The organism is uncultured Capnocytophaga sp., from assembly GCF_938029845.1.
Taxonomy (GTDB): domain Bacteria; phylum Bacteroidota; class Bacteroidia; order Flavobacteriales; family Flavobacteriaceae; genus Capnocytophaga.
In genome coordinates this window covers 1-56226 of record NZ_CALHGG010000155.1, presented here as the reverse complement: position 1 = coordinate 56226, position 56226 = coordinate 1, and the positions used below count along the sequence as shown (strand labels likewise).

Genomic DNA, 56226 nt, shown 5'->3' with positions numbered 1-56226 from the left:
ACGTGTATGGTTTTCGTTTGTTGCGCCCATATAGGGGCTGTAACCAAGCAAAAGAGTAATAGGAGGTGTTTCATTGTGTTTTCAGTCAAATATTTGTTTTTTATTGCTAAGAAAGAATCTTTTATTTAAGTTTCGCAAGCTCAGAAATAGCTTGCGAAACTTAAATTAATAACTCTAATATTTGTTGTATACTTCTCATTTGGTAGGGTAAATCACCCCTGTTTTTTCTTTGCCATAGCTGTCAAACTCTTTTGAAATATAAAAAGCCTTTATCTTAGATACTGTCAATTGGTCATTCTTAGCTACCAAATAAATATCATAGCGATGAAATCCCCCTGCTGATGTCCATAAAACATTCTCAAAGGTAAGCTTCATCAGAGTTTCTTTTTTCTTTTTCTGATATTTTACCTTGTAGGGAATCATCATCTCAGTGCCCAGCTCTACAAAGGTAGTATCGATAATGATAGATTTCCCATTGAACTGAATTTCAATATCTTCTAAGGACTTCAACTTGTTTTCTAAAGCCTTTGTAACACTACATTTGGGATCATCGTCAGAGATTATTATACAATGAGAATGACTGAAAATTTTCAGCTCATCATTCAAGAGCTTTTTCTCTGTCTTTATAAACGCTTTACCATGTGCCTTATAGTCCTCAATAGAATAATTTTTGTAGTTTTCATCAGGGATAAAAATAGCACAATAGTCTAATTTACTTTGTATAGTTTGAGATTTACCACACAAAGTTATAGCTGAAAAAATTAATGAAAGAACTGTTTTCATTATATCACCTTTAATCTAAAACTGGATTACTGCATATCTTTTTGAAGTGTATATACCAAAGACGTATGTCGCTCCCCTATAAGTGGAAACAAAAAATCTTCAAGGGTATGATGATAGCGAAAACCGCATTTTTCAATAACCCGCTGTGAGGCTATATTTTCCTTGTATACACCCGCCCACAACTGAGTAAGAGACAACTCCTCAAAGGCATAGTGTATAATTTGTAATGCAGCTTCTGTCATATACCCCTTGCCCCAATAGTCTTCTCCTAACCAGTAACCTATTTCGGCTTCATTTTCACCTACAGAAAGCCTACTTTCCCCTTGTAAAAGCAGACCGATACTCCCAATAAGGGTGTTATCAGATAGACAAATAGCGAAAGAGTGAGGTCTGCGAAGTACCTTTTCAATAATCTCTCGGCTCTCTTCTACACTTTTGTGAGCAGGCCAACCGCACCTTTTGCCTATGATAGGGTTATGTGCTTGTATATATAGCGCCTGGGCATCGGAGACTTCCCAAGGACGGAGCAAAAGACGTGTAGTGTGGAGTGTTTTCATTTGTTTTGGTTTATTTATTTTACTTTATTTATTTCCCTCCATTTTTCTTTCTTCTAAGGTTTGTTGGAGGAATGGCAGCTCGCTATCTGTATCATACATAAGAAACCAACTAAGATCTTTTAAACCAAGGTATTCCTCTGGTATTTTGTGCAAAAGCTCTCCATCCTTTCGTGAGGGATAAGGTCCTTCCTTTTGGGTTCGTATAAAATATTTTCCATTGGAGATATAATCAGGATAAATATATTCCTGTGCTACCCATTGGTCGCCTATCCACTTGTATTTGTACAAACCAGCTACCCCTGAGAAGCCTGTTTGTACCCCTCGCACTACCTGCTCTTTTGGGAAAAAATCAGCATTCTCAAATTCGTAACGCTCAGAAAAAGTCTCTGTCTTAGGATCAAACAAATAGATATAAGTAGGATTATAATTAAGTGCCCCTGTACCAGACCACGTTATTGAAAGATCATTGATTCCATCTCCATTGACATCAAAAATAGAATCTCTTGCAAACTCCATCCAAGAGCTTATATAAAAAAATTTCTTCCTAAAGGTGTGATTTTGCTCTATTTTATATACTTCTATCAACCTATCTTCCCAAGTGCTATTGACCACTACATAGGGCTGTTGGTCAAAGAATTTACCTACCTTAATTATCGTTTCAGAAATAGGTAATGTATCATTATAGATATAGGAATAGGTCAAATCCTCCCCTTTGTAAAGTGTATCCACTCGCTGCAAGGCTTCCGTGATTATCTTTACAAGCTGTGGATCGACCGTTATATCTTTCTCTTCTACATCTTCAGCAGAGGTAGTCTTTATACTATCTTGCAAGATAGTAATCCTCTGTTGTTCTTTCCCTGATTGCTCTCTACAAGCAAATAAACATAGACAGATCCCATATAAAAGAAATACTTTTTTCATTGTTATAATGATCTAGGTATTACTAATTAGTGACCAGTAGTCAAAAACTGACCACTGGTCACTAACCTCTAAAAATTACTTTATCTTACTCTTAAGCTCTTCCAACATTTGGATTTGTTCTTTGACAGTAGCGGTATCTGTAAGTTTTTTCTTTTGCGCAATACCTTCGTCTATAACTTTCCAAATAGCTTGTTTAGCCTTATCCCCGTTCTCTTCTTGGGTAAAGTCCTTGTAGGCCTTTTGCATTTGTTCTACAAGCTCCTTGTTGTCCAAGCTCATCGCCCATAAGTAGGCTTTTTTGAAATCGGCGGCTATTTGGGGATTGTCCTCCTCTAGGAATGGATAATTAACCAAATAAGGCATTAGGGTAGGGAGATACTGTGTCATCTTATTATCCGCAATCACTCCTGTAAGACCTACGATTTGGTCTATCTCAAGCTCCTTAGGATCGGCTTTTTCTAAGAAATCCTTAGCGCGCTTAGGGTTGGCAAGGGCTATGGCATTCAGTGCTGCATTCTTCACCGCTCCTGAAGGGGTAGTCAGTGCTTTTTCATAGAGAGCGGTATAGCGTTTGTTCTCTTTGGAACTTGATAAAAGCCATATAGCTGCGGATTTGACTATATTGCTCGGATCGGAAGTAGCCAGTTTTTCCACCTGGGCTAATTCTTTTTTGTTCAAAGAAAAGTTAGAGAGACTCTCTAAGGCTATACTACGCACTTTAAAATAAGGATCACGGAGAGCAGCCAAAAGCACTTCCTTGCCTTCGTTCTCCCCAAGTGAGGTGATTGCCTGCATACGGCTCTTTAGCTCAGGGGCATGTTGCACTTGGTAGAGGAGTTCCTTGACACTCTTGAGATATTCTTCTTCCATAACAATTACCCCTTCAGGGTTGATATTGACTAGTTCGGGCGCCTTGTCAAGAGGGAAGGTAAAGATATTTTCCCCTTTTGCACTAACCCATACCGTATGGCGGGTAGCTTTGCCATTTTGATAAATATCTATATCCAAAGGAAACTCGAAATATAGCTTTTCGTCCTGTGTTTGGCGTATCTTAACTATAAGTTGTTTTTGGGAGGCGTTATATTGTTTTTCTACCTCTACTTTAGGATTTCCATTTCCAAAATACCACTGATTGAAGAACCAACTAAGGTCTTTTCCGCTTATTTTCTCAAAGGATAGACGCAATTGGTGTGCTTCACCAGTGCCATATTCGTTACTTTTGAGATAGTCGGTGATTCCTTGGAAAAACGCCTCATCACCAAGGTAGCGACGGAGCATATGCAGGATAGCTCCTCCCTTATTATAGGAGACAAGGTCAAAGACATCATCACGGACATCATAGCCAAAACGCACTAAGTTTTTTAGAAAATCATCTTCGCGGTGTAGGTACTGTAAGGTATTGTTGCTCAAGTGATAATCCGCCTCATCTTTACCATACTTATGGAAAATCCAAAGGTATTCACTATAGTTGGCGAAGGACTCATTGACCGTGATATTAGCCCAGCTTTCGGTAGTTACCAAATCACCAAACCAGTGGTGTGCCAGCTCATGGGCAATGATTGGTTCCCAATAATTTTGGTCGTTTAGGGCATCAGCACTTTGGTAAGCACTCTCGGCATGGCTCACAGCAGTAGTATTCTCCATAGCACCGGACACAAAGTCGCGGACAACCATCTGTGCGTATTTTGCCCATGGATAGTCATAGCCAAAACGCTCAGAGAAAAAAGTCAACATTTCGGAGGTATTACCGAAAATTCGCTTAGCAAGAGGTTCGTATTTCTTCTCTACATAGTATTCCACAGGCACTTTGCCTCGCCAAGGAGTATCCTTCACAACGGCGAATTCGCCTGCCCCCATAAAGAAGAGATAAGGGGCATGAGGCTTATCCATTACCCAATAGTCAGTACGTAGGTCGCCCTTTTTCTCGGAGCGTTTAAGTTCTCCGTTGGAAAGGGTCACGAAGCTATCAGGCACGGTCATCTCAATCTCCTGAGTTGTTTTCTGATTGGGCTTGTCTATGGTAGGGAACCAGCAAGAGGAGCTTTCCGATTCTCCTTGTGTCCATATCTGTCGCATAGGCCCTTCAGGATTGTTTTCGGGATTGATAAAGTAAAGTCCCTTGGTATCGGTAATAGCGAGGCTTCCCTTTTCGGTAACCTTCTCAGGCTGAGCAGTATATTTTATATATACTGTATAGGTTTCTCCTTTTTTGTAGATCTTAGGAAGCTTAATACGAAGTACATCTTTGTCATAGCTGTAAGCAAGGGGTTGCTGCTTCCCATGGTCATCAAGGGCTACCTTGTGGATAAGCATTGCCTTAGCATCTAGGATAAGGCTGTCAGTAGGATAGAAGAAAGGAGCTGCTGTAAGCCATTCTTCTCCCCCAAGGGTTTGATTAGAAAAATTGAAATCCACCTTGAGCTTGGTATGTTTCAGGGCAGTTTTCTTTTCAGGAGTGGCACGATAGAGACTTCTACCAGAAGTATCAGTTTGCGCAAAAGTATAGCCGGAGGCTAATAAGCCCAAGGCTAATAGGACTATTTTCTTCATATAAGAAAAGGATATTAAATGCGCAAATATACGATTATTTTTTTAAGTATCGTAAGTCACAAAAAATAAAGGGAGGCTCATTTTGCCTCCCCGTCTAGAAACTATTTAATTGTGAAATTCAGTCCTTTGTGTTCGCCTATACTATAATAGTGCTTAAAGTTATAGATAAGTGGATCCCAGTTGAGTGGGTTGATCTTATCTCCGTCCATTACTAAGTTATCCTCGGCATGTACTTCTACAAATTCTAGTTCCACCAGCACATAGCCATTACGATCTATGATATTCACCACCTTAGCTTCTGCTTGGATAGGACACTGAGCAATACGTGGAGGACGCACCTTCTCGGAGGCAAGTGGAGTGAAGCCACCAAGAGCGAACTTGTCATCGGTATGAGTATACTTGGCTGCCTTTTGTGCAGGTACGGGATCTTTAGCTGTATAGGGGGCAATAGCCTCTACTTGCTCCCACATCTGGGAAGTAGGCAGGTTAAAGACTGCCTCTGGCACTACTTTTATATTCTCATAGGCTTGATTAAGCTTTACTAGGGCAATCACCGCATTAGTACCCAAGGTAAAAGTACAAGTAATAGGGGTGATATTCGCCCTTCCTTTGTCATCCATAGTACTGAGTAATACTACAGGAAATCCATAGTAAAACATATTTGGTAAAAATGATTGCATCATATTAAATCTTTGAAATTAGGACACAAAGGTATTAAATTAAAATGAAAAATAAAAATAAAAGGTAAAGAAATTTCTACCTTTTACTTTTCACCTAAATCATCTACCAAATTCTAACTCTCTCTTCTGGCTTTTTATAGAGTTTGTCGCCTTTTTTCACATCAAAAGCCTTGTACCAAGCATCTACGTTAACCAGTGGTGCATAAGCACGGATAAACTGAGGTGTATGTGGATCGGTTTTTACCTGATTGATAAGGTGTTTGTCCCTTGCCACGGCACGCCATACGGTTGCCCAAGAGAGGAAAAAGCGTTGGTTCTGGGTATAGCCACTGATTTTTCCTATTTTGCCATGCTCCTTGAGGTATAACTGCAAGGCATCGTAGGCAATATTGACCCCACCGAGGTCAGCGATATTCTCGCCACTGGTAAAAGTACCATTGACAAAGTGTCCTTTGACAACTTCGTATTTGTCAAACTGAGCAGCGAGGGCTTGAGTCCCCTTTTTGAAGTTGGCTTTATCTTCAGGAGTCCACCAGTTTTCTAGGTTTCCGTAAGCATCAAACTCAGCTCCACTATCATCAAATCCATGAGTCATTTCATGACCAATAACAGCTCCTATACCTCCGAAGTTTACGGCGGGATCCGCCTCAAAACTAAAGAAAGGTTTCTGTAAGATAGCTGCAGGGAAAACAATTTCATTCCCCTGTGGATTATAGTAAGCATTCACATTCTGAGGATTCATTTTCCAACGAGATTTATCCACAGGTTTGCCCACATCGGCTAATCTTTTTTTGTATTTCCAAGAGCGTATGTGAGCTATATTCTCAAAGTAAGAGACTTGGGAAGCAGGTTCTATCACGAGTTCGGAATAATCCGTCCAAGTATCGGGATAACCTACTTTCACCCCCATTTTCTCCAATTTCACTAAGGCTTTATCCTTCGTTTTCTGAGACATCCAAGAGGCTTGCTTGATGTGCTCTGCAAAACTTCTTTTAAGGTAGCCTATAAGCAAAATCATTTCTTCTTTCGCCTTTACTGGGAAATATTTCTCTACATACAACTTACCGAAGGCCTCGCCTAATAATCCATTGATGACTCCTAAGGCACGCTTGTTCATAGGACGTTGTTCTTTGATCCCCTTAAGGGTAGTACTATAGAAGTGGAAGGAAAGTTTATCCAATTCCTCATTAAGGGTATGCGTATTATCAGCTATAAGTTGTATTTTAAGGTAATCCTTAAGCAGCGGCAAGTTAGTGCTATTAACAAAATTATCATACGCTTTGTATAGGCGGATATCCCCTATAATCACTCTATCGGTGGAGACTCCTACATTTCTTAGATAGTCTGGAAGGTTTAGGTTCTTCACCAGAGTAGAAAGCTCTTGTAAGGAAACAGGATTATAGGTAATATTAGGATTTCTTCGCTCCTCATTGGTGAACATGAGTTGAGCAATCCCTCTTTCAAAGTCTATGATTTGTTTTGCCTTCTCCTTAGGGTGTTCTTCCTTGATAAGGGAGAAGAGAGCAGTAAGGTACTCCTGGTACTCAGCTAGGGCTTTGGTATTGCTTTCACTTTGTTTTTGGTAGTAATCACGAGCCATTCCTAAGGAGAAACTACCTAGGTAGACAACATTCTGTTGGGAGTTTTTCTTATCGGCACCTACTCCCCAAGCACAAATGGGATTTCCTCCTCGCCTAGTATCCTCTTCAAGGTATTGTTGTAGGTCAGTAAGCGATTGTATTTGGTCAATTTGGTCAAACTGTTTTTGCAAAGGGGCAAGCCCATCAGCATTACGGCGATTCCAGTCGAGATAAGACTCATATAGGTCTTTTATTTTCTGTCCTTCAGAGCCTTGTGGGTAAGTTTCTTTAAGTAGCTGTTCTAGTAGCACAAGGCAATCCTCATCGGTTTTTTCTCTTAGCATATTGAAAGAACCCCAAGAGGATTTGTCTGCTGGAATCTGGGCGGTCTTCACCCAACCTCCATTAACAAAGGTGTAGAAATCATCCTGTGGGCGCACAGAGGTATCCATAGCCGAGAGGTCTAGCCCTCGCTCTGTGGGGTCATTTTTCTTTTGTGTATGTGAACCACAAGCAGCCATAAGTGTGACTGAGGCTAATAAACAAATTTTCTTCATGCTCTAAAATATTTGATGACAATTGTTAATTCTTGATTGTTAATGACTAATCACCAAGCATCGATGACTGACTACTGATGATCCTCAGCGCCTTATCTATCGTTGTGATTTTATCAAAGGTAATAATGAGTCTCAGACCATTGCGGGTCTCTTTTTCTGTAAGGTGACACTTGTCCGAGTTACGCTGCACAAAATTCAGCACACGCTGGAAGGCACCACTCTGGTAGAACTTACTTTGCTGGTCGGCAATGAAGTAGCCAAGCATTTTGCCTTGCTTCATCACCAAGCGTTCTATTCCCATTTGAGTAGCCAACCATTTGATACGTACCGAGTTAAGAAGATCTTTGGCTTGTGGTGGCAAAGGTCCAAAGCGGTCAGTAAGGCGATATTCGTATTGGGCAAGTTCTTCCTCATTCTTAAGATTGCTCAATTCATTGTATAGGTTAAGTCGCTCGGTAATATTGTTGATATAATTATCCGGAAAGAGTAGTTCGAAATCACTATCTATCTGAGTATCCGTCAAGTATACAGGCTCTTGGGTGGTATCCGTATAGAGGTCGGCAAACTCATTTTCCTTGAGTTCAGTAACCGCTTCTTGGAGTATTTTCTGATAGGCATCAAAACCTATATCATTGATAAATCCACTCTGTTCCCCTCCGAGTAGGTCTCCTGCCCCACGTATTTCCAAGTCTTTCATAGCGATATGGATACCACTTCCCAATTCAGAGAACTGTGCAATGGCCTGCATACGCTTGCGAGAATCCTCCGGTAGCTCCGAGAGATTGGGAGTGATAAAGTAGCAAAAAGCTTTCTTGTTACTACGCCCCACCCTACCGCGCATCTGGTGTAGGTCAGAAAGTCCAAAGTGCTGCGCGTTGTGAATGAAGATAGTATTGGCATTGGGAACATCCAAGCCGCTCTCTATGATAGTGGTAGAGACCAAGATATCATAATCCCCATTGATAAAAGCAAGCATCACCTCCTCCAAGTCCTTACCGTCCATCTGTCCGTGACCGATACCAATACGTGCATCGGGTACCAATCGCTGAATCATACCCGCAACCTCCTTGATATTCTCCACTCGGTTATGAATGAAAAACACCTGCCCACCGCGCTGCAATTCGTAGGCAATACCATCGCGTATTACCTCCTCATTGAAGGTGATAATCTGGCTATCAATAGGATAACGGTTAGGAGGAGGTGTGGTAATCACCGAAAGGTCTCGAGCGGCCATAAGGCTGAACTGCAAAGTACGTGGGATAGGGGTTGCTGTAAGAGTGAGTACGTCTATATTCTCTCGTAGGGTCTTGAGCTTGTCCTTCACTGCCACGCCGAACTTCTGCTCCTCATCTATGACAAGCAGTCCTAAATCCTTATATTTCACCTTTTCATTAACGATTTGGTGAGTACCGATGAGAATATCCACCTTTCCCTGTGCCAAGTCGGCAAGTACTTGATTTTTCTCCTTAGTGGTACGGAAGCGGTTGAGGTACTCCACTCGCACTGGTAGCCCCTTAAGGCGCTGAGAGAAAGTTTGGTAATGCTGAAAAGCCAAGATAGTGGTAGGCACCAACACGGCAACCTGCTTGCTGTTATCCACCGCCTTGAAGGCAGCACGAATAGCCACTTCCGTCTTTCCAAAGCCCACATCACCACATACAAGCCTATCCATAGGGCGCGCACTCTCCATATCCTGCTTTACCTCAAGGGTGGCCTTGCTCTGGTCTGGAGTATCTTCATAGATAAATGAAGCCTCCAGTTCCTTTTGCAGATAGGAATCAGGGGCAAAAGCATAACCCACCGCCTCCTTACGCTTGGCATAAAGTTGGATAAGGTTGAAGGCAATTTGCTTAACTCGTGCTTTGGTCTTCTGCTTGAGAGCTTTCCAAGCGGCACTACCAAGCTTATAGAGCTTAGGAGGAGCACCATCCTTACCATTGTATTTACTGATTTTATGTAAGGAGTGAATGCTCACATACAATACATCTCTATCCCCATAAATAAGCTTAATAGCCTCCTGTTGCTTGCCATCTATATCTATCTTTTGTAAACCGGCAAACTTGCCTATACCATGATCGATGTGTGTCACATAATCTCCTATGGTAAGTTGTTGTAATTCCTTAAGGGTAATTGCCTGCTTCTTGGCATAACCATTACGGATATTGAACTTATGGTAACGCTCTAATATCTGGTGGTCGGTATAACAATTAATTTTGTTTGAGGGATCTGAAAATCCTTCAGAAAGTGAAAATTCGATCAGACTACAAGGCACCTCTTGGTGCAATTCTTCAAAGATATCTAAGAAACGTTGAGCCTGTTGGGCAGTCACGCAACAGATATAATTGGTATAGCCTTCACTATATTTTTCCTTGAAGTGCTCAATAAGCAACTCAAAACGCTTGTTAAAAGAAGGTTGTGGGCGCAATGCAAAATCCACCTCCTCCCCTGTCTCCTCTTGTGGAGCATAAGGATTTATCTTAATCAAATAATGACTTTCAAACTCCTTTGTCGCTTGGTGCGCATCACTGAAGAGAGCCTCAGGGGGCAGATGCGCTACTTCTCCTGTAAGTGTCTGAAAAGCCTCTTGTGCTTTCTGATACATACGCTCCCACTTAGGAGCAAAAAGTTCAAAATCCTGAGTGAAAATAAGTGTATCTTCCGGCAAGAGAGAAAGAAAAGAGGTACGTTGTTCCCCTGCCAATTTGTTCTCTATATTGGGAATAATCACCACCGAGGGCACCTGTTGTAAGGAAAGCTGGCTTTCTACATCAAAGGTACGAATACTCTCTATGGTATCGGAGAAGAACTCAATACGGTATGGCGTATCATTGGAGAAAGAGAAAACATCCACAATACCCCCACGTACGGAAAACTCCCCTGGCTCACTCACGAAATCTACCCTTTGGAATTGGTATTCAAAAAGTGTTTCATTGAGCACATCCAGAGAAAGGCGCTCACCCCGCTTAAGAGTTAGGGTATTCTTGTCCAACTGCTGGCGTGTAAGCACTTTCTCAAAGAGAGCTTCACTATAAGAGACTACCACTTTAGCTCCTTGCTCAAGGCGAGAGAGGACTTCCGCTCTCAATAGCACGTTAGCATTGTCTATTTCCTCCGTTTGGTAAGGACGGCGGTAACTACTAGGAAAAAAAAGCACCTGTTCCTGTCCCAAGAGCAATTCCATGTCATTGAGCAAATAAGCGGCCTGTTCCTTATCATCCCCCACAAAGAGAAGTGTTCGTCCCGTTTGCTTAAAAAGATCAGAAAGGACAAAGGATACAGCCGATCCTATAAGCCCTCGTACATGACAAGGAGTCTTTTCCTTAATATATTGTAGCAGTTGTTTGTAAGCTTTTCCCTCCAAAAAGGAAGAAAGCAGTAGTTCTTTACTCATTTTCTTATATCTTTACCCCATTTCTTAGAGCGATGCAAAAGTACGATTTTTTTATCAATGTGTCAATTTGCCAATGTGTCTCAATTTACTTATTATTATTAGCTCATCGGTTCATTAATTTTATATTTTATCTAATTTAAACTAACTATAAATTACGATATTTTCCTACTTTTAGTTGTAAAAAAAAGCAAATTATCGTATCTTTGTGGCACTAAACTATTTTAGTTAATCCAATCATTTTTAGAAACTTATTTTTAAGGATATGCAAATATTTAAAACTTCCGTAGCGAGAAAAATGGCGATGGCCCTCTCGGCATTTTTTCTCATCATCTTCTTAGTAATACACTTGGCAGTGAACTTCATGTCGGTGTTAAGCCCGAGCACTTTCAACATGCTCTCCCATTTTATGGGCACTAACCCCTTGATCCAATTTGCTATGCAACCTGTATTACTTATAGGGGTAATTTTTCACTTTGTGATGGGCTTCGTTTTGGAGCTACAAAACAAAAAAGCACGAGGCAACCAGCCCTATTATAGCTATAATGGTGCGGCCAATGCTTCGTGGATGTCCCGCAACATGGCTATCACTGGGATGGTGATTCTTGGTTTCTTAGCCCTACACTTGTTTGACTTTTGGGCACCCGAGATGAACTACAAGTATATAGAGGCACTCCCAGCCGATGAAACCCGCTACTATGGGGAGCTCGTGGAAAGATTCCACAATCCTGTACGTGTAGGGATCTATGTACTTTGCTTCGTATTCTTGTGCTTGCACCTACTTCACGGATTCCAATCCGCTTTCCAATCCATGGGATGGAAAGATGACAAACGCAAGAAATTCATCAGTTGCTTGGGTAAATGGTACTCCTATGTTATCTGTGGAGGCTTTATCTTCGTAGCACTTTTCCATTTTGTAAAACATTTAATAGCTTAATACTATGAGTACATTAGATTCTAAAATACCAGATGGCCCAATTGCGGACAAATGGACAAAATATAAAGACCATATCAATCTTGTAAACCCCGCCAACAAGCGTAATATAGACATCATCGTGGTGGGAACAGGACTTGCAGGAGGATCTGCCGCTGCTACCCTTGCCGAGCTTGGGTACAATGTAAAGGCATTCGCTTACCAAGATTCCCCTCGTCGTGCGCACTCTATTGCTGCTCAAGGAGGTATCAATGCCGCTAAAAACTATATGGGAGATGGTGACTCTAACTACCGCCTCTTCTACGATACCGTAAAAGGAGGTGACTACCGTGCCCGTGAAGCCAACGTATACCGCTTGGCTGAGGTATCTGGAAACATCATTGACCAATGTGTAGCTCAAGGGGTACCTTTTGCTCGTGATTACGGTGGGCTCCTTGACAACCGTTCTTTTGGTGGAGTACTCGTATCCCGTACTTTCTATGCCAAAGGACAAACAGGGCAACAGCTCCTCTTGGGGGCTTATGCGGCCATGAACCGACAAATCGCCCGTGGTAAGATAGATATGTACAACCGTCACGAGATGATGGACGTGGTTATCGTAGATGGTAAGGCGCGTGGTATCATCGCTCGTAACCTAGTAACTGGAGAAATAGAGCGTCACTCCGCTCATGCTGTGGTAATCGCTTCTGGAGGTTATGGTAATGTATATTTCCTTTCTACCAACGCTATGGGTTGTAATGCTTCTGCCGCTTGGAAAGTGCATAAAAAAGGCGCTTTCTTTGCCAACCCTTGCTTTACACAAATCCACCCTACTTGTATTCCTCGCTCTGGAGATTATCAGTCCAAACTGACCTTGATGTCCGAATCCTTGCGTAATGACGGACGTATCTGGGTGCCTAAGAAATTAGAAGATGCAGTAGCTATCCGTGAAAAACGTAAGAAACCTACTGAAATACCTGAAGAAGATCGCGATTACTACTTGGAACGCCGCTACCCTGCTTTCGGTAACTTAGTACCTCGTGACGTGGCCTCTCGTGCTGCTAAAGAACGTTGCGATGCTGGTTATGGAGTGAATGAAACAGGGGAAGCTGTATATCTTGACTTTGCTTCCGCTATCGAACGTTATGGTAAGGAACAATGCAAGATTCATGGGGTAGAGCCTACCAAAGAAGAAGTAACCAAACGCGGTGAAAAAATCGTGGAAGCCAAGTATGGTAACCTCTTCCAGATGTATGAAAAGATTGTAGCGGAGAACCCTTACAAGACTCCAATGATGATTTACCCTGCTACCCACTACACCATGGGTGGTATTTGGGTGGATTATAACCTAATGACTACTGTACCTGGTCTTTATGCTATTGGGGAAGCCAACTTCTCCGACCACGGAGCAAACCGATTGGGAGCTTCTGCTCTTATGCAAGGTTTGGCCGACGGATATTTCGTATTACCTTACACCATAGGTGATTACCTAGCAGCTGATATTCGTACAGGTAAAATTCCTACCAACACCCCTGAATTTGACGAAGCTGAAAGAGTAGTAAAAGAACGTTTGGCTTACTTTATCAATAACAAAGGTTCTCACTCTGTAGATTACTTCCATAAGAAGCTAGGTAAAGTGATGTGGGACAAAGTAGGTATGGCACGTAATGAAGAAGGTCTTAAACAAGCAATCAAGGAAATCCGTGAAATCCGTGAAGAATTCTGGCGCGATGTAAAAGTTCCTGGAGAACTCACAGGTATGAATGTAGAGCTTGAAAAAGCCAACCGTGTAGCAGACTTCTTAGAGCTCGGAGAGCTTTTTGCAAAAGATGCTCTCGAACGCAACGAGTCTTGCGGTGGTCACTTCCGTGAAGAGTACCAAACTCCTGAAGGGGAAGCCCTCCGTGACGATGTGAATTATGCCTATGTAGCCGCTTGGCAATATACCGGTGATCCTAAAGAAATAGTGAACACCTACAGCCCAAGTGAAGAAATCCTACACAAGGAAAAACTTGAATTCAAAGATATCGAACTTAAACAACGTAGCTATAAATAGTAGTCATATGTCAACAATGAATCTTACCCTCAAAATATGGCGACAAAAAGACGCCAAATCAAAAGGCCAGATGGTAGAATATAAAGTCAATAATATTTCCGACCATATGTCCTTCTTGGAAATGTTAGATATTCTCAACGAACAACTCATAGAAAAAGGAGAAGAACCTGTAGCTTTTGACCACGACTGCCGTGAAGGTATCTGTGGTATGTGCTCTCTCTTTATCAATGGAGAAGCTCATGGGCCTGATCGTGGTATTACCACTTGCCAATTACATATGCGTATGTTCAAGGATGGTGATACCATCACTATTGAACCTTGGCGTGCCACTGCTTTCCCTGTAATCAAAGACCTTATAGTGGATAGAAGTGCTTTCGAGCGTATCCAACAAGCCGGCGGTTATATCTCTGTCAATACCTCTGGTAACACTCAGGATGCCAATGCTATTCCTATTCCTAAGCGCGATGCTGACCGCTCTATGGACGCTGCCGCTTGTATAGGTTGTGGTGCTTGTGTGGCTACTTGTAAGAACTCTTCTGCTATGTTGTTCGTATCAGCCAAAGTATCCCAATTTGCACTCCTTCCTCAAGGACGTGTAGAGGCTACCGAGCGTGTACTAAACATGGTCAACCAGATGGAGCACGAAGGCTTTGGTAACTGTACCAATACAGGAGCTTGCGAAGTAGAATGCCCTAAAGGCATTTCTTTGGAAAATATCGCTCGACTTAACCGCGAATATCTCAAAGCAAGTATCCAATAATTGGCCAGCAAACTCAATTTGCTTATTTGTATAATAAAACTGTCTCAAACTCAAGGTTTGAGACAGTTTTTTAGGTTTAAAATAAGGTTACACAACTATTGAACCTCATTTTGTCCGTTAAGCCTAAAAAAGGGAAACAGAATGTAGTTTCCCTTTTGATTTTAATGTATATAAATAAAAGTTTTTTGTAGTTCTTAGCGGATAAGGATCTCTGCCAAACCTATACCTACCAAGCAAGATACTGATACAGCAATAAGTCCTGGTATCATAAAGCTATGGTTGAAGTAATATTTCCCTATTTTGGTTGTTCCAGTAGGGTCAAAATTCACAGTAGCTATATCTGAAGGATAGTTAGGTATGAAGAAATAAGCATAAGTAGCGGGCATAATTCCTATCAGTAGTGGTACAGGAAGTCCCATAGTAATCGCTACAGGAAGCATCATCTTAGCGGTAGCCGCTTGGCTATTAATCACAACAGATACAGCAAAGAGGGCAAAAACAAACGTCCAAGGATAGGCTTGTACCATTGAGGTAATTCCTTCTTTGAAATAAGGCATTGCATAACTGAAGTAAGTATCACTCATCCAAGCAATCCCGAAGATAGCCACACAGGCAACCATTCCTGACTTAAATACTACCCCTTCAGGCACCAATTTCACAGGAGTCTTACAGGTAGTTAGGATAATCCCTCCGAAACAGAGCATGATCATTTGGATAATCACCCCCATAGATACAGTAATAGTTTGGGTTACGCCATCTTTGACTACCTCAAAAGTACGAATCTCAGGATAAAGTGCCAATATTACGATTACTATAATAGAAGAAAGAAAGATATATACCGCATTCTTAGAGTGCTGAGGGATAACATCATTCAGAGTAGTCTTAGTACTATTAAGAATTTGATCGCGGTAGGTAGGATCCTGCAAACGACGTTGGTATTCAGGATCATCTTCAAGATTTTTTCCCCTACGGAGACTATAGACTGACATAGCTAACATCCCTAAAAAAGTAGCAGGAATCGTCACTGAAAGTATATTCACCAAGGTAAGATTGGCCCCGCCTTGCATATGAAAGAGATCCAATAACTCTTTCCCTAAATAGACGGTTACCACTGCTGAAATGGGACTGGCAGTCAGAGCCAACTGAGAAGCAATAGAAGCTGCCGCCATAGGGCGTTCAGGACGAATTTTATTCTTCAGTGCTATATCTCCAATAATTGGCATGATAGAATACACTGCATGTCCTGTGCCCAACATGAAGGTAAGCATATAAGTAGCTATAGGACCTAGGAAAGTAATTTGTTTGGGATTCTTCCTGAGAATCTTCTCAGCTACTTGTAACATAAACTTAAGTCCTCCTGCTGCTTCCAAGATAGAGGCACAAGTAACCACTGCCAAAATAATAAGCATAACCTCAATCGGAGGGGAAGCTGGAGGCATCCTAAATACAAATACCTCTATCACTAGCCCAATCCCAGAGACTACGCCCAATCCTATTCCTCCATAGCGACTCCCTACATAGAGCATCCCTAATAGAAAAATAAATTCACAAATTAATACATAAGTGTTCATAGCAATATAAATTATATATTTTCTAAGATTTTTTAAGCCACTTTTTTCCTATTTAGGCTCAAAAGAGTCTTTACTTCTATCAAACGACTTATGTGGCTTTCTTTTTGATTTGTGCAAAGATATCTATTTTTCGCATATCTACAAAGGAAAATTAAACTTTTTTTCTGGTATTTTCGTTTTTTTATCAACAATATAAAATGACAATTCTCTCTTTTTTAAACCACAATATCATTATTTTTTAACAAATTATTAAATATACAAAAGAAAATTTGAAGAGTTGTAATTATTTTATAGTTCCATTTCTGTCCATTATATCCCAAAATATCATACTTATATTTTTATTTTCACCATATAATAACAATAGAAAGCATCAGCTATCATGGCTTTCCTTAAATTTTTAAATTTTATTTCATTCAGGAAGGTCCATTCGTTTTACTTGGAGATATTAATAGATTTTATGCATAAAAAAGAGTGACTGCAGTTGCAATCACTCTTTTTCAATTTATTAATTTTAGTAGCGGGAACTGGACGGTTTTTACTTAAAAACAAATCGTAATTAATTGTATATCAATTAGTATATATTCCTTTCCTATGTGTTTTAGGGAAATTAATGTCTTATATTGGGAACAAGGTATGCCTAACACCTTGCTTTAAAATAAAATTTGTGTGTGTCTGCTTATCTAACCTTATATTTTTTTGTACCTTTTGTACTGTATATAAAATAGTAAATATAAATATAAGAAAATGAATAAGTTACAAGCGGTACAAAAGTCGGTACAAAAGCGGTACAAAATTCAAGGTCAAAAATTTGTACCGTGAAATATTTGTTAAAAATCTATTTCCTTATCTAAGTTATCCAGAATGTCTTTCATTTGTTTTCTATGTGTTTTTACTTCCTCAGAGATTTTTTTTACTTGTTCTATAAAACTTTTATTGCCATTTTTCAAATTCTCATAAAATGAAATACCCCTCCCGCTTAAATCTATTTCATCAATAATTGTTTGAAGAGAACTTTTAAAGGAGGTCAATTCCTCTGCAAATTTTTCATACTCTGATACATCTTGCTCAAACTGTTTGTACTTTTCCGGATTTTCTTTGTACATCTTGCTTATATAGCTCAAGAAGAACATATCTTTCTCCATTGGAGGAAAACCAATTGCAACATTAAAATCTGTAAAACTATTCTTCGAATTTCTTAGCATATCCCCCTCCCCCATAATAAGCCATTCGGGATTAATTTCAGGAAAAGAAGCGAGGATTTTCGTTAAAAACACATCTGAAACAGAGGATTTCAGCTTGTCTGTATCTAAAAAACCCCTCTTTATACCTGTGATTTTAAAGAAATCTGTAATTGTAATTCCTTTATATTCAATGAATTGTAAAATTCTTTCTTTTGTCATAACGAAAAATATCGTACAATATTTTGCTTTTACGAAAAATATCGTACTTTTGTCCTCTGAAAAAACACAACTAACAATGAGCAAAGATACAAAAAAAAGAAACAAATACAATCAATACATAGTAAAACATCTTACTCAAAAATATGAGGTGTCTGTTTCTATGGTTAGAAAGTCCCTTTCTCAGGCACGAAACAGCCCAAAAGCAAAGGAAATTTTACAAGAGTATGAGCGTATATCCTTAACCCTTGACAGCATTACGGAGGTGGTAATTAATAAAGTATGATATGGCTGCAAAAGAATACGAAAAAACACCTCAAAAGCTATACGAACACACTAATAAAGGGCTTGATATTTTACATAGATATTTGCCTGAAAGTGTAGGGTGTGAGGTGGGAAATACAAAGAAGTTTAGGTACTCCAATGAAAAAACGCCGTCTGCTACTTTATTCTATTCTAAAGAAGCCAGTACCTGGGGCGTTAAGGATTTTTCAAGCGGTAATTTCTATTCTCCTATTCAGGTGGTTATTGAAAAAACGGGTGCTGACTTTAAGGATTGCCTTACTAATCTATATGCAGAATTTAATATACCTACGGAGGGGAAAACATTCACCAATAACATAACCTTTAGAGAGGATAAGAGCCTGCCCGCTAATTACTTCTACTTAAAACCTAAACAGAGAATAGAACACCCCACCGCTTATAGCAAATTCGTAACGGCTGACCTCTTGGAGAGTTTCGGGATAGTGGAATTGCAATACCTGGAACGCACTACCAAAACAGGCAAAATAATGAGAATAGAGAGCAATAGCAATTACCCTATGTTTGCCTACTCTAATAATTTAAAAGTCTGGGCTAAAACATACTTTCCTAACGAAAGCGACCGAGCTTACAAACACGGTTATATAGGAGAGAAGCCCGCAAAATATATACACGGACTGGAACGTATTGAAAAGAAAATTTCTTTTTCCAAAAGCCGTATCAATGAATTACACAAGCTACTGAAGTCAGAGGTTACAGATACTGAAAAGAAAGAAGCCCAAAAGGAATTAGACAAACTACTATTGCCGTATATTATCATCTGTTCGGGTGGCTCTGACGGCGTTTCTGTAGCAAGCCTTTCAGAAGCATTTAATCCTATATGGTGCAATTCAGAGGGGGAAACAATAGATAGTGATACCTATTACTACCTAAAAAGTATCTGTAAGCACCTAATAAATTTACCCGATTTAGACCCTGCGGGTATAAATTATGCGCATAAATATTCGCTTTTGTATTGGAAATTAGATACTGTATTTATACCTAAGCGCTTTTTAGGTGAAAAAGGTAAAGATTTCAGGGACTACCTAAATTATTTTCATTCAGAGGATAAGGATTTTATTGCTAATGAGTTTAAAAAACTGCTTTCAGTGCCTGAAAATTGCAATTTCATCACTAAAAACGAGCGTAACCAGCCACGAATAAACACAATAAACCTAAATTATTTCCTCAATGTACATAATTTCTACGTATATCGTGATACTATTTCAGAGCGTTCTAATAATGAGGATAGCGGCATACTAATACATATCAATAACAATATAGTAAGCCTACCCGAAAGCTCGGAAGTACGCCGTTTTTGTATGGACTTTCTCAAGACAAAGGGTACAACAAATGAAATACTTTCTTTGGTGAAAGGCTCTACAATGCTTAATGCAAATGAGCTTAGAAAAATAGATGTAAAAACCTTAGATTTTACTAAGCATAGCAAGGAATATCAATTATTTTTCTTTGAAAATACCTGTGCTAAGGTTACCGCTCAAGGCGTGGAGCTTATCACTAAAAGCAAAATAGAAAATTACGTGTTTGAGAATAACATAATCAAACGTTCTTTTCAGAAGCTCGGCAAATCATTCTTTGAACCTTACACAGATAACAAGGGTACAAAAAGAGTACATATCACTGAAACCAGCTGTGATTTTATGAATTTTCTTATAAATGGTTCTCGTGTATATTGGGAAAAAGAATATCCAAAAAATGCCGATAATTGGGGCAAACAATACCTATTAAACAGCCCTTACCTATCGGAAAAGGAGCAGATAATACAGGAACAACATTTTTTAGGGAAATGCTTTGCTATTGGGTATATGCTACATAGGTATAATACCCCCGATTTTGCAAAGTTTGTCTATGTGGTTGATGATATGATAAAGGAACACAACACGGACGCAAACGGAGGAACAGGGAAAAGCCTTTTTGTGAAAGGTATTGAACAGCTCGCAAAGCGTTTTTTCATTGACGGAAAGCGCAAAAAATTGTTTGAAGATGAGCATTTATACGGCACACTCAAGGAGGAACACGATTTTATATACTTTAATGATATGCTTTCTTATCACGACTTTGAAAATCTATATTCGGTAGTTACGGACGGCATAAGCATTAACCCCAAAAATAGGGATAGCAAGTTTCTACCTTTTGAGAAGTCCCCAAAAGTCATAGGAACATTTAACTACGGACTACGAACAAACTCCGATGCAGATTTAAGGCGTATCTTATTCGTTTCCTTTTCCTCTTACTATCATTACCGAAATGATACAATGGGCAAGGAATGGCAACCAAAAAACGACTTTCAGCACCGTTTGTTTGATGACTGGGAAGCCGACCAATGGACACTGTTTTATAACTTTATGCTAAGGTGCGTACATTTCTATATTGAGAATATGAATACCCCTTACTATTCCCCTACAGAAAACATTGAAACCAATAACCTAAAAGCCTCTGTAGGTGATAACTTTGAACTGTGGGCGGATGAATATTTCTTAGAGGATAAGTTTAACCAGCAATTGCCTAAAAACGAAGTAATGGAAGACTGCCGTAAGGCTATGGGTATAAAACTTTCTCCCCAGACTTTCAAAAAGAAATTACAGGATTATTGTAAGCTCAAGGGCTATATATTGAACCCTAAAGAACTACAACGAGCCGACGGCAGAATATTACAGCGAATAATAATTAATTCCCCTTATGGGCAAAAAGAAAGCTCCCGTGAGTGTATTTATTTGCAAGTCCCAAGGACAGAGGAAAAAACAGAAATACAACAGCCTTTAACAGATATTACTAATGAGATACATTCCCTAATTGATAACTTAGAAAACGAAATAGATTTTTAAATACGATTTAGCTTATAATCCATTAGCTACTTTGACAACGGTATATTAGCGCGAGATATGCCGTTGTTTTTTGAAAAAAGGTATATAAACGCCTATTGCAACAACTATTGCCAATAGCTATTAACCACTATTGCAAACAGCTATTTTTCACCTGTTGCTTATATAGAAAAGTATATGTATCTTTGTGCTTTCTTAGACAAAAAGCCTTTCTCACTTTCTCGCAAATACAACTAAATTTTAATTTATAGTAAGCTCCTGATACCAGGGGCTTTTTATTTCCTACACTAAAGAAATATTCATAAATAACAATTGCCAACAGCTGTTTCATTTTGGTATAAAATTTGTACCTTTGTACCCAAAATAAATATTTATGGCTTATACAATCACAATAGATAGCAACAGCGCACAAGCTGAGAACCTTGTACGCTTCTTAAAAAGCCTTGATTTTGTCAAGGTAACGAATACAACAGCTAAGAAAGCACCCGCCAAAGCAAAGACTAAAACAGCCCTTGCAAAGCCTGCTTATTATTATTGAAAAAGGGGACGAAGACGGAATACCTATCAAGTACCGAGAAAAGATTATGGCGCTCTCCAAAAAGACAAACAAAGCTATTGCCAAGCGTTGGGACGAAGCTATCGCACGAAGAGAAGCCGAACGAAAAAAGAAATAGGTAATGATAGTTATTTCTGACACCAACATCATATATAGTTGCTTTTATAAGCCTAACGGAGTAATTGCCACTATCCTAAAGAATGAGAAAAAGCCCCTGCAATTTATAGCCCCTGACTATCTTTTGCAAGAGGTAGAAGAGCATTTGCCCGATATTATGGAGGATAACGATTTGACCAAGAGACAGGCACGAGCATTGCTCAAGGAATTCACCAAGAACATTACCTTTTACAAAGTTGAGGATATTCCTCAAAAGCATATCAATAAGGCTCAGAAAATTGTAAAGGATATAGACCCCGACGACTACCCTTTCGTAGCGCTTCACTTAGAACAAGGACACAAAATATGGACTTGTGATAATGTGCTTTCCAAGGGTCTAAAGGAAAAAGGCTACGATATTTGCATAAGTACCCAAGAGCTTAAAAAACGAACCTACAAGAAACAAAAATAGCCCTTTTGAGGGCTTTTCTTATGCCTTGTAATGACTGTTGATAGGCATTAATATTCGTTTTTGGATAATTGAAGCGTATTTTTACCAATTGCAATATATTGAATATCAATATATAAAGAAATAATTTTATTTTTTCTGGAAAAATATTTTGTAGTTCGGAAAATAGTTGTACCTTTGTATCGCTAAATCAAGGGCAACACTTGTTTAAAGTTGCGACTAAATATTTAATAATATATCCGTGAAGGTGTAGTATAGTAGTAATGCTATACAGCAATGTGCGTAAGCCCTTGATTTAGCAACACCCACTCACGGATTTTTTGTACTTATATGCTAAATCAAGGACAAACAACCACAGGCACGAATAACAGTAATGCCTGCAACACTTCTCACAACTCCTACTGCTTTGATGTGGAAGCAGTAAATGCTTTCTTTTCTAAGGAAATCCGTACTAAGGCATTCGCCAAAAGGCTACGAAAACTCAATTACGAAATAGCCCTTATCCTACTGAAATACCCAGAGGAAATTTACGAAGAGTTAGAAGAAACACTTTCTAACCTTAATACCTTCGCGGAAGTCATTGACCCTTATTTAACCTTAGAAAATTAGTAGCTATGAAAGAAGTATTTATCAGTTCATCGGAAATTGCCCAGCTAAGAGAGAAAAACGAATTAGACCATTCTAACGAACAGGTATGTATTCACGAATTTCTTTTTTCTCCTCTTGAGGACGGACACCAAAGAGCATTAAACGAATTGTTTAATTTCTACTGCCAAAATCATTTTTTTCTATCAGAATTTGGTATAGATAGCGACCAAATTTTTGAAACCTATCATCTTTTTTCCCTCCTATGCCAAAATAGGGAGCTCCTCATAGAAATAGCCACCAACAAGGGTATTTTGAAAGAAGTAATTAATTCCTGTTCAACTAATCAAAAATTGTAAAGCTATGGAATTTATAACAAAGTATTATTTAGGTGAGAATGTATATTTCATCTACAAAGGGAAAATCACTACTTGTACAATCCAAGGAATAAAGATAAAGGAGGAATATGAAAGCGAACCCCTGCTAAGAAGGCATCCAGAACTTGCGTCTGTAAAGAAAAAGATTACCTACACGGTTTCCGCAAGTCTCGGAGAGTACATAGGACTGAAAGAAGGCACTACCCTTGTGAGCTTGGAGGAAAACGAACTCTTCCCCAGCAAAGAAGCGATTGTCGAACACTTTACCCAACAATTATGAGAACAAAGATATTTTACCACTTAGACATAGCTGGAGAGCTACGATATACGAAACTCGTTATTACCTCTGAGGTGCTTAATCCCTATTTCACTAACCCTAAATTGTAAAGCTATGGACTTGAGAACATTATATTTTGTAGGACAACGTGTGTTTTTTGCACAATTGGGAGTAATAGAAGAAGTTGAGATAAAGGAAATATACCTCACAGTATCTGATCGAGGAGGAATAGATCATTTTGAAACCCGTTATTTGGTTAGAGATAAGTATTTTGCAGCCTTTAATGTTGATGAAAAAGAGCTTTTTTCCTCCAAGGAAGATCTTCTAAACGCCTTAGCTGGTGATGAATTTGCTGTTGTACCTTTAAAAAACTAAAATCATGAGAACAAAGATATTTTACCACTTAGATACGGCTGGAGAACTACGATATACCGAAACACGTTATTATATTTTCGGTTGGTGTTTTTATTCCTTTTTCTCACTTGTGGGATAGTATAAAAATTGTACCTTTGCAATAAGGAAACCTAAGACTTTCCGAAAGCCATAAATACAGGTTGTAACAATGATGTTACAACCTTTTTTATGTCCTATAAAAGCGAAAATTTTCGTTTTTGAGCCTTTTTATAATTAACATTCATTAAATATTTTATAACAAATAACTTTTTCGCTCCTCTACGAAAAAATCGTATTTTGAGGGAAAACGGTACAAAAAACAGCTGGCGGTACAAAAATTAGAGGGTAGCGGTACAAAAATTTTTCGTGTTTTTTGGTTTGTATCGGCGTTTGTACAGAGTATAAATAATTTATTTTCAATTATATAAAACACAAAAAAGCCTAACGGTACAAACGATACAAAAAAATACCCACTCTGGAGAGCTCACACACACAAACACGCACACATGCACACTTTAAATGTTAAAATTAACTTTTCTGTTAATCAGCTTAAAAATCAAACTTTGCCCCCTTAATTGTATCATCTGCAATTAGGTTTCTGGTGGTGTAGGCTTCGGTTTGTTTTATATCATAGTGGCGTGCCTGGTCTCGAACTTTTATCGAGGGAATACCACTATTGAGCAAATCCATTATACCTGTATCCTTGAGAGAATAAAACTGAAACTTACTGTCAAACTTGTATTTCTTACGGTACTTTATCCAAGTATCTGAAATCTTCTTAGGATTAAGCTGTATCTTACCAGGTTTAAAGTCCTTGCCAAAAAGGTAATCACTATTATTGGCTGTTACCAAGTGTTGCGCCAGGATAGGTAGGAATACGTCCGGAATAGTTACACTATCAGTTTTGCGGTTTTTGGTAATTGAGCCGTCCAATATAATACGGCTTTCAGAAAGGCGTACATCACTGACTTTTAATTTCGTTAGTTCGGTACGACGTATAAGGCAAAAGTAAGTCAGCATACAACAGGTAAAGAAATGAAAATCTTTATCTCTTAGCTCCTTAATACATTTCTTTACTTCTGCTGTGAGGGGCTCACGCTTCTTTTGTACTTTTGGCTTTGATTTTATGCCCTCTGCTGGGTTTTGCTTGGCATATCCTTTGAGCTTTGCCCACTCAAAAAAGCCCTTCATATAGGCGAGGTAGTTATTATAGGTTCGTGGGCTATTTCTCTTATCGTAATAGATATAATCAAGGAAATTATTTACAAATAGGAAATCTATATTTAGGACGAACTTTATATCTAAATGTTTTTCCTTTATATAGGCACTGATATTACTAAAAAAAGACTTCCACGAGCGCAAAGTGTCAGGGCGCTTTATGCCGTCCTTTACTTCTTTTTCTAACTGCTTGAGGAATAAAGAAAAACTATCTTCTAAAGACTTATATTGGTTGCTTGGATTTTCATAGAAAGGCGACCAACCAGTCTCTAACTTCTGATTAATAGCCTGCACCATCTTTTTAGCGTATTTCTCCCGCTCTCGTTGCGACTTCATCGAGGGCACTCGCTTTTTAAATCTTTCTAATTTTTCAGTAAGGGGATTTTTGGCATAATACTCGATATACCACACTTTGTTAGCTCTTAGTTCTGCGGGCTTATAATCCACAAAAACTATTCTCTTAGAAGTACTTTTGTTTCTGTTGTCCATTTTTTTATATGCCCAACTCCCACAAAGAAGCGGAACATATTTGGAACTTAATTTTAAAGAATTTAAGCGTAATTAATTGGAGAACAATTAATTACGCTTATTTAGTAGCGGGAACTGGACTCGAACCAGTGACCTTCGGGTTATGAGCCCGACGAGCTACCTACTGCTCTATCCCGCGATTTACAGGTGCAAAGGTACAACCTTTTTTTTAATTACCAAAATAAAAAATCATTTTTATTTCATTTTTTATAACTATCTAAAAAACAGAGCATTGCCAAAGAAAAATTCTTTAGCAATGCTATTATATCAGTTCAAAAACCTTACTCTACTGTTACTGATTTGGCCAAATTACGTGGCTGATCTACATTGCAGCCTCGCATAGTAGCTATATGGTAAGAGAGTAATTGCAAAGGAATTACACTAAGTATAGGAGAAAATACTTCATCTACCTCTGGAATCTCTAATACATGATCCGCCAAGCTACTCATCTGACAATCATGTTCGGTTACTACTGCTATGATTTTCCCTTTGCGAGCTTTTATCTCTTGCGCGTTGGAAACCACTTTTTCATAATGCCCTTTGGAGGGAGCTAAGAAGACCACTGGCATATTCTCATCTATTAGAGCAATAGGTCCATGCTTCATCTCAGCTGCTGGATACCCCTCGGCATGTATATAGGAAATTTCCTTGAGTTTTAAAGCTCCTTCTAAGGCTACAGGATAGTTATATCCACGACCTAAGTAAATACAATTAGAGACATCCTTATAAGCATGTGCTATCTCTATAACCTTATCTTTGTTCATCTCTAAGGTCTTGGCTACCAGATCAGGAATATGAGCCAATTCCTTACAAAGTCTCCTATAGGTATCATGATCTATAGTCCCCTTCTTATGACCTAAGTGCAAAGCCAAGAGTGTTAGTACAGTAAGTTGGGTAGTGAAAGCCTTGGTAGAAGCTACCCCTATTTCTGGTCCTGCATGAGTATAAGTACCCGAGTCTGTGAGGCGTGCTATAGAAGAGCCTACTACATTACATATCCCATAAATAAAAGCTCCTCGCTCTTTGGCTAATTTTAGTGCGGCTAAGGTATCTGCTGTTTCTCCTGATTGAGAGATTGCAATGACTATATCAGAAGCGTTGATTACTGGATTACGGTAGCGGAACTCAGAGGCGTATTCTACCTCTACAGGAATACGAGTAAGTTCCTCAAAAAGGTACTCCCCTACTAAGCCCGCATGCCATGAAGTACCACAAGCAGCGATAATAATACGATCTGCACTGAGGAATTGTTTCAGATTGTTATTAATCCCTGATATCTTGGTAGTGCCATCTTCCAAAAGACGTCCACGCATAGTATCCTGAATAGAGAGGGGTTGCTCAAAGATTTCTTTGAGCATAAAGTGCTCATAACCACCTTTTTCTATCGCATCAATACTAATTTTTAGTTCTTGTATAGTAGGGTCTACTTCCTCATTATTGTGTATCTTACGTACTTGTAGTTCCTTGTTAAGCTCAATAGTTGCCATTTCTCCATCTTCAAGATAGAGGGCATTCTGAGTATATTCTATAAAAGGAGAAGCATCAGAAGCTATATAGAATTCATTCTCTCCTATTCCTATTACTAAAGGACTTCCCAAGCGCGCTACTACCATTTTAGAAGGATTGTCTTCCTCCATAACCGCAATAGCATAAGCACCAATAACTTCATTAAGAGCATAGCGTACTGCTTCTTCTAAAGGGAGTTGTTTCTTATTCTTAATGTATTCTATGAAATTGATAAGAACCTCAGTATCAGTATCAGAATGAAACACATATCCTTCTTGTTGAAGGCGTTGCTTGATGCTCTGATAGTTCTCAATGATTCCATTATGTACTATAGCTAATTTTCCTGAGTTGGATAGGTGTGGGTGAGAGTTTTTATCATTAGGCACTCCATGTGTTGCCCAGCGGGTATGTCCCATACCAAAAGTAGCTGTAGGGATAACATCCTTAGCTGCTTTTTCTTCCAAGTCAGATACCTTTCCTTTGGTCTTTTCACTAACAAATTTCTCGGCATTGACAATAAAACCAGCACTATCATAGCCTCTATATTCCAAGCGCTTTAACCCATTGATAATAATGGGGTATGCTTCTTTATTTCCTATATATCCTACAATTCCACACATATTTATATGTTATTAATTGGTTACAAAATTCGATGCAAAAGTACATCTTTTATTTTAAAAAACAAATATATTAATTAACACTTATTTTGATTAATGAATAAAAGTAAATAAGCAAAAAACGCCTTTCCCTATTCACTTTTCATTTTCTCTGCATATACGGCATAATATCTGGGAACAAAGTACCTAAGCAAAGGGCGAAAACCTAACTTGCCTACGGGGTGTGTCCATTTCTCACGATACTGGATTTGCCAACCTGCTTTTTCTAAGAGCATATCTAACTGCCAATCCTCAAATTCATGGTAATGGCAATCCCTTGGGTCTTTGTTATTTCGGTAAGCAGAAGCAAACCATAAGCGTAAAGGTACTGTTACAAGAAGTTTCTTTGCTGGAAGCTGTTGTAATACCCCAAAGGGATTCACCAAGTGTTCCAATATCTCCAAAGCAGTTACCATTTCTCCTTCATAACTACTTAGCTTCTCTGGAAAGAGATCTAAATCCTCCCCCTGAGTATTGGTTACCGTATAGCCTTCTTTTTCCATAACCTCAGAGAAAGGGTTGTGTACCCCTAAATCCAATATGGAAGTACCTTTGGGTGCAAATCGTTGTAAGATAGCCAAGGTCTTTCTATAACGTTTTTCAGGATAGATACGATACATCTGATTCATCTTTACACTACTTTTAAAAAGGCATAACTATAAGAGAAACGACCACTCTCAGGCACAGAAAGCAGCAAGGTATCTCCTTTTTGGAGCTTTCCTGAGTAAAGGAGTTCCTCCAACATCAGATAAGGCGAAGCGCTCCCTACATTACCCACCTTGGAAAGATTCAAAAACCAACGCTCTAGGGGAATATCTATTCCCACCTTCTTAAGCTCTTCGTATAAGCGGTCTTTGAAATAAAGGGAAGAGATATGAGGAAGGAAATAAGTAATCTCATCGGGAGAGAGGGCATGTTTCATAAGTGCTGCCTGCATACTCTCCGCTCCTTTTACCAATATATTCTCATTGAGCAACCTTACATCTTGCTTAATAGAAAAGATAGAGTGCTCCAACCACTGCTCAGGACTATAATCACTCCAAGCCTTAAGAGAGCCATCAGATTGTTTTTCACCTCCCGCATACATACAAGCCTCCAACTGATGGGCATACGAATGCGCATCCATCCAAAGTATTTGTAAGGAATGGTTTGTAGGATGTGGTTTGGCTTCCAAACGTAAAGCTCCTGCTCCATCAGAGAGCATAAATCGCAAAAAATCTTTCTTAAAAGCTAAAATAGGTTGTTCCTCCAAAAGGATAAGTGATTGTATTTCATTCTCATACTTATTGGCTCGCAGCCAAGAGGAAACTCTCTCGGAGCCTGAACAAACTGCATTAGTACTATTACCTGACTTTACGGAGAGATAGGCAAACTTTAAGGCATTCATACCTGAGTTACACACTCCCGCAGATGAATTAAGCTCCACCACACCACTCCCTTTCAGCAAACCATGTACCATAGCAGCATGTGAGGGCAACAAGCAATCAGGAGTAGAAGTACCACAAGAGAGTACCTGTATATCTCTTGCCTCAAAGTCGCTGTCAAATAGTCCTTCTATCGCTAAGCAAGTAAGGGAGGTATTAGTATGAGTAGGATTCCCCTGTATATCAAGCGCATAGTAACGTGTAGTTATTCCATTGTTTCTCAATACAATACGTCTTGCTTTAGAGGCTGTTTCATTAATTTCTCCTAGAAATGCTTCCATCTGATCATTGTTAATGGGAGCATTAGGGAGATATTTGCTTGCCTTGGTGATATATACAGGATTCATTGGTTTTTTAAGTGATTTGACAAAAATATATTTAGGGTCTGCAAAGATACAATTTTTCTTTTAATTAGCTATACAGTTTTTTAAAGTTGTCATCATGGAAAGTGCCTGCTGGTAGCCATATTCAAACGCCGTATCTATCTGTTTGGTATCCAGGACGCCTATATTGCTCAATTCTTGTAAGAAGACAAAATCACATTTCTTAAACTTTTTCTCATAGGAACCATCCATAATCACATTATAAATACGTTGGAAGAACTTAATAGGATTACTCAATTCTTTCTCATCAACTGTTTCCAATGGGTTTATAAAACTACCTATGAGTATATCACACTTTCCCCTAAGAGGCTCTATCGGGAAATTATTCAGCAAACCGCCATCACAATAGACTCCCTCCTCTATTTTTATGAGGGAGAAATAAGGAGGTAGAGCCGAAGATGCTATCATAGGGGCAATCAAGTCTCCTTTAGAAAAATAAGTTATCTTCCCACTGAGCAAATTAGTAGCGGTCACATATAAGGGAATAGAGAGCTCCTCAAAAGTTGTACAAGAGAGGTATTTCTCGAACAAGGCAGGATATTTGTTGCTATTTATAAGCCCCATTTTCCCAAGGGAAAAGATAGAAAACTTAAACAGAGGCGTTTGTTTGAAGAAGTCTATGAGTTGCTCTGGGGTCTTCCCAGAGGCATAGAGCGCTCCCACCAAAGCTCCTCCACTAGTGCCTGAAATCACCGCAGGGTGAAGGTCGTGTTCTTCTAATGCCTTAAGCACTCCTGCATGTGCTAAGGCTCGTACGCCTCCTCCTGAGAGTACAAGTCCGAAAGTTTTCATAGGCAATAGGTTATTATAATAGGTTGATATGATGTTGCTCACATAGGGAGAGTATCTCCTCTGTCCAGATAGAAGCTTGTACCTCACCTATATGTGCTTTTTGGAGAAAAAACATACAGATACGGGACTGACCAATCCCACCACCTATGGTAAGAGGCAAGTCTCCCTGAAGAAGCATTTGGTGATAGTCCAAGTGCTTACGCTCCTCTAAGTTGGCTACTTTAAGCTGGTGCATAAGAGAGACTTCATCTACACGAATACCCATGGAGGAAAGTTCTAAAGCACTCTCCAAGACAGGATTCCAAAGAATAAGATCTCCATTGAGCTGCCAATCATCATAGTCAGGGGCACGGCCATCATGTTTTTCACCAGAGAGAAGTGCTCCTCCTATTTGCATAATGAAGATGGCTCCTTTCTCCTTAGCAAAACGTTGTTCACGCTGGCTAGGAGACAAGTTGGGATATTTATGCTCAAGTTCTTGGGAGGTGATAAAGGTGATTTCCTTAGGCAAAAAAGGAGTCAGTAATGGATATTCTAGGGTGATGACCGCTTCAGTAGCCAAAAACACCTTGTATATCTTCCTGACAGTTTCCTCCAAATAGGCTAGAGTACGTTGTTCCTTAGTAATAATTTTCTCCCAATCCCACTGATCCACATAGATAGAATGGGTATTGTCCAAGGTTTCATCACGGCGGATCGCATTCATATCGGTATAGATGCCCTCCCCTACACCGATCGCATAGCGCTTGAGTGCCAAGCGCTTCCATTTGGCTAAGGAATGTACTATTTCTATGGTGTCCTCTGGTGCATCTTTCATTTGGAAAGAAACAGGGCGTTCTACCCCATTGAGGTTGTCATTGAGACCTGTGGAATTTTTCACAAATAGAGGTGCCGATATACGAGAAAGATTCAGAGCCTTAGACAGTTCCGTTTCAAAGAAGTCTTTGATACGCTTAATGGCTCTTTCGGTATCCATGATACCATATTTGGGATCGTACCCTTGGGGAATTTTGCATGTTGACATAAGTGGGTTATATTAAGTTTTCAATAAAGTCAATATTCATCTTGGCTGAAAGAGCGGCAGCTTGAGTGACAAAGGTATCATAAGAAATCGTATCTCCCTCACCCGCATTGTCCGATACAGCACGAAGAATCAGAAAAGGGGTGCCTAACAGATAACAAGTTTGAGCAATAGCTGCTGCTTCCATCTCCACAGCTACCGCCTTGGGAAAATGGGTTTCTATCCATTGTCTCTTCTGAGGATCACTAATAAAGACATCTCCACTAACAATGGGGGCGCAATGGAGTTGGTTGGTATAACGTGCTACTGAAGCTTTGGCTTTGTCAAACCATTGCTCCGAAGGCAGATAGCTAGGAGGCATCTGTGCTTGCTGACCTAAAGCATAGCCAAAGGCCGTTACATCTACATCATAATAGGTCACCTCCGTGGCCAGTACCATATCAAACACTTTGCTGTGTTGTAAGCCTCCTGCGGTACCCGTATTGATAATTAGGTCTGGAGCAAAATGGTTAATAAGCAAGACTGTACCTACGGCAGCACTCACCTTTCCTATACCTGAGAGGAGTACCACCACTTGGTGGGCACCTATTTGTCCCTCATAGAAAGCATAACGTTGCAAATGGGTAGGGGCTGGATTGCCTAAATATTCTCTAAGGAGCTGTATTTCACTCTCCATAGCTCCAATGATTCCAATTTTCATAGTTTTGAGTTTTTAATTTTGAGTTCTGAGTTAGGATTCTTCACTTTTCACTGTTTTCTTCTCATTCCTTACGCCTACGGTTCCTCCACTTACAGCAAACTCCATAGCTTGCTTGGCAGTGAAGCCTTCAGCAGGTTTTATCTGATCCTTGTGCACGACGATCACCCAACCTGATATAGCATAAGAATGGGGCAAGTAGACACTGACCATATCCGAAAAGGAGGCAAAGGACATATCTTCTTGGGTCAAGAAACCTATACGCCATAGCTCTGGGGACTCCTGTACGCGCACCCATACAGGGTGGGAGAACTTTTGCTTATCTCCCACGAAGGAACCTATCACATCACGTATAGTCTTGTAAATAAACTTGATCCCAGGGGTGTGTTCCAATATATAGTTCAACCCCTCTACCACAAATTTCCCTATAAGGAAACGACTCCCAATATACCCTATCAGGGTCGTACCCACCAAGATAATTCCAAAAACCAACCCTGGGAAGCGCTCCGAGATATGAGGAATCAAGTTATCCACACTATAAAAGATAGACCAAAGAATCCAAATGGTGGTACTCAAGGGGCCTATGATAACCACCCCTTGTAAGAAATATTTTAGTAATGGGCGTATATAGTTATTCATTTTTTACTTTTCATTTTTCTCTTCATCCTCGTCTTCGTCTTCTCCAAGTACATCTATATGAGGTTCTATAAGAGTTTTCTTATTGGCAATGCTCTTCTCCAAGGCAATGAGCAAGGAAGGGAGCAAAATCAAGTTGCTAGACATGGCAAAGAACAAGGTGGTAGATATCAGTCCTCCCAAAGCCTTAGTCCCTCCAAAGCTAGATAAGGTAAAGATAGAAAACCCAAAGAGTAGCACTACCGAGGTATAAAACATACTAATACCCGTCTCCCGCAAAGCTGCATAAACCGAACGCTTTACTTTCCACTGATTAGCCATCAGTTCTTGACGATATTTGGCTAAAAAGTGAATAGTGTCATCAATAGAAATACCGAAGGCAATCCCAAAGACCAATATAGTGGAGGGCTTGAGCGGGATACCCGCATACCCCATCACCCCTGCAGTGATAGCCAAAGGCAACAAATTGGGTATCAGTGAAATAATCACCATTTTGAAAGAACGAAACATATAGAACATCATCACTGCTATAATTGCTATGGTCAGCAGCAACGACTGTATGAGATTACCCACCAAATAATCCGTTCCCTTAGTGAACATATAGGCCTTACCTGTGAGACTCACTTTGTACTGGTCAGTAGGAAAAAGTTTGTCGGTTTGTTTGGCAATAGCCTCTTCTATATGGTGCATCTTCTCCGTACCTATGTCCTTCATAAAAACGGTAATACGGGCTATTTGACCGGTGCTATCCACTATACTACGCAACATATCGGCTTTCCCGTCCGAATTTTTTACATAAGAGAGTACAAAAGTACGTTCCTGAGCCGTAGGTAGATCAAAATATTCAGCTTTTCCATTATAAAAAGCCTGTCGGGCATACTTAACGAGTCTTACCACCGATATGGGTTGGGATATTTCGGGTATATCGGCCAAATATTCCTCCAACTTGGCCATACTCTGTAAGGTAGCAGGACGCATCACTCCGTTTTTCTTACCTGTATTAATGGTAATTTCCAAAGGCATAATTCCTCCAAACTTCTTTTCAAAGTAGAGGATATCGTCATAGAACTTCTCTCCCTTAGGCATATCCTCTATCACACTGCCTGAGATATGGATTCGGTAAATCCCTATGATACTAGCCACCAAAAGGGCTACGGCTACCGAGAAGGTAGCAAAACGATGTTTTTTGACAATACACTCAATCCCCTCTAGGAGTCCTCCTATCCACTGCTTGCTCAAGTGCTTGAGATGACGAGGCTTAGGAGAAGGCATAAAGCTATATATGATAGGAATCAAACAAAGAGAAATCACATATAAGCACATGATGCTGATTGAGGAGACAATCCCAAACTCCTTGAGAATACTACTCTCAGTGATGATAAAGGTGGCAAAGCCCGCCGCAGTGGTTAGGTTAGTCAGTAGGGTAACATTGCCCACCTTGGTAATAACCCGCTGGAGTGCCATAGCCTTATAACCATGCTTTTGTATTTCCTGTTGGTAACGGTTAATAAGGAATACGCAATTAGGCACCCCAATGACAATCACCAATGGAGGAATGACTGCCGTGAGTATAGTAATCTCATAACGGAATAGCCCTAAAAAGCCAAAAGCCCACATCACTCCAATAAGTACTGTACACATGGAAATCAGCATAGCCCTGAAGGAACGGAAGAAAAAGAGCAACACTAAGCAGGTAGCCAACAGTGCTCCAACGATAAAAAAGCCTATTTCCCCTGTGATAATTTCAGTACTAAGTGTTCGTATATAGGGCATTCCCGATACATGTATAGGTACTCCTAAGTCGGTTTGACATTGCTCTATCAGTGGCTTTAAATCCTTAAGAATAAAATCTTTGCGTATAGCTGTGTTGACAATATCTTTGCGCAAGGAAACCGCCATACGCAGGGTAGTATGTTCCTTGTTATAGAGCAGTCCCTCATACACAGGCGTTTGGTTAAACAGTTTAGGAAAAATACTGTCTAATTCCCCTTGTGTGGCTACCTCCTCTGGAAAGAAGTTACGTGTAGCAAAGCGCTCATGGAGGGTATCCTTGTACAACTCCTTAATGGTATTTAGGGAGAGAACTCCCTCCACCTGTGGAAACTTTTGCAAATCTCTTGCCAGCATGTTCCAGCGGTTAAAGCCACCTGCCTTGGTGATTTTATCAGCTTCTACCCCTATAACCACAAGGTTGCCCTCTTCGCCAAATAGGCTCAAAAACTTATCATACTCCTTGCTGATAGGACTGTCCTTAGGAAGCATATTAGCCTCAGAATAGGTCATACGGATATACTTCCATTGCATGGCCAAGAGTACTGTAATCCCTAAGAAAACACCTAAAAATATATAACGATTGCGCAGCACCATGCGCGCTACAAATACCCAGAAATTATTTAATAACTTTCTCACTTTCTTTTCTTTCAGTTATAGGCTTAACTCGCTGCAAAGATACACATTTTCAGTTTTACACTTTCTTTTTTTGTTTTATATTTTGCATTGTTGTAAAAAATAGTAATTTTGCACTCCGATTTTATAAACTTTTACACAATGAAAAAAATATTGCTTTTTGTAGCCCTTTTCTGTGGGATAGCCTCTTATGCTCAGGACTATACCCAACATAACAAAGGTAAAATCTTCGTCTTCTGGGGAGGAAATCGCGGGTATTATACGAACTCCGACATTACCTTCCGAGGTGATGATTACAACTTCACCCTCTCCGATGTGGAGGCTGTGGATAAGCCCAAAGGTTGGCATATTGACTATATCAACCCCCTTAGAATGACTATCCCTCAGACCAACTTCCGCTTGGGGTACTACTTAGGAGAGAACTGGACGCTATCGGCTGGAGTAGACCATATGAAATATGTAATGGTACAAGACCAAACTGTTCCGATAGAGGGTTATGTAAGTGCAGGTACTTCCCATGACAAGGTCTATCATAATGAAAGTAAAAAACTTACTGAGGATTTCCTTACCTTCGAGCATACCGATGGACTCAACTATGTACTAGTGGAAGGTGCCCGTATAGATGACATCTCCTCCCTCTTTGGAATCCGCAACACTGATATATTCCAAGTAAACCTTACCGAAGGTGCTGGATTCGGAGTGGTATATCCTAAGACTAATACCAAGATACTCAATCGTGAGCGCTATGATGAATTTCATGTAGCAGGAGTGGGTATGCATGCCAAAGCAGGCTTACACCTATTCCTATTCAAACACTTTATGCTAGTGGGAGAACTTCGTGGAGGTTACCTCAATATGCACGATGTGCGCACTACCCTAAGCAAGAGTGATAGAGCCCATCATGATTTCTTCTTCTTTGAGACTATGCTTTCAGTAGGTTGGATTTTCCGTCTATAATTTTGCATATTAATTAGAAAAGTATTACTTTTGCCCCGATAATATAAATCATTTACTTATGAAAAAAATGTTTTTAAGTATAGCAATGGCTTTGGTATCTTTGGGAGCCTTTGCGCAGACTTACAAAAATGAGGTTAAGCTCAACATTCTCAATGTAATAGTACGTCCTTCTATAGAATTAGGATACGAGTATTACTTAGATGACAATCAGTCCGTAGATGCAGAACTTATGTTCTTGGACAAATTCTCTTATTGGCCTAAAAGAAGTAACAAATTCTCTGCTACCAGCTTCAAAGTAGGATATAACTATTACTTTGACTCTTCTGATGCGGTAGGTTTTTACATTAATCCTTTCCTAAAAACACGTTTCGGTAAATTTACTGAAGAAAAAGATGGTGTAGATGTAGAAACCAAATTGAATGCTTTCATCATCGGGGTAGGTGTAGGTTACACTTGGGTATTCAACAGCAAGTTTGTAGTAGCTCCTTATGCAAATATTGGACGTAACTTCAGCAAACCTGTTAATGAAAGATTCTGGGCAGTAGAACCTAATGCTGGAGTTCGCTTAGGTTTCCGTTTTTAATCATTCATAGTTTTATTTTTTCATAATTAAATAAGCTATGACCCTGTGGGGTCATAGCTTATTTAATTATATTAACCTCTTAACTTAATACTTACATTCTTTCGGGTACTTCTATTCCCAATAGGTCAAAGCCTGTAGCTATGACTTCTCCTACCTTGCGGGAGAGGTGAATTCTTAGGGAACGCTTTACAGGATCTTCTTCCCCAAGTATGGATACATTCTGGTAGAAAGAGTTGAATTCCTTAACCAATTCATATACATAATTGGCTATAAGAGCAGGGCTATAAGTATCAGCCGCCTGCTGTACTACACTGGCAAAAAGAGACAGTTGCTTGATAAGCTCTCTTTCCTTAGGATGTAAATCTCCTGAGGTAGGTAACGTAGGTAGCTCACCTGCTTTACGCAATATAGATTGAATACGAGCATAGGTATATTGGATAAAAGGCCCTGTATTTCCTTGGAAGTCAATAGATTCTTGTGGATTGAAAGCTATTTTCTTCTTAGGATCTACCTTGAGAATATAGTACTTAAGAGCACCTAAACCTATAACTCTATAAAGTTGTTGTTTCTGCTGTTGAGTATAACCATCCAGTTTGCCTAATTCTTGGGAGAGTTCCTCGGCTACTTGTACCATTTCCTCGATGAGATCATCCGCATCTACCACAGTACCTTCACGACTCTTCATCTTTCCATTAGGTAGCTCCACCATACCATAGCTTAGGTGATAGAGGTTTTTAGCCCATGCAAACCCTAACTTCTGCAGAATGAGGAAAAGCACCTTGAAGTGGTAATCCTGTTCGTTACCTACGGTATAGATCATTCCCTCCACCTTAGGAAAGTCCTCCTCTATACGCTTGATTGCCGTACCAAAATCTTGGGTGATGTACACCGAAGTGCCATCAGAACGGAGTACGAGCTTTTCGTCCAAGCCATCCGCAGTAAGATCTATCCATACAGAGCCATCCTCCTTGCGATAGAATACACCTTGCTCCAGCCCTCGTTGTACGATATCCTTGCCCAAGAGGTAGGTCTCACTCTCATAATAGTTGCGGTCAAAGCTCACTCCTAAGTTGCGGTAAGTTACCTCAAAGCCATCATACACCCATTGGTTCATCTGTTTCCAAAGTGCCAAGGTAGCCGCATCCCCTTGTTCCCATAAGCGGAGCATCTCTTGTGCCTTGACAAAGATAGGCGCCTCACGCTCTGCGACTTCCTTTGTCTTTCCTTGGGCAGTAAGCTGAGTGATTTCCTCCTTATAAGCCTTGTCAAAAAGTACATAATACTTCCCAACTAGTTTATCGCCTTTTAACCCTGTACTTTCTGGGGTTTCTCCCTTACCAAAGAGTTGCCAAGCAATCATAGATTTACAGATATGAATACCACGGTCATTGATTATCTGAGTTTTATACACTCGCTTACCTGTTGCTTCCAATATCTTGGCCATAGAAAAGCCCAATAGGTTGTTACGGATATGCCCCAAGTGTAAGGGTTTGTTGGTATTCGGTGAAGAATATTCCACAATCATCGCTGGTGATTCCGCTGTAATAGGGGTTGTACCATAGCGCTCTTGAGCCACTATTTCTCCAAAGAAAGAAAGGAAGTAACTATCGGCAATGGTAAGGTTCAAGAAGCCCTTTACCACATTATAGGCAGTAACTTCTGCTACATGCTCAGTAAGATAAGCTCCTAAGACTTCTCCTATTTGTTCAGGTTTTGCCTTGATGAGTTTAAGTAAAGGAAAAAGCACAATTGTATAATCTCCCTCAAACTCCTTACGAGTAAGCTGGATTTCTATATTTTCTATTTGTTGGCCATAGTGCTGAGCTATTGCCTTTTTTGTATTTTCTAAAAGAATTTCCTGTAATGACATGATATACATGATTTTAAAGAGAACAAAGATACAAACTTATCTCTTGATAATTAAGTCGCAAAGGTAAGAATAATTTGCCAATTTGCCAATGAGTTCATTGGCAAATTGGCAAATCTTCTCATCAATTAATTACCAAATAACTCTTTAACGCCTCCACATAGCTCTCGAAAGCAAGCAATCCCTTATGGGTAAGGGTAATTTCGGTATTGGGATAGTTATCCTTGAAGGACTTGGTAACCGAGATATAGCCTGCGGTTTCCAACTTTTGTATTTGTACCGAAATATTCCCCGATGTAGCTTTGGTAGCCTGCTTTATCCGAGCAAAATCAGCCTTTTCCTCTGCTATAAGCAAAGAGACTATGGCCAATCTGAGTTGGGAGTGCAATATGGGGTCTAAATCACTGAACATTTCTTTGTCTTTTGTAGTTGGTATAGAACTGAATCCCTGGAATAAGGAATAGTAAGCAGGCTAATATAGCACAAAGTAGTGGCAAGGCTATACCATAATGGAAGAACAACACACTATAAGTGAGTATGATCCCCAATATGGAAGTGACTATCCATAAGGAAACTCTTAGATGGAGGGCAACAGCCAAGGAGACAAACGAAAAGGGCAAATAAATCACCAGCATAGCAATCTCATAATTCTTCCAATTACTAAAAGGTAAGCAAAAACAAGAGATAGCACCTAAGCCAGCTACTAGCCAAAGCCAGTCAAGCGGATCAGTACTCTTTTGTTCTTTTCGGTTCTTCATGCCCTCTTTCATCTTGCTAAAGAATGAAATTAAAAATCCCAAGGGCATCAGTACACCCCAGCCTATCCAAGAATATTTTGGATAGTAATCCAAGGCAAGCATCACAAATTGTATGATTCCTGAAAGGGCAATCAATACACTCCAAAAAATAAGGAAGAAACCATTTTCTTCATACTTTTGCTTTCTTTGACGGATGATATCTTGAATGAGTCTCAAGCTATCGGCAGGTTGTAGTTCCATGATGATATAAATTATAAGGTTTGAAATACACCACAAAGATAAACAAGTTTATTTTATAAACCAAATATTTTCTAAATTATTTTTTATTGCTGATTGATATTTTTTGCAACAAATTGATTATTAATTACTTCCGTAGTTGCAAAAAAAAACACCAATAATGATACATCATTACTGGCGTTTGTTATTAGTCACTAGTCACTATCTATATGAGTTTGCGTCCATCATATTTGCTAGCCTTGATATTGGAGAGATCAAAGTGCTGGAAGCTCTTCATATAATTAATGATGCTTGTACCATTAGCATCGGCAAATTCAGTTTTTCCGTCGGACTTGAAGAAGGATTTTACACTACTAGCACCCAACAAGTGAGCAGCTGCCAAAATTCCTGATTCAGTAACGGTTATTCCCGCAAAGTTCTTCCCTGCAAAAGTGTTGATTTCATGCTGAAGCTTCCACTTATTATGTGCTAAACTAGCATAGAATACACTTTCTTGTAGAGCAGGGCTACTAAGAAATTCTGATTGGGAAACACCATAGAACTTCAAGGCGGACTTTCCAAACTGGTATTTGCCTACATGTCCGTATGGATTGGTAATAAAGTAGTTGTTACGGGACTCACGGTAACCCATTTTTTCTTTGAAGCCTATAAAATCATTTTGGTGATTCATAGGAGAGAGTTGAAAGGTGTTCTTAGCCACTTGGCTCACGCTCACCTCCTGTGGTGTTTTTACCCTTAGGCTGGCATGAAGATCTTTTTGAGTGCCTAAAGAGGGTGTCAAAAGAATTGCTATAATGGCAGATATTCCCATTGGAAAGAGAAAATCCTTCATTATAGAAAGGTACTTTTTCTTGTTTTTATGCATTTTCTGTTATTTCTTTAAGACTGACCTTTTTCTGCTAAAAACTGTTAGCGAAAGAGTGCTTAAAATTTCACAGGGCAAAAGTACGTTTTTTCAGTTATAAAGCAATATCTCTGATTAAAGTTTAGTTAATCCCTTAATTTTGTTTGGAAAAATCAATTTATTAATAAAAACAGCTAACTCCAAAAAGAAAATCCTTTTATTTCTTTAAGAGATAAAAGGTATTTTTAACTCTCTTACAATAGTTTTTAACACTCCATTATTGTCATTATCTTCCTCTGTTTGGTAGGTAGCTACCTGCTTTACTTCTTCTTGGGCATTCTTCATGGCATAACTATAAGTAGCTCTTCCAAGTAATTCTAAATCATTGAGATAGTCTCCAAAAGCCATAGTCTCATCGGGCGTAACTCCTAAAGATTCTTGCAGTGCTGCCACGGCTACTCCTTTATTTACCCCTGCATTGGTAATATCTATCCAATAAGCACCAGAGATAGTTACCTTAAGTCCTTCTTGTGAAAATGAGGCAAAAGCAGGGAAAGAACGCTCTCGCGCCCCCATAGGGTCAAGGAGAGTGATTTGAAAGATATCATCCTCAATCTCAGAAAGGTCAGTGACCTTCACTACTGTATGGTGGTATATACGCACCTGCTCCTCGGCATAGGGAGTAGTGGGAAACAGATAAGTGCCCTTCTTACCACAAAGACCTATGGCCATACCTGTAAACTCCTTATAACGCTCCAAGACCTGCCGAATATAGTAGGGGGCTATAGCATTCTGATAAACCTCCTTACCATTTACATTGACAAAGGCACCATTCTCGGAAATAAAAGCCATACGATCCTTAACGGGTGAGAAGAACTGTAACAAACTAAGATATTGGCGCCCACTAGCTGCACAAAAATAGATACCTCGCTGCTGAAGCTGTTCAAATACAGACATAAAATCCTTGGGCAACTCGTGACGACTGTTCAGGAGTGTCCCATCCATATCGGAAATAATGAGTTTTATCATTCTTTGTTGAGATTAAGTTCCTTTAGCACCTCGGTGGCTTTCTCCCATTGGTCTTGGAAAACGAAAACTTGTTGATCTCCTCCCAATGCGCCATAGCCTGCAATAATTGCCGAAGCCATAGGATCCTTAATAATAGGCGTAATCTCCACCTCCTGTAAGGCAGCAGTCAAGAGAGTTACCGTAGAGAGGTCGCCCTCAAATAGTTTTTTGAGTTCTGTCTTCATGTTCTAATGCTTGATAAGTTGGTTTTATTTTTTCTTGAAAGAGGTTATATATCTTATTGATTTTGGGTGCAATAGTAAAAATACAGTATCCCCTATCGGTGTTATTTTCATAATAGTTTATTAGGTAGTCCTCTTGTACGGGATAGAACTCACCTGCTGGTACAATGTCGGTTACTATGGGCATTGCAAATGTATGAGCTATCCGCTCCTTGCTTTGTAAGGCTGCTTGGTGCTGATTTTCATCAAGGTAGAAAATAGCTGAGCGGTATTGAGTCCCCTCATCCTCCCCTTGTCGGTTAAAGGTGGTAGGATCATGTGCTTGCCAGAAGATCTCCAATATATCCAAGTAAGAGAGCTGCTTAGGGTCATAGGTGATGCGTATAGCCTCTGCATGATCTGTATCTCCCTTGCATACCTCCTTATAGGAAGGCTCAGGCACACTCCCTCCAACAAAACCCACCTCCACCTGCTCCACTCCTATCAATCGCTTAAAAATAGCCTCCGTACACCAGAAGCATCCTCCTGCTATAATCGCTACTTCCATAAAATCTGTTCTTGAAGGCAAAAATACAAAATAAATGAATAGTGGACAATTAAAAGTGAATAATTTTTGCAAGACCTCTAAAGACAACACAAAAAAGAGACTGCCTTTCGGCAGCCTCATCATCTTCTTGGGTTATCTAATATTAGGATTGTTATTGACTTCATTTTCAGGGATTAGTAGGGTGATCTTAGGATCATTGTACTGGAAGGTCTCCCCATTGTATTGTATATGGTTATTACCACGGGTTACACTCCTTTTGTTACGCTTAAGCGAGAGATAACTCTTTCCTTCTCCCCACAGCTCTATACGGGTGTTGAGGTAGATATCATCCAGCAGGGCATCCTTGGAAAGAGCATCTACATAAGCAATATCCGCATCGGCAGTAAGTTCTGGATAGCGTAACTTAAGTAGTTTTTTATAGATGCGTTTAGCTTCTGATAGGTTATTATTTTTAGCCAATCCTTCGGCTGCTAAGAGGTAGAACTCATCCACACGCATATAGAGGTAGTCGGTAGTAACAACCATCTGCCCTTTGCGAGTACGGCCAGGGGCAAAGAACTTATTAACAGGGCGATGACGATTGTTGAGCGATGGATCTGGATCCACATCGTTGTCATCAAACTGTTTTTTGCGTAGGTCATTCGCTCTTATCTGCCCATAAAGTCGGTCATCTATCGCCTTGATCTCATCAGCATCGGCATAACCATAGGTGAAGACATCCACTTGTGACCACCAAGAGACCTCGGTGATGTTGTTCTCAGCCAAGATATCAAGTCCCCACATCCAACTGGGTGTATTTAGGTCATTAAAGCCTCCCCCTTGCTTGGTATCTGCGTCATAGTAAGTCTCCTTGCGGGTGGTAAGAGGGTAACCACTATTATTTACTATATCTAAAGCTAGGCGGGTCATCTCATCATTATTACCCATAGCTCCATATACATAGGCTAAGAGTCCTTCGGCTACATATTTGTCTATCATACCTTTATTGCTACGGGTAAAGCCGTTAAGGTCGGTTACTGCTTTGGTAAGGTCGCTCACGATAAGGGCATACACCTCGGATTGTCGTGCCTTACCTTTTCCTACCTTGTTAGCCTCGGTATAGAGCGGTATGGAAAGCGCATTAGGGTCATATTCGGTGGCAAAGAGCTGTAACAAATAGAAATAAGCGTATCCCCTAAGGGCGTGTGCTTGGGCTACAATATATCTCTCATCATTATTCTTAGGGGTACCTACCTGTGCCAAAAGGTTATTGACGGTGTAGATCACCTTATAGTAATAGCGCCAAGGGGTATAGTTCTCTGCGGCACTAAAGTCCTGAGTGGCTTGCAAGTTGGCGACATTGGAAAACCAACCGTAATAGGATTGAGAGAATGCCATATCGCCAGAGAGCATATCCATATAGATATCATAACTCTTCTGCCCGAAGTCTTCAGCACGGGGAAAGTCTTGTCCTGGGCGTGTATTGGCCGAACGTGGCTTGGCCAGCATCACATAGAGACCATTGAGCTTCTCCTGTGGCTCAGCTCCTGAGAGTGTTTCGGAAGGTTTGGTCTCCAAAAAATCCTTTTGACAGGCAGTAAGTGCCATACTCACTGCCAATAGTCCTATATATATCTTCTTTTTCATGGTTGTTGTTTTTAGAAATTAGCTCTTACTCCTAAGGTAAAGGTAGAAAGTGGTGCATATTGGTAACGATTGGAGCTTCCTACTTCTGAAGCGGTTGGGTTGAACCCTTTTCGGTGGGTAAGTATCCAAAGATTATCTCCTGAAAGGGTAAAAGTCAATGAGGAGAAACCTACACTCTCACATACTTCCTTGGGCAAATCATAGCCTAAGGTGATGTTATTCAAGGCCAAATAGTCGGATTTGGTCAAGAAACGTGTAGAGGTAGAGTTGACATTCTGCTCATTGGCACTAAAGCCTGAGGAGAGGCGAGGCACATCGGTCTGGTCGCCAGGGCGTTGCCAACGATTACGCACATCAGCATGCCACATATTGCCCCCTATCTTTCGGTTGGTCATCATATTGGCATAGATATTATCATAAGAGTAACCTCCTAATCCGTAGAGCCACTGGGTAGTAAAAGAGAAGCCTTTGTAAGCTGCCTTTAGGGTGATGGCTCCGCGTACATCGGGTATGGCTGATTTGCCTACAAACATCTGGGTAGCCTTGGTATAGGTTTCAGTGATAGTCTGTTGTACTGCCGCCCCAGGATTAGCAGCCTCAAACTCATACAAGGAAGTGATTTCTTCTCCGTTGTCATACTGTTGGTTGTTGTTGCGATCCTGATAGTACATAGTATATTGAGCAGCCCCTGTATTTGGATTTACCCCTCTATACTCACGCATATAGAAATCATAGATAGAGTGGTCTTTGGCACGTGCATATCCTCCTATGTTATCCAACACCTTGGGTTTCTGAGTGGTATTGTCTATAGGCATACGGGTAAGCTTGTTGGAGAGTACCTCTCCATTGAGAGATAAATCCAACTTAAAATCTTCGTGATTCACCACATGACCTGTTACACTGAACTCCAATCCGCTGTTGGTCAAGAGTCCATCATTGACTGTATAGACGTTATTCCCTGAAGAAGGTGCCAAGGTACTGGCAAAGATCAGGTTGTCGGTAGTCTTGTGATAGTAATCCAATTGTACATCTATCGCTCTGCTTTCAAGTAAGGTAAATTCGGTACCTACTTGGAATATTTTGGACTTTTCCCAAGTAAGGTCAGGGTAACCTATACGATAGAAGGTAGCAGCAGGCAGGTTCATAAAGTTGTCTATATCATACACATCATAGCCTGAATAATAACCTATATTCTGGTCACCTACAGTACCATAACTAGCTTTGAGCTTGAGGTAAGGCAAGTATTTCTTGTTTTCCAAGAATTTCTCACGGCTTACCACCCAACCTATACCCGCAGAGGCGAAGTTACCCCATTTCTCATTAAGGAAACGAGATGAACCATCACGACGCAAAGAAGCAGAAAGCAAGTAACGGCTCTCATAATCATACATCACCTGACCAAAATAGCTCTCCAAGCGGTAGCTATTGGTATAGGAGTTAAGACCCGCGAGCTTGATGGCACTATTAAGTTCATTGCTCTTAGGATCCACCAATCCACTCTTGTTACCATACATAAAGGTCTTGTCATAGGTAGTACTTTCATGAGCCACGAAAGCCTGTACATTGTGATTGCCAAAGGATTGAGTATAGCGCAAGAGTTGTAGGAAAGTATAGTTCAAGAGTTCTTGTTTGTGCTTGGTGATACGTCCCTTCTCGCCTTGTTCAGCACCATAGTAAGGATTGATCACATTATCTATACTTTTATTATAGTATTGTCCTCCCAAGCGGGTCTCGAAGGATAGTTCCTTAAGGAAATCCACCTTGAAGAATACATTGGCATTAAGCTCATTACGTGTTCTGTCCTTTCTATCAAGCATTCCTTGAGCGATGGCATTGGTCGTTCCGGAGAAGCCACGTCCGTTCCCAAAGTCATATTGGTAGTTACCAGGGAAATACTTATCGGGTACCTTGTTTCCTTGAGCATCGCGCAAGAACAAGGGGTAGATAGGCGGCATGTTATCCGTTACCCAGAAGAGGTTATCCACGTCTTCGGTTTGTCCGTTTTCTCTACTCTTGGAATGAGCGTAACCCAAGTTAAATTCTCCTTTGAGCCAAGGTTTGGCTTGGTGAGAGACATTTACACGACCTGAATAACGTTTGAAATTGGTATTGATTGCATACCCCACATCGTCCAAGAAACCTAAACTGGTGTAGTAAGTCGTCTTATCATTTCCACCGCTTATATTAAGATTGTATTCGGTACGTACAGATGCCTGATAAGCATAGTCTGCCCAGTTTTCAGGGCTGTACTTACGAGTAACCCCAGGGCGCATCTTGCCTGTGGAAGGGTCTATCAGCTGTGTAGGATCGCCATTCCACATATTGTATTTGGTTGCGAAACCAAGACGACCGAAAAGGTTCTTATTGGCATAGTCCTCCACACTGGAATAAGCAGCATTGAAGCTTGATGGATTTCTTTGTTGTTCCAAGACCCCGCGCTGGCGCATAGCACTCCAACCTATTTCGGCATATTCCTCTGGGCTGCTGATTACCTGATAGCGAGGCAATAGGCGAGAGTTAAAGCCTATCTTGGATTCTACTTGTATATTGGACTGATTGGCACGACCTTTCTTGGTAGTGATGAGCACTACCCCATTGGCGCCACGTGAACCATATACCGAAGTAGAAGTCGCATCCTTAAGTACAGTCATGGATTCAATATCATCTGGATTAATAGAAGAGAGGTTACCGTCAAAAGGCACTCCGTCAAGCACATAGAGTGGACTGCGGTTCCCATTGACCGAACCGAAACCACGTACGCGCACCGTAGCCGAAGATCCAGGTTGACCAGAAGTATTGATCACCCGCACCCCAGCGGCTTCTCCTGCCAGTGCCTGAGATACATCGGAGACACTCTTACGCTTAAGGGACTCCTTATCCACAGAGGAGGCCGAACCTACATACTGATCTTTCTTCACAATAACATAGCCTACCATCTCGAACTCATCCAAGTCCTGGGACTCTACTTCCAAAACTACATCAATACGCTTGGACGAACCCACTTTGACTACCTTAGTTTTCATTCCTAGAAAACTAATCTCTAAGTTCTTCCCAGGGGCTACCTTAATGGTAAACTTACCGTCCATATCGGTTCCAGTACCTTTACTTTCCCCTTCTACTACTACGGCCGCTCCAAAGAGTGGCTCCCCACTAGCGTCCTTGACGCTTCCCGATACTTCCCGCTCTTGTGCAAGCGAAAAGCCTTGCATTGTTATCACCAACAACAATGCATACAAAAGTTTGTTTAATCTCATCAGATATTGTTTAAGAAATACAAGGGCAAAAGTAGTAAAAAAAATATACCCTACAAAATAAAAAATTCATTTTTACACTACAAATATTCATTTTATTTCATTAAACAAAGATATTTTTTTAAATAAAAATCATTTAAAAACGTTTTTTATTAATTTTATTTCAAATACATTTTTAACAATTATTGATAATCAAATAATTACATTTTTACATAATAAAAATATTGCAATATTTTTTTAATTCGATATTTTTTTGATAAAAATATACATTTAACACCTTAACGTCTTATTTTAACATTATAAGCGTTTATATGTATTTAATAATAAGACATCGAAACACCTAATATTTGATTTTATTAGAAAGAAAACAAATGATGAAGAGAGAAAACAATCTAGAATTCTTAAAACTATATAAAGTTGAAGGGAGAATAAAGAGAAATTCGAATTGAATATAATTTCATAAAAACTAAAAAAGGTTGCCCATAGGACAACCTTTCCGTCATTATTAAACAAAGTACATATATATTCAGCGTTATTTGGCCACAATCATATTCTTAGGATCAAGGATTTCATCCAATTTTTCCTTAGAGAGTAAACCATGGTCTAGCACCAAGTCATATACTGCCTTACCTGTTTGTAGGGCTTCTTTGGCTATCTTAGTACTGTTCTTGTAGCCGATATGAGGATTCAGTGCTGTTACGATACCGATACTATTCTTCACCATGTTAAGACATACTTCACGGTTAGCAGTGATACCTACCACGCATTTGTCTTTGAGGGTGTCAACTGCATTTTCAAAGAGCGTGATAGACTCCATGATAGCTTGGCAGATCACAGGTTCCATTACGTTGAGTTCCAATTGTCCTGCTTCAGCCGCGAAAGTTACTGTAAGATCGTTACCAATCACCTTGAAACATACTTGGTTCACCACTTCAGGGATTACAGGGTTTACTTTCCCTGGCATGATAGAAGAACCTGGTTGCATAGGAGGAAGATTGATTTCGCTCAAGCCTGCACGAGGACCAGATGCCAATAGGCGCAAGTCATTACAAATCTTGGAGAGTTTCACTGCAAATTTCTTAAGCCCAGAGGAGTAGAATACATAGGCACTCGTATCAGGTGTAGCCTCTATCAAGTCATGAGAAAGAACAAATGCCTCTCCGGTGGCTTTGGCTAAGTTCTCTGTACATAGCTTAGCATAACCATGAGGGGCATTGAGTCCTGTACCAATGGCGGTACCTCCCATATTGATTTCAAGTAGTGAATTGGCTGTTTTGTTCAAGGTAGCAATTTCTGCCTCAAGACTTACTGCGTATGCTTCAAACTCCTGACCAAGGGTCATAGGCACTGCATCCTGAAGCTGAGTACGTCCCATCTTAATCACATCGGCAAACTCTTTTCCTTTCTTGCGGAAAGCATCGGCTAAGGCTTGTACATGTTTTACGAGCTTTTTATTCATATTGAATACGGCAAGCTTAATAGCAGTTGGGTAAGAGTCGTTGGTGGATTGAGAACCATTGACATGGTCATTGGGGTAACAGTGTACATAATCCCCTTTTTCATAACCCAAGATTTCCAAAGCACGGTTAGCAATCACCTCATTGGCATTCATATTCACAGAAGTACCCGCTCCTCCTTGGAACATATCCACTGGGAATTGGTCATGGAACTTTCCGTCAATCACCTCATGAGCTGCTTTCTCTATCGCTGCTCCGATTTCTTTAGGGATCACCCCTAAGGCCGCATTGGCCTGAGCAGCAGCTAATTTTACAAACGCAAAAGCACGAATGAACTCTGGATAGTCACTCATCTTGCTGTTAGAAATATGGAAGTTCTCTAAGGCACGTTGTGTTTGTACCCCATAGTAAGCCTCTTTAGGTACTTGCAATTCCCCTAAAAGGTCTGATTCTATTCTAAACTCTTTCATATATAATGTATTTATACTATCTAAAAAAGTGGTGCTAAGTTACGTTTTTTTTCTTATACAACCATACTTTTTTCCTTATTTTTTTGTACCTTTGCCCAATTATAGAATACAAACAAATCCGTTTTTATGGTTGCTTATTTCCCCTTCCTTCTGTTACTCCTTATCACTATTGTCGGCCTTACAATGCTAGCCAATAAGCTTAAAATTGCCTACCCCATCTTATTGGTCTTCGGAGGCTTAGGCTTGAACCTTATGCCTAAGCTTCCACACATCGCGATAGATCCCAACTGGGTACTACTGATTTTCTTGCCTCCGCTGCTCTATGCCGACTCTTGGGCATTGTCACTTAAGGAATTATGGAAATGGAGACGTATTATCTTCAGCTTTGCTTTCATTGTAGTCTTTATCACCTCAGCAACCGTGGCTTGGGTGGCCAATATGGTACTGCCTGGGTTTTCCTTGGCGTTAGGATTTCTCTTTGGTGGAGTGGTAGGATCTACCGACGTGGTAAGTGTCTTAGCTATCCTCAAGTTTGTCAAGGTACCTCACCGCCTTTCTACCATCTTGGAGAACGAAAGCCTACTGAACGATGCCTCCTCTCTGATTGTCTTCCGCTTTGCTGCCTTAGTGGTTACCACAGGCCAATTTGTATGGTACCAAATGGCTGGCAGTTTTCTATGGGTAGTCATAGGAGGTGTAGCGATAGGCTTGGCAGTGGCTTATCTGATACGCTTGGTTCATAAGGTCTTTCCTACCGATGCTAATATGGATATCATTCTGACATTCATTTCCCCTTACATAATATATATGATAGCCAATGCTTTGGAAGCTTCAGGGGTCTTGGCCGTAGTAGCAGGGGGTGCCTACCTAAGCCATTTCCGCTATGAGATATTCCCTGCCGCTACTCTCAACAAGGCTATGGCGGTATGGGATAATATCGTGTTTATTCTCAACGGTTTGGCCTTCTCCCTCATTGGTCTGAGTCTGCCTGAAATTCTCTCAAGTATCGAGCAAGAGGGAATGGAACTGACCACTGCTACCTATTATGGGCTACTGATGGCAGGGGTCATCATAGGAGTACGTATCCTCTGTGCTTATGGGGCTGTACTCATCACTCAAATCATGAAGCGCTTTATCCCTGTAGCCGATGGACGTAGATACAACAATATACGTATTCCACTGATTCTCGGCTGGGCAGGTATGCGAGGGGTGCTCTCCTTGGCGGTGGCGCTGTCCATACCACTGACCTTGGACGACGGCAGTCCTTTCCCCCATCGCCATCTGATCCTGTATATGACCTTCATCGTCATCTTGGTCACCTTGGTTGTGCAGGGACTTACCCTTCCTTTCCTTATCAAGCGGGTTACCTTTCCCAACTATGATGACCATATCCCAGAGGCCGAAGCAGAGACCTACGTTCGTAAGGAACTGGCACGAGTGGCCTTAGAATATATGGATACCCATTATAAGGAAGAGACCAACAGCTTCCTGCTCCAGAACCAAAAAGACATCTGGCAGTTTCAGCTCGACACCCCCCAGTGTAGTATCACTCCCGAAGTGCGGGAGAAATACATCGCTATCCTACGCTGTCAGCGGGAGTACTTACAGCAGCTCAATCGCAACCCACGCCTGAATGAACAGCTCCTACGCTCCTTTGAACGACAGATTGATTTAGAAGAAGAGAAATGGGAGAACCAAACTAATTAGCAGATTAACCAATGTGCTAATTGATAAATCAATAAAAACCTTTAAGCTAACAATAAAATGCCGAAAACTTATGGAAAACTTACACTGTCCCTTACAGGAAAGGACAGTCACAAGGTGAACATCACCCCAGGACAAGGGCGTTTTACTATAGCCCCTAAGATCTCGGGCGAGAAAGCTGATGCCTATGTAGAGGCTAACACTCCTATACAATGGGAGGTTTTCAACGATTTCAAAGTACCCGCAGGAGGCAACTGGCCTCGTGTGATGGACTATGTGGGAAATGACACCCGCTTTATAGCATGGACAGAACAGCGCGAAATGGAGAGTTTTGACTGGAGGCTAATGGCTCCTGCAACAGTAGATTTCTCTAAAGCAAAGATTGAATATTTATCGGTAGATAATAATGATTATCCTCTTCATATTAAGCTCGGCAACAAGTGGCTGAAGGGGCTTAGTTTGCAAGGAAATCCGCATAAGATAACACTTGAAGTGGCAGTCCCTTTGAAGAGTATCTCGTTTGATATCAGTACTGAAAAGAAGAACAACACCCCTGTGTTCTTGCCTAAATTTGAAGCGCTAAAAGATCTTACAACTATCAATATAAGCACACCAGTAGTGGGACAACCTTTTGACTGCAGTAGCTTGTTGCAGTTCAAAAAACTCAAGACGGTGAGATTGGATGGAAATATGTGTCATATGGAGGCTTTGGGTAAATTAAACCTTAGCGGTATTGAGGTGCGTTATTGCCCTGATATGAGTGGATTACCCCCTTTGAGTACTTGGGCAGACTTCAGCTATTGTATTTTCTGGAATGTGGAAGAGGTAAGAGGTAAGGTACTGAGAAAAGAACTGAAAGAATTGGAGAAAACGCGAGAGTTGAGTGAATATGCTTCAGTCTCTAACTTGCACCCAAAGAGTTGGTTTGCTACTGAGTTCAACATTCCTTTTGCTTCGTGGGAAGGCAAGAACGGCAGAGAGGCAATGAAAGCCTACAAGGAAACCCTAAAAGCCATAAAAAAAGCTAAAGAGGAAAAAGAAATTAGGAACCTATTAGAGGGGCTTATCGCTGTTATCAACGGGTTGCCCAATATAGAAACTACCGAGCGAGAGGACACCTACGAAGCTGTATGTCAGCTAGCAGAAGTAGCGTCTTTTGCTATTGAGGAAGAGAAAATAACGCAGTGGTTTGACCAGGCGAGAGATTTTTAATGAAAAAATATACCCCAAAGGGTGTATATTTAATAATTTTACCTATCTTTGTACCCGAAAAGGTATAAACTAATTAGCAAATGTGCTAATTAGTCCATTTGTTAATTATGAATATCGCTTCTTTTGTAAAGGAAAGGCGTAAGCAGCTACGCCTTACACAGCCTGAGTTGGCAATGCGAGCGGGCGTTGGGTTGCGCTTTGTACGCGAATTGGAACAGGGTAAAAAAACCTTGCGTTTGGATAAAGTAAATCAAGTATTGGCTCTCTTCGGTGCCGAAGTAGGAGTCGTAAGTATTATTGAGGAATGAAACAAGTAGTAAGCGTTACCTACTTGGCAACAGTGGATTGAGCGTAGTTTTCTTTTTGATTTTCAATACAATATTATTACTCATTTTTTAACGTTTTGAATAACTTCATCATGAATACGACATTATTTTTAGTAGCCCTTAGTGGTATTTGTTGGACAGTGGTCTATGTAAATGCTATCCGAATAGGTTTTAGAAATAAAACCTATGCTATTCCTTTTTGGGCATTAGCTTTAAACTTTGCTTGGGAATTGCTTTGCACTATAATTGGTTATCAGGAAATTGGAATTAATGACCAAATGATTGCTAATATTGTATGGTTATTTTGTGATGCCTTTATACTCATTACTTATTTCAAATATGGAAAATTATACTGCCCTATAGTTGTCCAAAAATATTTTTATTTGAATGGAATCGTGATATTGTTTATTTCATTTGTAGTACAATATGCCTTTATCAGAGAGTTTGGTTTAATAATGGGAAGTAGTTATTCTGCCTTTTTACAAAATCTATTAATGTCTATACTATTTATTGGTTGGGCATCAGACAATAATAGAATTTCTTCCCAGTCTATACTTATAGGCATATCCAAATGTATAGGTACATTAGCTCCCACTATATTATTTGGAATAATAGGTAGTGAACGTCTTGGAGGAGCTAATACCTTTTTATTATACATAGGATTGATAATTTTTGTGTTAGATGTGGTGTATATTACTCTATTACTTATAAAAAGGAATACAAAATCCCGTACAATTGAAACCTCTTAAAACCTTTCTTAATATGTCATACAAATTTAGCGAACTTGACGCCCTTACTGATCGCCTTATAGAAGAGGAAATAGGAACGTATGACCTGCCTTATTATATAGAACCACTACTTGAAGGTTCTACTCTTATCGATCTGCTCAAAGCTTACCTAAATGATGCTATTACCCATAAAAATGCCAGCCGTATAGAGTGTGCTATCATTCTTGCAGGAGCATTGGGTGAGGATAAAAAGCTGTTGTCCCAGTACGAAAACTTGCTTTTGGAAACTTGGCATCATAGTCACGAGGATCTTGTGGATATAATTGAATCCTATGGTAATAGCTCAAACGTTGCTACTTTACAGAAGGCTTTCAACCTCTCCCTGCCTTATATGGAGTATAACCATCATTATTCTTTTCATCGCAAGCTGCTCTATGCCATCTTAAAGTTAGCCCCTGAGCAATTTACAAGCATACACAAGCAGTACATTGCAGCCTTAAAGAAAGGAATTATTTTAAAATAACAACGCTATGACCTCCGACGAATTTGCAAAAAACTTCTATACTGAACTGATGTCAAAATAATACAAACTATCTATTCGCTCTTCTGACAAATAGAGTTCTATATGATTCTTTCTAAGTATATTATGTGTAATAGGCTGTCCTAAAAAAGTTTCCAATTCTTCTCTCTTCATATCAAACAGATGTAAGTCATCTATATACTCAAGGGCTATATTCTTGTTATCTCCCTGCTCAGAGATTTCCTCTATCATAATATAGTAGAGCTTTCTATTTTCTTTGAAACAGAACTCTATCTTGTATTTTGATGTATATATAGCGTATAAAATACTACTTTCCGTTGCAAAAGAATCTTCTGAGAGATTCCTAACAATATCAATATCCCTTAATTCCTTATTTAGAGTATTATCGAAAAAATCACTCGTTTTTATTGGACACATAATCAAAGATAACTATTTCTAATCTATACAGCTACAAATATACAAAATTAATCATTATTTTTTGTATATTTGCCGCACTAAATAGCCCATTTTTGAACCTAAAAATATTCATTACCCTACACCTTTTGGAAAAACGCCAAAAAAATTTTGGTAGTACCCTCAGAACTGCCCTCCTATTCCCTTTAGCCATCGTGGGCGACTTCTGCTTGTGTATAGCTATTTCGGCGGGTCTTGTGGTTGCCTATTTTACTGAAAAATACGAAAATTAATTTTATGAATATTAGTTACAAATACTTTTTTTTACCTATCCTTTTGCTCTGTATTGGTTGTGCTTCTTCCAAAAAAATAAAAGCTCCCGATGACTATTGTGTCCCCCCGCCCTATACAATGACAAAGGAGAAGGAAGCTCCTATAGTAATTGATGAAGCAAAGCTTGCCTTAGGTAAAAAACTTTTTGAAGGAAAACTATCCTCCAGAAACATCCTAATCGCTTATGCCTCCGATACCGATGAGGCTCTATTGTCATTAATCGCCTTGGCGGATGATCCTTCTGAGCAAGCACAACTAAAGCGCAATACCTTAAAAATAGAAATCCATAGCAAGATTAACGCTATTTTCTCACAGATGAATTCAGTAACTGCGGAATTGGATTGTGAAGAAGAGCGTATAGACCAAATAGCTACTACCCTAAGCAACATCAACGACAAGAATATTACACGCCTTACAGTAGCTTCCATACTTGTGGGAGCGGCCTCAGCTGTGGCGGGCGCTTATATAGCCGATGATGGTTGGAATAAGGGTGTTGCTGTAGGCAGCGGGATACTGGGTGCGGGCTTGAGCTTTCTTACGCTTAATCCCAAAGGAAAAAAGATAATACTACAACACCCTCGTAATCTGTTGCGTTGTTTTATGACCGAGAAAAACGACATTGAGTTTCCTCCCTTTGTATGGTATATGATCAACGAACCTCGTTTTACCAATTCTGGAGAAAGCTCCGTTTTACAAAACACACAAAGAAGATGGATCAAACATCTTTTTGACAATGACAAAGAGAAAGCACTCAAAGCTGTCGTTTTTAGCGATGGAGGCATCTATAATGCGGGTGATTTGCATACCCGTGCCGAGATGTTTGACCAAATGCAGTCGGTGATACATTCACTGAACCAAAACCTCAACTTCTTTATCCAAGAGGTCAATATGCTTATGTTGAAAAAATAAAATCACAATACAATGAAAAAACTCTTTTTACTATTATGTGTATGGGCAGCATTGCCTATTGTAGCCCAAACCTCTGATAGCAAAATCCCCGTCATAGATGTAAGTTACCTAAAACAAGGCAGTAGCTATGGACAGTTGGGGCTACATTTCAGCTGTTATGAAAACAAAAATTTTGTACTATTGGCAGGGCTTGCGGGCAACTTCCGTTCGGAAGACAAAAAACTCATCGCCATTGCTGAAGCTCAAGTTTCCGCTTGGATCAGAGCGGATGAGTCACACGGTAGTTTTGTAGATATTCCTATACTCATGTTGCGTCCTCAGTTGAATTTTTCCCCCTACTACTTTGCCCCTGAAGCAGGTTTCCAAATCCTCATTTTCCATGTAAAAGCAGGATATGCATTCCCTTGGGGTAAAATAAGCGAGAGCTATCCTTTTGAGACAGGCAAATTCCGCTTCTCAGTAGGGGTATCAATACCGTTAAAAATATAAAAACAGAAGATAATCATGAAAAATTTCTTTCTCTCCGTAGCCCTTATGAGCACAATGCTTGGTTTTGGGCAGGCCTCTGGAAATCTCAACTACCAAAACAGAGGTCGAAATAGCTTGAATAACAACAACTTTTCAGTTGATTTCCCTACCAATTACGAAATGGTAGTCTCTGCCAAGGGACTGGCCAATATCAAGGCCGATGCCTTTGTGGCTATTTTCAGTGTAGTACAGACAGGAAAGACCGCCGAAGAGGCTACCTCCCTGATGAGTCAGCGCCTTTCTCCTGTGCTCTCTGCCCTGAAAGCTAAGAACATGGAGGCTTTTGTGGATATGATCTCCTTTGTCCCTATGTACGAATACGAGACCGAGAAGAAAGTCTTTAGCAAGCGAACCTACAATGAAGTACCTACAGGCTTTGAACTTAAGCAGAACTTGCATATCAAGCTCCATGAGGCTACTCGTCTTAATGAGCTAATCACCCTACTGGCTAATAGCGAAATTTATGACCTCGTGCGTATGGACTACTACAGTACTGAGTTAGAGACCATAAAGAAGGAACTCAAAGACAAGGTCAAAGCCGCCTTTGCTGAAAAACAAAAGCTCTATGAAACGACCCTAGGTGAAAACTTTGCCACCGCTGAGAAGAAGATAACCGATGGTTTTTCCTTGACCTCTCCTTCAGAGCTATATAATACCTATGAGGCTTATAGCAGTGCCCCTATACCAAGCAAGCGTGCAGGCAATGTCATGCAAGCCAGCAAGTCCATTACCCAGTATTACCAACCTATTGCTAACCGAGATTTTGATGTAGTACTCAACCCTATTATCGTAGAACCTATGATACAAGTGGTCTATGAGATAAAAATGA

The 56226-nt window shown here is 40.1% G+C and carries 52 protein-coding genes and 1 tRNA gene; 23 read left to right on the top strand and 30 right to left on the bottom strand.

Going from position 1 to position 56226, the window contains the following annotated elements; genetic code table 11:
• Nucleotides 1-195: 195 nt before the first annotated feature.
• The 7 genes from Q0625_RS11650 to mfd form a co-directional block, all read right to left on the bottom strand.
• Entirely contained in the window at nucleotides 196-783 is a 588-nt protein-coding gene (locus Q0625_RS11650) for a hypothetical protein (protein ID WP_298827458.1), read from the bottom strand.
• A 26-nt stretch (nucleotides 784-809) separates the two neighbouring features.
• Nucleotides 810-1340 (bottom strand): GNAT family N-acetyltransferase, encoded by a 531-nt coding sequence (locus tag Q0625_RS11645; RefSeq protein WP_298827456.1) that lies wholly within the window; start codon nucleotides 1338-1340, stop codon nucleotides 810-812.
• Nucleotides 1341-1364: 24 nt separating this feature from the next.
• Nucleotides 1365-2261 carry a hypothetical protein gene (locus tag Q0625_RS11640; protein ID WP_298827454.1) on the bottom strand — a complete coding sequence of 299 codons (897 nt, stop codon included), beginning with the start codon at nucleotides 2259-2261 and terminating at the stop codon, nucleotides 1365-1367.
• 75 nt (nucleotides 2262-2336) lie between these two features.
• On the bottom strand, nucleotides 2337-4811 hold the full coding sequence (locus Q0625_RS11635) for a M1 family metallopeptidase (protein ID WP_298827452.1): 2475 nt from the start codon (nucleotides 4809-4811) through the stop codon (nucleotides 2337-2339).
• A 101-nt stretch (nucleotides 4812-4912) separates the two neighbouring features.
• Nucleotides 4913-5491, bottom strand: coding sequence for a flavin reductase family protein (locus Q0625_RS11630; RefSeq protein WP_298827464.1), 579 nt, complete (start codon nucleotides 5489-5491; stop codon nucleotides 4913-4915).
• Between the two features lie 103 nt (nucleotides 5492-5594).
• On the bottom strand, nucleotides 5595-7628 hold the full coding sequence (locus tag Q0625_RS11625; RefSeq protein WP_298827450.1) for a M13 family metallopeptidase: 2034 nt from the start codon (nucleotides 7626-7628) through the stop codon (nucleotides 5595-5597).
• 46 nt (nucleotides 7629-7674) lie between these two features.
• Nucleotides 7675-11019 (bottom strand): transcription-repair coupling factor, encoded by a 3345-nt coding sequence (gene mfd / locus Q0625_RS11620; RefSeq protein ID WP_298827447.1) that lies wholly within the window; start codon nucleotides 11017-11019, stop codon nucleotides 7675-7677.
• Nucleotides 11020-11281: 262 nt separating this feature from the next.
• Between mfd and Q0625_RS11615 the strand changes: the two genes are divergently transcribed.
• The 3 genes from Q0625_RS11615 to Q0625_RS11605 are packed head-to-tail and all read left to right on the top strand — an operon-like array spanning nucleotide 11282 to nucleotide 14745.
• A complete protein-coding gene (locus tag Q0625_RS11615; RefSeq protein ID WP_298827444.1) occupies nucleotides 11282-11953 on the top strand; it encodes a succinate dehydrogenase cytochrome b subunit in 672 nt (223 codons plus the stop codon).
• A gap of 4 nt (nucleotides 11954-11957) precedes the next feature.
• Nucleotides 11958-13985 (top strand): fumarate reductase/succinate dehydrogenase flavoprotein subunit, encoded by a 2028-nt coding sequence (locus Q0625_RS11610; protein WP_298827441.1) that lies wholly within the window; start codon nucleotides 11958-11960, stop codon nucleotides 13983-13985.
• 7 nt (nucleotides 13986-13992) lie between these two features.
• Complete coding sequence (locus Q0625_RS11605) at nucleotides 13993-14745, top strand: succinate dehydrogenase/fumarate reductase iron-sulfur subunit (protein ID WP_298827439.1); 753 nt, start codon at nucleotides 13993-13995, stop codon at nucleotides 14743-14745.
• A 194-nt stretch (nucleotides 14746-14939) separates the two neighbouring features.
• Here the strand turns inward: Q0625_RS11605 and Q0625_RS11600 are convergent, their stop codons facing one another.
• Both Q0625_RS11600 and Q0625_RS11595 read right to left on the bottom strand, forming a co-directional pair.
• Nucleotides 14940-16316 (bottom strand): anaerobic C4-dicarboxylate transporter, encoded by a 1377-nt coding sequence (locus tag Q0625_RS11600; RefSeq protein WP_298827437.1) that lies wholly within the window; start codon nucleotides 16314-16316, stop codon nucleotides 14940-14942.
• Between the two features lie 827 nt (nucleotides 16317-17143).
• On the bottom strand, nucleotides 17144-17716 hold the full coding sequence (locus Q0625_RS11595) for a hypothetical protein (RefSeq protein WP_298827434.1): 573 nt from the start codon (nucleotides 17714-17716) through the stop codon (nucleotides 17144-17146).
• 76 nt (nucleotides 17717-17792) lie between these two features.
• On the opposite strand from Q0625_RS11595, the gene Q0625_RS11590 reads away from it, so the two are divergent.
• The 9 genes from Q0625_RS11590 (at nucleotide 17793) to Q0625_RS11550 (ending at nucleotide 23591) form a co-directional block, all read left to right on the top strand.
• Entirely contained in the window at nucleotides 17793-17999 is a 207-nt protein-coding gene (locus Q0625_RS11590; protein WP_298827432.1) for a hypothetical protein, read from the top strand.
• A gap of 1 nt (nucleotide 18000) precedes the next feature.
• The gene (locus Q0625_RS11585; protein ID WP_298827430.1) at nucleotides 18001-20859 is read left to right on the top strand and encodes a hypothetical protein; all 2859 of its coding nucleotides are present in this window, start codon (nucleotides 18001-18003) and stop codon (nucleotides 20857-20859) included.
• A gap of 370 nt (nucleotides 20860-21229) precedes the next feature.
• Nucleotides 21230-21394, top strand: coding sequence for a hypothetical protein (locus Q0625_RS11580; RefSeq protein ID WP_298827428.1), 165 nt, complete (start codon nucleotides 21230-21232; stop codon nucleotides 21392-21394).
• Entirely contained in the window at nucleotides 21369-21530 is a 162-nt protein-coding gene (locus Q0625_RS11575) for a hypothetical protein (RefSeq protein ID WP_298827425.1), read from the top strand. The genes Q0625_RS11580 and Q0625_RS11575 overlap by 26 nt, the downstream gene beginning before the upstream one ends.
• Nucleotides 21531-21533: 3 nt before the next feature.
• Nucleotides 21534-21980 carry a PIN domain-containing protein gene (locus Q0625_RS11570; RefSeq protein WP_298827423.1) on the top strand — a complete coding sequence of 149 codons (447 nt, stop codon included), beginning with the start codon at nucleotides 21534-21536 and terminating at the stop codon, nucleotides 21978-21980.
• Nucleotides 21981-22307: 327 nt separating this feature from the next.
• Nucleotides 22308-22586, top strand: a complete 279-nt coding sequence (locus Q0625_RS11565; protein WP_298827420.1) for a hypothetical protein — start codon at nucleotides 22308-22310, stop codon at nucleotides 22584-22586.
• A gap of 5 nt (nucleotides 22587-22591) precedes the next feature.
• A complete protein-coding gene (locus tag Q0625_RS11560) occupies nucleotides 22592-22921 on the top strand; it encodes a hypothetical protein (protein WP_298827418.1) in 330 nt (109 codons plus the stop codon).
• Between the two features lie 4 nt (nucleotides 22922-22925).
• The gene (locus Q0625_RS11555; RefSeq protein ID WP_298827415.1) at nucleotides 22926-23219 is read left to right on the top strand and encodes a hypothetical protein; all 294 of its coding nucleotides are present in this window, start codon (nucleotides 22926-22928) and stop codon (nucleotides 23217-23219) included.
• Nucleotides 23220-23330: 111 nt separating this feature from the next.
• Nucleotides 23331-23591 (top strand): hypothetical protein, encoded by a 261-nt coding sequence (locus Q0625_RS11550; protein ID WP_298827412.1) that lies wholly within the window; start codon nucleotides 23331-23333, stop codon nucleotides 23589-23591.
• A 567-nt stretch (nucleotides 23592-24158) separates the two neighbouring features.
• On the opposite strand, the gene Q0625_RS11545 is transcribed toward Q0625_RS11550, so the two are convergent.
• The 10 genes from Q0625_RS11545 to Q0625_RS11500 all read right to left on the bottom strand — a co-directional run bounded on the left by Q0625_RS11545 (nucleotide 24159) and on the right by Q0625_RS11500 (nucleotide 34837).
• Nucleotides 24159-25316 carry a site-specific integrase gene (locus Q0625_RS11545; protein ID WP_298827409.1) on the bottom strand — a complete coding sequence of 386 codons (1158 nt, stop codon included), beginning with the start codon at nucleotides 25314-25316 and terminating at the stop codon, nucleotides 24159-24161.
• Nucleotides 25317-25421: 105 nt separating this feature from the next.
• Nucleotides 25422-25494, bottom strand: a tRNA-Met gene (locus Q0625_RS11540).
• A gap of 142 nt (nucleotides 25495-25636) precedes the next feature.
• Nucleotides 25637-27481 (bottom strand): glutamine--fructose-6-phosphate transaminase (isomerizing), encoded by a 1845-nt coding sequence (glmS, locus tag Q0625_RS11535; protein ID WP_298827406.1) that lies wholly within the window; start codon nucleotides 27479-27481, stop codon nucleotides 25637-25639.
• A gap of 128 nt (nucleotides 27482-27609) precedes the next feature.
• Nucleotides 27610-28137, bottom strand: coding sequence for a methyltransferase (locus tag Q0625_RS11530; RefSeq protein WP_298827462.1), 528 nt, complete (start codon nucleotides 28135-28137; stop codon nucleotides 27610-27612).
• 11 nt (nucleotides 28138-28148) lie between these two features.
• Nucleotides 28149-29288: a beta-ketoacyl-ACP synthase III gene (locus Q0625_RS11525; protein ID WP_298827403.1), complete on the bottom strand. Its 1140-nt coding sequence runs from the start codon at nucleotides 29286-29288 to the stop codon at nucleotides 28149-28151.
• A gap of 60 nt (nucleotides 29289-29348) precedes the next feature.
• Nucleotides 29349-30116: a patatin-like phospholipase family protein gene (locus Q0625_RS11520; protein WP_298827400.1), complete on the bottom strand. Its 768-nt coding sequence runs from the start codon at nucleotides 30114-30116 to the stop codon at nucleotides 29349-29351.
• Between the two features lie 13 nt (nucleotides 30117-30129).
• Entirely contained in the window at nucleotides 30130-31140 is a 1011-nt protein-coding gene (asnA, locus tag Q0625_RS11515) for an aspartate--ammonia ligase (protein ID WP_298827397.1), read from the bottom strand.
• A 7-nt stretch (nucleotides 31141-31147) separates the two neighbouring features.
• Nucleotides 31148-31837: a 5'-methylthioadenosine/adenosylhomocysteine nucleosidase gene (locus Q0625_RS11510; protein WP_298827395.1), complete on the bottom strand. Its 690-nt coding sequence runs from the start codon at nucleotides 31835-31837 to the stop codon at nucleotides 31148-31150.
• A gap of 30 nt (nucleotides 31838-31867) precedes the next feature.
• The gene (locus Q0625_RS11505) at nucleotides 31868-32473 is read right to left on the bottom strand and encodes a DUF502 domain-containing protein (protein ID WP_298827392.1); all 606 of its coding nucleotides are present in this window, start codon (nucleotides 32471-32473) and stop codon (nucleotides 31868-31870) included.
• A 3-nt stretch (nucleotides 32474-32476) separates the two neighbouring features.
• Nucleotides 32477-34837 carry an MMPL family transporter gene (locus tag Q0625_RS11500; protein WP_298827460.1) on the bottom strand — a complete coding sequence of 787 codons (2361 nt, stop codon included), beginning with the start codon at nucleotides 34835-34837 and terminating at the stop codon, nucleotides 32477-32479.
• A 180-nt stretch (nucleotides 34838-35017) separates the two neighbouring features.
• Here Q0625_RS11500 and Q0625_RS11495 point away from each other — a divergent pair, with 180 nt between their 5' ends.
• On the top strand, nucleotides 35018-35833 hold the full coding sequence (locus Q0625_RS11495; protein WP_298827389.1) for a hypothetical protein: 816 nt from the start codon (nucleotides 35018-35020) through the stop codon (nucleotides 35831-35833).
• A gap of 58 nt (nucleotides 35834-35891) precedes the next feature.
• Nucleotides 35892-36416 carry a DUF3575 domain-containing protein gene (locus Q0625_RS11490; protein WP_298827386.1) on the top strand — a complete coding sequence of 175 codons (525 nt, stop codon included), beginning with the start codon at nucleotides 35892-35894 and terminating at the stop codon, nucleotides 36414-36416.
• 91 nt (nucleotides 36417-36507) lie between these two features.
• Here Q0625_RS11490 and argS read toward each other — a convergent pair whose 3' ends face one another.
• From argS to aspA, 10 genes are all read right to left on the bottom strand, one after another.
• Nucleotides 36508-38286 carry an arginine--tRNA ligase gene (gene argS / locus Q0625_RS11485; RefSeq protein ID WP_298827383.1) on the bottom strand — a complete coding sequence of 593 codons (1779 nt, stop codon included), beginning with the start codon at nucleotides 38284-38286 and terminating at the stop codon, nucleotides 36508-36510.
• A 121-nt stretch (nucleotides 38287-38407) separates the two neighbouring features.
• Nucleotides 38408-38695 (bottom strand): transcriptional regulator, encoded by a 288-nt coding sequence (locus tag Q0625_RS11480; protein ID WP_298827381.1) that lies wholly within the window; start codon nucleotides 38693-38695, stop codon nucleotides 38408-38410.
• A complete protein-coding gene (locus Q0625_RS11475; protein WP_298827378.1) occupies nucleotides 38685-39281 on the bottom strand; it encodes a hypothetical protein in 597 nt (198 codons plus the stop codon). Before Q0625_RS11475 ends, Q0625_RS11480 begins: the two co-directional genes overlap by 11 nt.
• A 202-nt stretch (nucleotides 39282-39483) precedes the next feature.
• Nucleotides 39484-40143 carry a peptidoglycan-binding protein LysM gene (locus Q0625_RS11470; RefSeq protein ID WP_298827375.1) on the bottom strand — a complete coding sequence of 220 codons (660 nt, stop codon included), beginning with the start codon at nucleotides 40141-40143 and terminating at the stop codon, nucleotides 39484-39486.
• Between the two features lie 204 nt (nucleotides 40144-40347).
• Complete coding sequence (locus Q0625_RS11465; RefSeq protein ID WP_298827372.1) at nucleotides 40348-41151, bottom strand: HAD family hydrolase; 804 nt, start codon at nucleotides 41149-41151, stop codon at nucleotides 40348-40350.
• Nucleotides 41148-41375: a DUF2007 domain-containing protein gene (locus Q0625_RS11460; RefSeq protein WP_298827370.1), complete on the bottom strand. Its 228-nt coding sequence runs from the start codon at nucleotides 41373-41375 to the stop codon at nucleotides 41148-41150. The genes Q0625_RS11465 and Q0625_RS11460 overlap by 4 nt, the downstream gene beginning before the upstream one ends.
• Entirely contained in the window at nucleotides 41347-41919 is a 573-nt protein-coding gene (msrA, locus tag Q0625_RS11455; RefSeq protein WP_298827365.1) for a peptide-methionine (S)-S-oxide reductase MsrA, read from the bottom strand. Before msrA ends, Q0625_RS11460 begins: the two co-directional genes overlap by 29 nt.
• A gap of 132 nt (nucleotides 41920-42051) precedes the next feature.
• Nucleotides 42052-43545, bottom strand: a complete 1494-nt coding sequence (locus Q0625_RS11450) for a RagB/SusD family nutrient uptake outer membrane protein (RefSeq protein WP_298827362.1) — start codon at nucleotides 43543-43545, stop codon at nucleotides 42052-42054.
• 11 nt (nucleotides 43546-43556) lie between these two features.
• Complete coding sequence (locus Q0625_RS11445; protein ID WP_298827359.1) at nucleotides 43557-46799, bottom strand: SusC/RagA family TonB-linked outer membrane protein; 3243 nt, start codon at nucleotides 46797-46799, stop codon at nucleotides 43557-43559.
• Nucleotides 46800-47328: 529 nt separating this feature from the next.
• Nucleotides 47329-48723, bottom strand: coding sequence for an aspartate ammonia-lyase (gene aspA, locus Q0625_RS11440; RefSeq protein ID WP_298827356.1), 1395 nt, complete (start codon nucleotides 48721-48723; stop codon nucleotides 47329-47331).
• Nucleotides 48724-48849: 126 nt separating this feature from the next.
• On the opposite strand from aspA, the gene Q0625_RS11435 reads away from it, so the two are divergent.
• The 5 genes from Q0625_RS11435 (at nucleotide 48850) to Q0625_RS11415 (ending at nucleotide 53216) form a co-directional block, all read left to right on the top strand.
• A complete protein-coding gene (locus tag Q0625_RS11435) occupies nucleotides 48850-50430 on the top strand; it encodes a Na+/H+ antiporter (protein WP_298827354.1) in 1581 nt (526 codons plus the stop codon).
• Between the two features lie 57 nt (nucleotides 50431-50487).
• Nucleotides 50488-51639 carry a hypothetical protein gene (locus Q0625_RS11430; protein ID WP_298827352.1) on the top strand — a complete coding sequence of 384 codons (1152 nt, stop codon included), beginning with the start codon at nucleotides 50488-50490 and terminating at the stop codon, nucleotides 51637-51639.
• A 107-nt stretch (nucleotides 51640-51746) separates the two neighbouring features.
• On the top strand, nucleotides 51747-51947 hold the full coding sequence (locus Q0625_RS11425; RefSeq protein ID WP_198541604.1) for a helix-turn-helix transcriptional regulator: 201 nt from the start codon (nucleotides 51747-51749) through the stop codon (nucleotides 51945-51947).
• 110 nt (nucleotides 51948-52057) lie between these two features.
• Nucleotides 52058-52714 (top strand): hypothetical protein, encoded by a 657-nt coding sequence (locus tag Q0625_RS11420; RefSeq protein WP_298827349.1) that lies wholly within the window; start codon nucleotides 52058-52060, stop codon nucleotides 52712-52714.
• 13 nt (nucleotides 52715-52727) lie between these two features.
• The gene (locus tag Q0625_RS11415; protein WP_298827348.1) at nucleotides 52728-53216 is read left to right on the top strand and encodes a hypothetical protein; all 489 of its coding nucleotides are present in this window, start codon (nucleotides 52728-52730) and stop codon (nucleotides 53214-53216) included.
• A 36-nt stretch (nucleotides 53217-53252) separates the two neighbouring features.
• Here Q0625_RS11415 and Q0625_RS11410 read toward each other — a convergent pair whose 3' ends face one another.
• Nucleotides 53253-53465 (bottom strand): hypothetical protein, encoded by a 213-nt coding sequence (locus Q0625_RS11410; protein ID WP_298827346.1) that lies wholly within the window; start codon nucleotides 53463-53465, stop codon nucleotides 53253-53255.
• A 278-nt stretch (nucleotides 53466-53743) separates the two neighbouring features.
• Between Q0625_RS11410 and Q0625_RS11405 the strand changes: the two genes are divergently transcribed.
• The 4 genes from Q0625_RS11405 to Q0625_RS11390 all read left to right on the top strand — a co-directional run.
• Nucleotides 53744-53920: a hypothetical protein gene (locus Q0625_RS11405; RefSeq protein ID WP_298827344.1), complete on the top strand. Its 177-nt coding sequence runs from the start codon at nucleotides 53744-53746 to the stop codon at nucleotides 53918-53920.
• Nucleotides 53921-53924: 4 nt separating this feature from the next.
• Entirely contained in the window at nucleotides 53925-54869 is a 945-nt protein-coding gene (locus tag Q0625_RS11400; RefSeq protein ID WP_298827342.1) for a hypothetical protein, read from the top strand.
• 12 nt (nucleotides 54870-54881) lie between these two features.
• Nucleotides 54882-55358, top strand: coding sequence for a hypothetical protein (locus Q0625_RS11395; protein WP_298827340.1), 477 nt, complete (start codon nucleotides 54882-54884; stop codon nucleotides 55356-55358).
• A gap of 15 nt (nucleotides 55359-55373) precedes the next feature.
• A partial coding sequence (locus Q0625_RS11390; protein WP_298827338.1) for an SIMPL domain-containing protein occupies nucleotides 55374-56226 on the top strand: 853 nt, incomplete at its 3' end.

Coding starts and splice junctions, on each gene's coding strand:
- Q0625_RS11650 (WP_298827458.1), bottom strand. CDS start 783: ATGAAAACAGTTCTTTCATTAATTTTTTCAGCTATAACTTTGTGTGGT.
- Q0625_RS11645 (WP_298827456.1), bottom strand. CDS start 1,340: ATGAAAACACTCCACACTACACGTCTTTTGCTCCGTCCTTGGGAAGTC.
- Q0625_RS11640 (WP_298827454.1), bottom strand. CDS start 2,261: ATGAAAAAAGTATTTCTTTTATATGGGATCTGTCTATGTTTATTTGCT.
- Q0625_RS11635 (WP_298827452.1), bottom strand. CDS start 4,811: ATGAAGAAAATAGTCCTATTAGCCTTGGGCTTATTAGCCTCCGGCTAT.
- Q0625_RS11630 (WP_298827464.1), bottom strand. CDS start 5,491: ATGCAATCATTTTTACCAAATATGTTTTACTATGGATTTCCTGTAGTA.
- Q0625_RS11625 (WP_298827450.1), bottom strand. CDS start 7,628: ATGAAGAAAATTTGTTTATTAGCCTCAGTCACACTTATGGCTGCTTGT.
- mfd (WP_298827447.1), bottom strand. CDS start 11,019: ATGAGTAAAGAACTACTGCTTTCTTCCTTTTTGGAGGGAAAAGCTTAC.
- Q0625_RS11615 (WP_298827444.1), top strand. CDS start 11,282: ATGCAAATATTTAAAACTTCCGTAGCGAGAAAAATGGCGATGGCCCTC.
- Q0625_RS11610 (WP_298827441.1), top strand. CDS start 11,958: ATGAGTACATTAGATTCTAAAATACCAGATGGCCCAATTGCGGACAAA.
- Q0625_RS11605 (WP_298827439.1), top strand. CDS start 13,993: ATGTCAACAATGAATCTTACCCTCAAAATATGGCGACAAAAAGACGCC.
- Q0625_RS11600 (WP_298827437.1), bottom strand. CDS start 16,316: ATGAACACTTATGTATTAATTTGTGAATTTATTTTTCTATTAGGGATG.
- Q0625_RS11595 (WP_298827434.1), bottom strand. CDS start 17,716: ATGACAAAAGAAAGAATTTTACAATTCATTGAATATAAAGGAATTACA.
- Q0625_RS11590 (WP_298827432.1), top strand. CDS start 17,793: ATGAGCAAAGATACAAAAAAAAGAAACAAATACAATCAATACATAGTA.
- Q0625_RS11585 (WP_298827430.1), top strand. CDS start 18,001: ATGGCTGCAAAAGAATACGAAAAAACACCTCAAAAGCTATACGAACAC.
- Q0625_RS11580 (WP_298827428.1), top strand. CDS start 21,230: ATGGCTTATACAATCACAATAGATAGCAACAGCGCACAAGCTGAGAAC.
- Q0625_RS11570 (WP_298827423.1), top strand. CDS start 21,534: ATGATAGTTATTTCTGACACCAACATCATATATAGTTGCTTTTATAAG.
- Q0625_RS11565 (WP_298827420.1), top strand. CDS start 22,308: ATGCTAAATCAAGGACAAACAACCACAGGCACGAATAACAGTAATGCC.
- Q0625_RS11560 (WP_298827418.1), top strand. CDS start 22,592: ATGAAAGAAGTATTTATCAGTTCATCGGAAATTGCCCAGCTAAGAGAG.
- Q0625_RS11555 (WP_298827415.1), top strand. CDS start 22,926: ATGGAATTTATAACAAAGTATTATTTAGGTGAGAATGTATATTTCATC.
- Q0625_RS11550 (WP_298827412.1), top strand. CDS start 23,331: ATGGACTTGAGAACATTATATTTTGTAGGACAACGTGTGTTTTTTGCA.
- Q0625_RS11545 (WP_298827409.1), bottom strand. CDS start 25,316: ATGGACAACAGAAACAAAAGTACTTCTAAGAGAATAGTTTTTGTGGAT.
- glmS (WP_298827406.1), bottom strand. CDS start 27,481: ATGTGTGGAATTGTAGGATATATAGGAAATAAAGAAGCATACCCCATT.
- Q0625_RS11530 (WP_298827462.1), bottom strand. CDS start 28,137: ATGTATCGTATCTATCCTGAAAAACGTTATAGAAAGACCTTGGCTATC.
- Q0625_RS11525 (WP_298827403.1), bottom strand. CDS start 29,288: ATGAATCCTGTATATATCACCAAGGCAAGCAAATATCTCCCTAATGCT.
- Q0625_RS11520 (WP_298827400.1), bottom strand. CDS start 30,116: ATGAAAACTTTCGGACTTGTACTCTCAGGAGGAGGCGTACGAGCCTTA.
- asnA (WP_298827397.1), bottom strand. CDS start 31,140: ATGTCAACATGCAAAATTCCCCAAGGGTACGATCCCAAATATGGTATC.
- Q0625_RS11510 (WP_298827395.1), bottom strand. CDS start 31,837: ATGAAAATTGGAATCATTGGAGCTATGGAGAGTGAAATACAGCTCCTT.
- Q0625_RS11505 (WP_298827392.1), bottom strand. CDS start 32,473: ATGAATAACTATATACGCCCATTACTAAAATATTTCTTACAAGGGGTG.
- Q0625_RS11500 (WP_298827460.1), bottom strand. CDS start 34,837: ATGGTGCTGCGCAATCGTTATATATTTTTAGGTGTTTTCTTAGGGATT.
- Q0625_RS11495 (WP_298827389.1), top strand. CDS start 35,018: ATGAAAAAAATATTGCTTTTTGTAGCCCTTTTCTGTGGGATAGCCTCT.
- Q0625_RS11490 (WP_298827386.1), top strand. CDS start 35,892: ATGAAAAAAATGTTTTTAAGTATAGCAATGGCTTTGGTATCTTTGGGA.
- argS (WP_298827383.1), bottom strand. CDS start 38,286: ATGTCATTACAGGAAATTCTTTTAGAAAATACAAAAAAGGCAATAGCT.
- Q0625_RS11480 (WP_298827381.1), bottom strand. CDS start 38,695: ATGTTCAGTGATTTAGACCCCATATTGCACTCCCAACTCAGATTGGCC.
- Q0625_RS11475 (WP_298827378.1), bottom strand. CDS start 39,281: ATGGAACTACAACCTGCCGATAGCTTGAGACTCATTCAAGATATCATC.
- Q0625_RS11470 (WP_298827375.1), bottom strand. CDS start 40,143: ATGCATAAAAACAAGAAAAAGTACCTTTCTATAATGAAGGATTTTCTC.
- Q0625_RS11465 (WP_298827372.1), bottom strand. CDS start 41,151: ATGATAAAACTCATTATTTCCGATATGGATGGGACACTCCTGAACAGT.
- Q0625_RS11460 (WP_298827370.1), bottom strand. CDS start 41,375: ATGAAGACAGAACTCAAAAAACTATTTGAGGGCGACCTCTCTACGGTA.
- msrA (WP_298827365.1), bottom strand. CDS start 41,919: ATGGAAGTAGCGATTATAGCAGGAGGATGCTTCTGGTGTACGGAGGCT.
- Q0625_RS11450 (WP_298827362.1), bottom strand. CDS start 43,545: ATGAAAAAGAAGATATATATAGGACTATTGGCAGTGAGTATGGCACTT.
- Q0625_RS11445 (WP_298827359.1), bottom strand. CDS start 46,799: ATGAGATTAAACAAACTTTTGTATGCATTGTTGTTGGTGATAACAATG.
- aspA (WP_298827356.1), bottom strand. CDS start 48,723: ATGAAAGAGTTTAGAATAGAATCAGACCTTTTAGGGGAATTGCAAGTA.
- Q0625_RS11435 (WP_298827354.1), top strand. CDS start 48,850: ATGGTTGCTTATTTCCCCTTCCTTCTGTTACTCCTTATCACTATTGTC.
- Q0625_RS11430 (WP_298827352.1), top strand. CDS start 50,488: ATGCCGAAAACTTATGGAAAACTTACACTGTCCCTTACAGGAAAGGAC.
- Q0625_RS11425 (WP_198541604.1), top strand. CDS start 51,747: ATGAATATCGCTTCTTTTGTAAAGGAAAGGCGTAAGCAGCTACGCCTT.
- Q0625_RS11420 (WP_298827349.1), top strand. CDS start 52,058: ATGAATACGACATTATTTTTAGTAGCCCTTAGTGGTATTTGTTGGACA.
- Q0625_RS11415 (WP_298827348.1), top strand. CDS start 52,728: ATGTCATACAAATTTAGCGAACTTGACGCCCTTACTGATCGCCTTATA.
- Q0625_RS11410 (WP_298827346.1), bottom strand. CDS start 53,465: ATGATAGAGGAAATCTCTGAGCAGGGAGATAACAAGAATATAGCCCTT.
- Q0625_RS11400 (WP_298827342.1), top strand. CDS start 53,925: ATGAATATTAGTTACAAATACTTTTTTTTACCTATCCTTTTGCTCTGT.
- Q0625_RS11395 (WP_298827340.1), top strand. CDS start 54,882: ATGAAAAAACTCTTTTTACTATTATGTGTATGGGCAGCATTGCCTATT.